At 54.5% G+C, this 56,288-nt stretch carries 62 protein-coding genes (1 of these 62 running past the window's edge); 31 read left to right on the top strand and 31 right to left on the bottom strand.

Going from position 1 to position 56,288, the window contains the following annotated elements; translation table 11 throughout:
• From Q3Y58_RS03095 to Q3Y58_RS03050, 11 genes are all read left to right on the top strand, one after another.
• Positions 1-13: the 3' portion of a hypothetical protein gene (locus Q3Y58_RS03095; protein WP_319620969.1), read on the top strand. It extends 734 nt beyond the left edge of the window; the window shows 13 of its 747 coding nt (coding positions 735-747); its start codon lies beyond the left edge, outside the window; its stop codon occupies positions 11-13.
• Complete coding sequence (locus Q3Y58_RS03090; protein ID WP_319620968.1) at positions 13-648, top strand: ERF family protein; 636 nt, start codon at positions 13-15, stop codon at positions 646-648. Before Q3Y58_RS03095 ends, Q3Y58_RS03090 begins: the two co-directional genes overlap by 1 nt.
• A 173-nt stretch (positions 649-821) precedes the next feature.
• Positions 822-1,238 carry a hypothetical protein gene (locus Q3Y58_RS03085; protein WP_319620967.1) on the top strand — a complete coding sequence of 139 codons (417 nt, stop codon included), beginning with the start codon at positions 822-824 and terminating at the stop codon, positions 1,236-1,238.
• The gene (locus Q3Y58_RS03080; RefSeq protein WP_319620966.1) at positions 1,238-1,633 is read left to right on the top strand and encodes a DUF968 domain-containing protein; all 396 of its coding nucleotides are present in this window, start codon (positions 1,238-1,240) and stop codon (positions 1,631-1,633) included. The genes Q3Y58_RS03085 and Q3Y58_RS03080 overlap by 1 nt, the downstream gene beginning before the upstream one ends.
• Positions 1,630-1,923, top strand: a complete 294-nt coding sequence (locus Q3Y58_RS03075) for a hypothetical protein (RefSeq protein ID WP_319620965.1) — start codon at positions 1,630-1,632, stop codon at positions 1,921-1,923. The genes Q3Y58_RS03080 and Q3Y58_RS03075 overlap by 4 nt, the downstream gene beginning before the upstream one ends.
• Positions 1,920-2,090 (top strand): hypothetical protein, encoded by a 171-nt coding sequence (locus Q3Y58_RS03070; RefSeq protein ID WP_319620964.1) that lies wholly within the window; start codon positions 1,920-1,922, stop codon positions 2,088-2,090. Before Q3Y58_RS03075 ends, Q3Y58_RS03070 begins: the two co-directional genes overlap by 4 nt.
• Before the next feature lie 3 nt (positions 2,091-2,093).
• Entirely contained in the window at positions 2,094-2,423 is a 330-nt protein-coding gene (locus tag Q3Y58_RS03065; RefSeq protein ID WP_319620963.1) for a hypothetical protein, read from the top strand.
• Positions 2,424-2,669, top strand: coding sequence for a hypothetical protein (locus Q3Y58_RS03060; protein ID WP_319620962.1), 246 nt, complete (start codon positions 2,424-2,426; stop codon positions 2,667-2,669).
• A complete protein-coding gene (locus Q3Y58_RS03055; protein ID WP_319620960.1) occupies positions 2,666-3,022 on the top strand; it encodes a hypothetical protein in 357 nt (118 codons plus the stop codon). Before Q3Y58_RS03060 ends, Q3Y58_RS03055 begins: the two co-directional genes overlap by 4 nt.
• Positions 3,023-3,109: 87 nt before the next feature.
• Positions 3,110-3,361, top strand: a complete 252-nt coding sequence (locus Q3Y58_RS19475) for a helix-turn-helix domain-containing protein (protein WP_413697776.1) — start codon at positions 3,110-3,112, stop codon at positions 3,359-3,361.
• A complete protein-coding gene (locus tag Q3Y58_RS03050) occupies positions 3,253-4,215 on the top strand; it encodes a tyrosine-type recombinase/integrase (protein WP_319620959.1) in 963 nt (320 codons plus the stop codon). Before Q3Y58_RS19475 ends, Q3Y58_RS03050 begins: the two co-directional genes overlap by 109 nt.
• Before the next feature lie 228 nt (positions 4,216-4,443).
• Here Q3Y58_RS03050 and Q3Y58_RS03045 read toward each other — a convergent pair whose 3' ends face one another.
• On the bottom strand, positions 4,444-5,379 hold the full coding sequence (locus Q3Y58_RS03045; protein WP_274216502.1) for a LysR family transcriptional regulator: 936 nt from the start codon (positions 5,377-5,379) through the stop codon (positions 4,444-4,446).
• A 164-nt stretch (positions 5,380-5,543) separates the two neighbouring features.
• Here Q3Y58_RS03045 and Q3Y58_RS03040 point away from each other — a divergent pair, with 164 nt between their 5' ends.
• Together Q3Y58_RS03040 and Q3Y58_RS03035 are read left to right on the top strand one after the other, a co-directional pair.
• On the top strand, positions 5,544-5,690 hold the full coding sequence (locus Q3Y58_RS03040) for a DUF2256 domain-containing protein (protein WP_274216501.1): 147 nt from the start codon (positions 5,544-5,546) through the stop codon (positions 5,688-5,690).
• Positions 5,691-5,704: 14 nt separating this feature from the next.
• Positions 5,705-6,127, top strand: a complete 423-nt coding sequence (locus Q3Y58_RS03035; RefSeq protein ID WP_319620958.1) for a DUF3429 domain-containing protein — start codon at positions 5,705-5,707, stop codon at positions 6,125-6,127.
• Between the two features lie 7 nt (positions 6,128-6,134).
• Here the strand turns inward: Q3Y58_RS03035 and Q3Y58_RS03030 are convergent, their stop codons facing one another.
• The 6 genes from Q3Y58_RS03030 to Q3Y58_RS03005 all read right to left on the bottom strand — a co-directional run bounded on the left by Q3Y58_RS03030 (position 6,135) and on the right by Q3Y58_RS03005 (position 10,637).
• The gene (locus Q3Y58_RS03030) at positions 6,135-6,830 is read right to left on the bottom strand and encodes a MerR family transcriptional regulator (protein WP_274216499.1); all 696 of its coding nucleotides are present in this window, start codon (positions 6,828-6,830) and stop codon (positions 6,135-6,137) included.
• A 43-nt stretch (positions 6,831-6,873) separates the two neighbouring features.
• Positions 6,874-7,182, bottom strand: coding sequence for an integration host factor subunit alpha (locus Q3Y58_RS03025; protein ID WP_274216498.1), 309 nt, complete (start codon positions 7,180-7,182; stop codon positions 6,874-6,876).
• A 136-nt stretch (positions 7,183-7,318) separates the two neighbouring features.
• The gene (locus Q3Y58_RS03020; RefSeq protein ID WP_319620956.1) at positions 7,319-8,296 is read right to left on the bottom strand and encodes a beta-ketoacyl-ACP synthase III; all 978 of its coding nucleotides are present in this window, start codon (positions 8,294-8,296) and stop codon (positions 7,319-7,321) included.
• A 2-nt stretch (positions 8,297-8,298) separates the two neighbouring features.
• The gene (gene plsX / locus Q3Y58_RS03015) at positions 8,299-9,357 is read right to left on the bottom strand and encodes a phosphate acyltransferase PlsX (protein ID WP_274216496.1); all 1,059 of its coding nucleotides are present in this window, start codon (positions 9,355-9,357) and stop codon (positions 8,299-8,301) included.
• 155 nt (positions 9,358-9,512) lie between these two features.
• Positions 9,513-10,085, bottom strand: a complete 573-nt coding sequence (locus tag Q3Y58_RS03010; RefSeq protein WP_319620953.1) for a YceD family protein — start codon at positions 10,083-10,085, stop codon at positions 9,513-9,515.
• 3 nt (positions 10,086-10,088) lie between these two features.
• Positions 10,089-10,637 carry a ubiquinol-cytochrome C chaperone family protein gene (locus Q3Y58_RS03005; RefSeq protein ID WP_274216494.1) on the bottom strand — a complete coding sequence of 183 codons (549 nt, stop codon included), beginning with the start codon at positions 10,635-10,637 and terminating at the stop codon, positions 10,089-10,091.
• A 125-nt stretch (positions 10,638-10,762) separates the two neighbouring features.
• Between Q3Y58_RS03005 and Q3Y58_RS03000 the strand changes: the two genes are divergently transcribed.
• Complete coding sequence (locus Q3Y58_RS03000; protein ID WP_319620951.1) at positions 10,763-11,200, top strand: outer membrane protein assembly factor BamE; 438 nt, start codon at positions 10,763-10,765, stop codon at positions 11,198-11,200.
• 233 nt (positions 11,201-11,433) lie between these two features.
• Here the strand turns inward: Q3Y58_RS03000 and Q3Y58_RS02995 are convergent, their stop codons facing one another.
• The 16 genes from Q3Y58_RS02995 to Q3Y58_RS02920 all read right to left on the bottom strand — a co-directional run bounded on the left by Q3Y58_RS02995 (position 11,434) and on the right by Q3Y58_RS02920 (position 27,317).
• Positions 11,434-13,563: a sodium-translocating pyrophosphatase gene (locus tag Q3Y58_RS02995; RefSeq protein ID WP_274216492.1), complete on the bottom strand. Its 2,130-nt coding sequence runs from the start codon at positions 13,561-13,563 to the stop codon at positions 11,434-11,436.
• 184 nt (positions 13,564-13,747) lie between these two features.
• Entirely contained in the window at positions 13,748-14,974 is a 1,227-nt protein-coding gene (locus Q3Y58_RS02990) for an MFS transporter (protein ID WP_319620950.1), read from the bottom strand.
• An 86-nt stretch (positions 14,975-15,060) separates the two neighbouring features.
• Positions 15,061-16,068 (bottom strand): thiamine-phosphate kinase, encoded by a 1,008-nt coding sequence (gene thiL, locus Q3Y58_RS02985; protein ID WP_319620949.1) that lies wholly within the window; start codon positions 16,066-16,068, stop codon positions 15,061-15,063.
• 4 nt (positions 16,069-16,072) lie between these two features.
• A complete protein-coding gene (gene nusB / locus Q3Y58_RS02980; protein ID WP_274216489.1) occupies positions 16,073-16,582 on the bottom strand; it encodes a transcription antitermination factor NusB in 510 nt (169 codons plus the stop codon).
• A gap of 10 nt (positions 16,583-16,592) precedes the next feature.
• Entirely contained in the window at positions 16,593-17,042 is a 450-nt protein-coding gene (gene ribH / locus Q3Y58_RS02975; protein ID WP_274216488.1) for a 6,7-dimethyl-8-ribityllumazine synthase, read from the bottom strand.
• Between the two features lie 99 nt (positions 17,043-17,141).
• Positions 17,142-17,747, bottom strand: coding sequence for a riboflavin synthase (locus tag Q3Y58_RS02970; RefSeq protein ID WP_274216487.1), 606 nt, complete (start codon positions 17,745-17,747; stop codon positions 17,142-17,144).
• A 13-nt stretch (positions 17,748-17,760) separates the two neighbouring features.
• Entirely contained in the window at positions 17,761-18,918 is a 1,158-nt protein-coding gene (gene ribD / locus Q3Y58_RS02965) for a bifunctional diaminohydroxyphosphoribosylaminopyrimidine deaminase/5-amino-6-(5-phosphoribosylamino)uracil reductase RibD (protein WP_319620948.1), read from the bottom strand.
• A 42-nt stretch (positions 18,919-18,960) separates the two neighbouring features.
• The gene (gene nrdR / locus Q3Y58_RS02960; RefSeq protein WP_274216485.1) at positions 18,961-19,446 is read right to left on the bottom strand and encodes a transcriptional regulator NrdR; all 486 of its coding nucleotides are present in this window, start codon (positions 19,444-19,446) and stop codon (positions 18,961-18,963) included.
• Between the two features lie 42 nt (positions 19,447-19,488).
• Complete coding sequence (glyA, locus tag Q3Y58_RS02955) at positions 19,489-20,802, bottom strand: serine hydroxymethyltransferase (protein ID WP_274216483.1); 1,314 nt, start codon at positions 20,800-20,802, stop codon at positions 19,489-19,491.
• Positions 20,803-20,979: 177 nt separating this feature from the next.
• Complete coding sequence (locus Q3Y58_RS02950) at positions 20,980-21,168, bottom strand: DUF6898 family protein (protein ID WP_274216482.1); 189 nt, start codon at positions 21,166-21,168, stop codon at positions 20,980-20,982.
• A 49-nt stretch (positions 21,169-21,217) separates the two neighbouring features.
• Positions 21,218-22,654 carry a L,D-transpeptidase family protein gene (locus Q3Y58_RS02945; RefSeq protein WP_274216481.1) on the bottom strand — a complete coding sequence of 479 codons (1,437 nt, stop codon included), beginning with the start codon at positions 22,652-22,654 and terminating at the stop codon, positions 21,218-21,220.
• Positions 22,655-22,932: 278 nt separating this feature from the next.
• Positions 22,933-23,445, bottom strand: a complete 513-nt coding sequence (gene ldtR / locus Q3Y58_RS02940; RefSeq protein ID WP_274216480.1) for a transcriptional regulator LdtR — start codon at positions 23,443-23,445, stop codon at positions 22,933-22,935.
• A gap of 156 nt (positions 23,446-23,601) precedes the next feature.
• Positions 23,602-24,504 carry a 3-hydroxyisobutyrate dehydrogenase gene (gene mmsB, locus Q3Y58_RS02935; protein ID WP_319620947.1) on the bottom strand — a complete coding sequence of 301 codons (903 nt, stop codon included), beginning with the start codon at positions 24,502-24,504 and terminating at the stop codon, positions 23,602-23,604.
• A gap of 105 nt (positions 24,505-24,609) precedes the next feature.
• Positions 24,610-25,035, bottom strand: coding sequence for a DUF6163 family protein (locus Q3Y58_RS02930; protein ID WP_319620946.1), 426 nt, complete (start codon positions 25,033-25,035; stop codon positions 24,610-24,612).
• Between the two features lie 41 nt (positions 25,036-25,076).
• On the bottom strand, positions 25,077-26,126 hold the full coding sequence (locus tag Q3Y58_RS02925) for an enoyl-CoA hydratase/isomerase family protein (RefSeq protein ID WP_319620944.1): 1,050 nt from the start codon (positions 26,124-26,126) through the stop codon (positions 25,077-25,079).
• A gap of 45 nt (positions 26,127-26,171) precedes the next feature.
• Positions 26,172-27,317 carry an isobutyryl-CoA dehydrogenase gene (locus Q3Y58_RS02920; protein ID WP_319620942.1) on the bottom strand — a complete coding sequence of 382 codons (1,146 nt, stop codon included), beginning with the start codon at positions 27,315-27,317 and terminating at the stop codon, positions 26,172-26,174.
• Between the two features lie 281 nt (positions 27,318-27,598).
• On the opposite strand from Q3Y58_RS02920, the gene hemB reads away from it, so the two are divergent.
• From hemB to Q3Y58_RS02895, 5 genes are all read left to right on the top strand, one after another.
• Positions 27,599-28,624: a porphobilinogen synthase gene (hemB, locus tag Q3Y58_RS02915; RefSeq protein WP_274216474.1), complete on the top strand. Its 1,026-nt coding sequence runs from the start codon at positions 27,599-27,601 to the stop codon at positions 28,622-28,624.
• A gap of 71 nt (positions 28,625-28,695) precedes the next feature.
• On the top strand, positions 28,696-29,925 hold the full coding sequence (locus Q3Y58_RS02910; protein ID WP_319620940.1) for a threonine ammonia-lyase: 1,230 nt from the start codon (positions 28,696-28,698) through the stop codon (positions 29,923-29,925).
• Between the two features lie 182 nt (positions 29,926-30,107).
• Positions 30,108-30,503, top strand: a complete 396-nt coding sequence (locus Q3Y58_RS02905) for an RDD family protein (protein ID WP_319620939.1) — start codon at positions 30,108-30,110, stop codon at positions 30,501-30,503.
• 111 nt (positions 30,504-30,614) lie between these two features.
• Entirely contained in the window at positions 30,615-32,429 is a 1,815-nt protein-coding gene (locus Q3Y58_RS02900; protein WP_319620938.1) for an SLC13 family permease, read from the top strand.
• Between the two features lie 28 nt (positions 32,430-32,457).
• Positions 32,458-33,219 (top strand): arginyltransferase, encoded by a 762-nt coding sequence (locus Q3Y58_RS02895; RefSeq protein ID WP_274216470.1) that lies wholly within the window; start codon positions 32,458-32,460, stop codon positions 33,217-33,219.
• 1 nt (position 33,220) lies between these two features.
• Here Q3Y58_RS02895 and Q3Y58_RS02890 read toward each other — a convergent pair whose 3' ends face one another.
• The gene (locus tag Q3Y58_RS02890; protein WP_319620937.1) at positions 33,221-33,886 is read right to left on the bottom strand and encodes a uracil-DNA glycosylase; all 666 of its coding nucleotides are present in this window, start codon (positions 33,884-33,886) and stop codon (positions 33,221-33,223) included.
• Between the two features lie 26 nt (positions 33,887-33,912).
• Entirely contained in the window at positions 33,913-34,488 is a 576-nt protein-coding gene (locus Q3Y58_RS02885) for a LabA-like NYN domain-containing protein (RefSeq protein ID WP_274216468.1), read from the bottom strand.
• 630 nt (positions 34,489-35,118) lie between these two features.
• On the opposite strand from Q3Y58_RS02885, the gene rpoZ reads away from it, so the two are divergent.
• From rpoZ to parC, 10 genes are all read left to right on the top strand, one after another.
• Positions 35,119-35,514 (top strand): DNA-directed RNA polymerase subunit omega, encoded by a 396-nt coding sequence (gene rpoZ, locus Q3Y58_RS02880; protein ID WP_274216467.1) that lies wholly within the window; start codon positions 35,119-35,121, stop codon positions 35,512-35,514.
• A gap of 94 nt (positions 35,515-35,608) precedes the next feature.
• Positions 35,609-37,834, top strand: a complete 2,226-nt coding sequence (locus Q3Y58_RS02875; RefSeq protein WP_274216466.1) for a RelA/SpoT family protein — start codon at positions 35,609-35,611, stop codon at positions 37,832-37,834.
• 28 nt (positions 37,835-37,862) lie between these two features.
• Positions 37,863-38,450, top strand: coding sequence for an orotate phosphoribosyltransferase (gene pyrE, locus Q3Y58_RS02870; RefSeq protein WP_319620936.1), 588 nt, complete (start codon positions 37,863-37,865; stop codon positions 38,448-38,450).
• Between the two features lie 32 nt (positions 38,451-38,482).
• Positions 38,483-39,094 (top strand): DUF2062 domain-containing protein, encoded by a 612-nt coding sequence (locus Q3Y58_RS02865; protein ID WP_274216464.1) that lies wholly within the window; start codon positions 38,483-38,485, stop codon positions 39,092-39,094.
• A 67-nt stretch (positions 39,095-39,161) separates the two neighbouring features.
• Entirely contained in the window at positions 39,162-39,590 is a 429-nt protein-coding gene (gene acpS / locus Q3Y58_RS02860; protein WP_319620935.1) for a holo-ACP synthase, read from the top strand.
• A gap of 120 nt (positions 39,591-39,710) precedes the next feature.
• The gene (lepB, locus tag Q3Y58_RS02855) at positions 39,711-40,463 is read left to right on the top strand and encodes a signal peptidase I (protein ID WP_274216462.1); all 753 of its coding nucleotides are present in this window, start codon (positions 39,711-39,713) and stop codon (positions 40,461-40,463) included.
• Positions 40,464-40,504: 41 nt separating this feature from the next.
• The gene (gene rnc, locus Q3Y58_RS02850) at positions 40,505-41,212 is read left to right on the top strand and encodes a ribonuclease III (protein WP_274216461.1); all 708 of its coding nucleotides are present in this window, start codon (positions 40,505-40,507) and stop codon (positions 41,210-41,212) included.
• 8 nt (positions 41,213-41,220) lie between these two features.
• Positions 41,221-42,183, top strand: coding sequence for a GTPase Era (gene era, locus Q3Y58_RS02845; protein WP_319620934.1), 963 nt, complete (start codon positions 41,221-41,223; stop codon positions 42,181-42,183).
• 21 nt (positions 42,184-42,204) lie between these two features.
• Complete coding sequence (recO, locus tag Q3Y58_RS02840; protein ID WP_319620933.1) at positions 42,205-42,960, top strand: DNA repair protein RecO; 756 nt, start codon at positions 42,205-42,207, stop codon at positions 42,958-42,960.
• A gap of 127 nt (positions 42,961-43,087) precedes the next feature.
• Positions 43,088-45,337, top strand: a complete 2,250-nt coding sequence (gene parC / locus Q3Y58_RS02835; RefSeq protein ID WP_319620932.1) for a DNA topoisomerase IV subunit A — start codon at positions 43,088-43,090, stop codon at positions 45,335-45,337.
• 49 nt (positions 45,338-45,386) lie between these two features.
• Here the strand turns inward: parC and Q3Y58_RS02830 are convergent, their stop codons facing one another.
• The 4 genes from Q3Y58_RS02830 to dapA all read right to left on the bottom strand — a co-directional run bounded on the left by Q3Y58_RS02830 (position 45,387) and on the right by dapA (position 48,402).
• Positions 45,387-46,292 carry an AEC family transporter gene (locus tag Q3Y58_RS02830; RefSeq protein ID WP_319620931.1) on the bottom strand — a complete coding sequence of 302 codons (906 nt, stop codon included), beginning with the start codon at positions 46,290-46,292 and terminating at the stop codon, positions 45,387-45,389.
• A 94-nt stretch (positions 46,293-46,386) separates the two neighbouring features.
• A complete protein-coding gene (yjjX, locus tag Q3Y58_RS02825; protein ID WP_319620930.1) occupies positions 46,387-46,923 on the bottom strand; it encodes an inosine/xanthosine triphosphatase in 537 nt (178 codons plus the stop codon).
• Between the two features lie 69 nt (positions 46,924-46,992).
• Positions 46,993-47,472 carry an SsrA-binding protein SmpB gene (smpB, locus tag Q3Y58_RS02820; protein ID WP_274216454.1) on the bottom strand — a complete coding sequence of 160 codons (480 nt, stop codon included), beginning with the start codon at positions 47,470-47,472 and terminating at the stop codon, positions 46,993-46,995.
• Positions 47,473-47,523: 51 nt separating this feature from the next.
• A complete protein-coding gene (gene dapA / locus Q3Y58_RS02815; RefSeq protein WP_319620927.1) occupies positions 47,524-48,402 on the bottom strand; it encodes a 4-hydroxy-tetrahydrodipicolinate synthase in 879 nt (292 codons plus the stop codon).
• Positions 48,403-48,726: 324 nt separating this feature from the next.
• Between dapA and Q3Y58_RS02810 the strand changes: the two genes are divergently transcribed.
• Positions 48,727-50,973, top strand: a complete 2,247-nt coding sequence (locus Q3Y58_RS02810; protein WP_274216452.1) for a lytic transglycosylase domain-containing protein — start codon at positions 48,727-48,729, stop codon at positions 50,971-50,973.
• Between the two features lie 109 nt (positions 50,974-51,082).
• Positions 51,083-51,982 carry an alpha/beta fold hydrolase gene (locus Q3Y58_RS02805; RefSeq protein WP_319620926.1) on the top strand — a complete coding sequence of 300 codons (900 nt, stop codon included), beginning with the start codon at positions 51,083-51,085 and terminating at the stop codon, positions 51,980-51,982.
• A gap of 69 nt (positions 51,983-52,051) precedes the next feature.
• On the opposite strand, the gene Q3Y58_RS02800 is transcribed toward Q3Y58_RS02805, so the two are convergent.
• Both Q3Y58_RS02800 and Q3Y58_RS02795 read right to left on the bottom strand, forming a co-directional pair.
• On the bottom strand, positions 52,052-53,239 hold the full coding sequence (locus Q3Y58_RS02800; protein ID WP_319620925.1) for a porin: 1,188 nt from the start codon (positions 53,237-53,239) through the stop codon (positions 52,052-52,054).
• Between the two features lie 1,135 nt (positions 53,240-54,374).
• Positions 54,375-55,568, bottom strand: a complete 1,194-nt coding sequence (locus tag Q3Y58_RS02795) for a porin (RefSeq protein ID WP_319620923.1) — start codon at positions 55,566-55,568, stop codon at positions 54,375-54,377.
• Positions 55,569-56,288 lie beyond the last annotated feature (720 nt).

The following is a 56,288-nucleotide window of genomic DNA, read 5'->3' as shown; positions in this document are numbered from 1 at the left end:
GGTGGCTGTTTGATGTTCACTACAAGCGACAAGCAATCAAGCATTATCTCTGCTCTGATGGATGTGCATAAGAGCGTAACCAGCGTAGGTAAAGACGGTCGCAACCCTCACTTCAAGAACAACTACGCTACACTTGAAAACGTCATCATGACGCTTCGAGACGCTTGCAACGAGCACGGCATTATCATTCAGCAGTTCTCTGGTAAGTGCGTTGACAACAGCCTGACAATTATCACCCGCATCACACATACGAGCGGCGAATGGCAGCAGTCTGAAACCGAAATCCCGATGACAAAGCGCGATCCGCAACAGTATGGCAGCGCTCTCACATACGGTCGCAGGTATGCCCTTCTAGCCGCTTTCAATCTGCCAACCGTTGACGATGACGCAGAAAAGGCTATGGGCCGCGATGACAAGAAAGTCAAAACAGTCTCAGAGCCAGAGATTGAGCGCCTACGCAATGGCCTGCGTCAGGCTGACTGGGCAGAGCAGGAGTTTCTGTCAAAGGGCGGGTATCAGTCTATTGACTCCATTCCATCAGATCACATGCAGGGTTGCCTGCGCGCTATCGCTGCCCGCATCAAGCAAAAGGCAGAAGCTCGAACAGGTATGAACAACAACGATAATCCGTTCAACCAAGCGGCATAAACCCATCACATCAAATGTGCGCGCCCAAAGGCCAAACATAAACCCAGAGAAATGGAGGCAAGGATGTAACATCAAGGGCAAACATAACCCCGGCGACCTGACCCATAGCCGGGGACGCCCCTCTAAGCGCATCTCTGGTGCGCTTTGATGGACGTTGGATAGGAGAAACAGAAATGGCTTCAAACCCATTTTACTTCATTAAAAAGGGGAATGCTCTTTTCCCGGCATCCCAGTATGACGCTGAGCGGCTCGGACAGTTCAAAGAAGGCTCACAGGTATCATGCAGCACGCTAAGCCAGAAGCGTAGCATACCGCATCACCGCAGGTACTGGGTAGGTCTAAGCGAAATAGTACGGGCAACAGAGTGCGCCCCGAACGCTGAGAAGCTTCACCAAGCAATCAAGCTAGCGCTTGGTTACGTTTCTCCAGTCGTGACCGCAAGCGGTGATGTGGTCCGAGTTCCAGACAGTACCAGCTTTTCTCAAATGGATGAAAAGTCGTTTCAGCAGTTCACAAATCAAGCCGATGCTTGGTGCCTTGAGAACCTGGGCGTTGGAATATTCGACAGCAGCATTCAGGAGGCCGCGTGATGGGTTTTCGTATTCAAGCACCAGCAACAGCGTTTTCTCTTGACCCGTCAGGCAAGGCACACAAGCGGGTAGAGGACCCTAAGCACCTGGCTTTTATCCGCACCCTGCCCTGTCTTGTTTCTGGCGTCTACGGCGTGGAAGCGGCTCACGTTAGGTATGGAGATCCTGCATATGGGAAGCCCATGACTGCAAAGGCCCGCAAGCCGCATGACTGGTGGGTGGTCCCTCTGTCACCAGAGGCTCACAGAGCGCAGCACAGCACTAAGGAGCGGCTCTATTGGGACTGGTGGGGCATTGATCCGCTGGCAGTCGCACAGGCCCTCTACAGAGTCTCAGGGGACACAGAAGAAGCATTGAAGATTATCGCTAAAGCAAGAGCAGGAGGTAAGGCATGAAAAATTGGACGATTAAAGAAGATCTTCAACTCGTAGCTTGGTTCGATTTCGTCGGTACTGTTCACCTAAGCAGAGACTTAGGACGATCTGATCAGTCTATTAAGGATAGAGCTAAAAAGCTAAAGGAAACCGGCGCGTGGGATGACTTAAAAGCGTTCAAAAAGGCTGAATTCAAGCACCTTCAGGCCTATTACGAAAAGGTTGGCAACAAGAGCGCGTCAGAAGAAATTCAAATGCTTCACCCGTTTTCACCTGAGCATGGGATGGCAGACGAAGGAGACGAGGCATGACAGTCATTTTTGACGATGTAGAAGACAATCGCGAGACCTGCTTGAGTTGCGGTGGGACAGGGTACGTAGTCGCCTTTGACGAGTGCGACCATTATCCGGTCAGGGAAGAGTGCCTAGAATGCGAAGGCACGGGCTTCACTGAGCCGTATTGGGATGATGAGGAGTAAGGCATGACTAAAGCACAGCACACGCCGGGGCCTTGGCAATGGGTAGAGGAAATCGATTACGGATATGGATACACAACTCTGGAAGGGCCAGACGGTCAAGAGGTTCTGACAACAGGCGGCATCAATGATGGAGATGAGCCAATCACATACATGGGTGATGACTCAAAGCCCGCAGACTTGGCGCTAATAGCCGCAGCGCCGGAAATGTTGGAGCTTCTGGAAGATTTTATCGATGTGTATGTCAAGTGCCCCACTATGGAAGACAGTAGTTTAGGCATCATCAGCTTAAAGATAAAGGCAAAGAAGATAGTAGCAAAGGCAAAGGGGGAATAGATGACTAACGTAGACATTCAAGAACTCGCCAACGCTTCTGGCTTTGGGAAGGCAAAAAGGGCGCTGAAAGAAGCCGGGGCATGGGATGAGGACGCAGGCAAGCCGAACCAAAAGTATTTTGTGAAGGTAGAGGAGTTCTATGCCGTAGAAGCCCGCAGCCGTTCTGAAGCTATTCGCAAGGCCGAACAAGCGAGCCCCGAGTTCGGCGAGTATGATGTGAAAAAACAACAGGAATGCGATCAATGAACAAGATCAAAGAAGCAGAGAAGAAGTGCGAAGAAGCTTGGGAACGGGCAAAGGTTGCGGACTTGGCTCTAGAGGACTTCTGGGAGCAGTACGACATGGCAAACGCAGAAGTTCTTAGGACAATGGGTTCACCATTCATTACCAAGACGAATCTAACTGAGCCTCAAATGAGAAAGTTTCTAAATCTTCTGACTGATAGCTCAGCCGCCGCTAATGCGTACGTTCATGCAGTAGGCCAGCTTCGAAAAGCCGAAAAAAGTCAGAGGCAAAGCGCCTTGAGAAGGGTGCAGCATGAAGCTACCCCCTATGCGTTTGATAGCCTTGTCAAGCGGTCTTGGCATCATAACAGATGAGGGCGGGAACAGCATAACGGAGGCCTTGCCCTACGACATGGCGCGGGAGATCCTGCGGCGGATACTGGCATTCAAGGAGAGCGATCAATGAACTACACGCCGGAGACGCTAGCCGAGCGTTGGAAGGTATGCGCTAACACTGTGCGTTCTATGTGTAAAAAGGGAGAGCTATTGCACTTTAGAACGGGGCGGCTATACCGTATCCCCCACAGAGCGGTGGAGGATTACGAATGCGGCTCACAAAGTATAGAGGAAAATGGTACGTCAGCTTCAAAGAGGGAGACAAGTATCGCAGAATATCAACGGGCACGCACGATAGGGAAGCTGCGGAGCGCATAGCGCGGGATATCTACGGGGCGGCTGAGGTCAAGGCAATAGTCACAGTATCTGACCTGTGGCACAAGGCTCAAGAAGACAAAGTTGGCCGCCCTGTTTACCAGAATATGGAATACCATTGGAAGTCGATAGGCCCCTACTTCGGGCGCTTCGAACCACACCACATCAAAGTTAAAGACTGCCGAGATTACGCCAGAATGCGCCGTGACGCGGGCAAGGCAGAAAGCACGATAGCCACAGAGCTAAAGCACCTCAGAAGCGCCCTGAGATGGGGCGAAAAGCACGGAATGATTCCTGAGGCGCCATACATAGAAGTTCCAGCCGATAGCGAGCCACGGGAACGATTCCTCTCAAGGAAAGAGTTTCGGGCCCTGCTGGATCATGCAGCCTCACCCCACATCCGATTAGCAATGATCCTTCTCTTGACCACGGCAGGGCGCATAGCCGCCGTGCTGGAATTGACGTGGGACAGAGTGGACTTTGACCGCGACAGGATACACCTAAGCCTTTCCAATCGCGGCAAGGGGCGCGCGGTAGTCCCGATGACAGAGCAGCTTAAAAGCGAACTCAAGCGAGCATACGTTCTGCGTACGTCTCAGCACGTCATCGAGTACGGAGGCAAGCCGGTCAAGTCGATCCGCAGAGGCATTGTGAACGCCGCAAATCGTGCTGGTATTGAAGGAGTTACACCGCACGTATTCCGGCACACAGCGGCTGTATGGATGGCAGAGGACGGACACCCAATGGAAGAAATATCCCAGTTCTTGGGGCACAAGGACATCAACATCACGCGCCGAGTGTACGCCAAATTCTCACCTGAACACCTGAAGAGCCTAGCAACAACACTAGCGTTTTGATTTGTGAAGTGCTCCCTTGCACAAGTGTTCAAAAATGCACGTTGAAGCTGTTGATAAATGCGGTATATGAACGGAAAAGAAGCGTCCCTACCACTAAAAATCAATAGGTTAGCGAGGGACAGCAAAACTGGGGGTGAAGGGGTCGTCGGTTCAAATCCGGCCTACCCGACCATTAAAACCAAAACTCCATGTGACATTTGGTTTTCATCTCACCAACAAGCACCAATTCTATTGGCACTTTGCTGGGCAAGCGGCCCAATCTCCCACGAACTCTTCGCTCAAGAAATCCAGAAAAGCCTTCAAACGCGCTGAATTCTGCGACCGCTCGGTGTATACCGCACTAATTTGCTGGTTTGCATTGGCAACGTCTTCGGCCAACAAAGACACCAACCGCCCTTCTTGAACGTCTGTTCTGACCAGAAATGAGGAGAGCAAGCCAATGCCATGGCCTTGCCGCACGAGGGCCAGCACACCCTCTCCGTTGTTCGCGCCAACCTTGCTTGGCAACCGTACCGTCTCAATTTGCCCAGCCGCATTCCGGATTTGCCAGTTGTTGAGCGACGGCAACCCAATGAACTGCACTGCCTCATGCCGTTCCTTGAGTGCACCTATGGTTGCCGGGGTCCCCTTCTCTTCCAGATACTCTGGAGAGGCCACAAGACACAACGAACACTCACCAAGCGAGCGCATGTACATGGTGCTGTCCTGAGGTGGCGCTATGCGAATAGCCACGTCAGCACGATCTGCGATCAGATCCACCATGGCATCGGTCATGATCAAGTCTACTTGGAGCGCAGGATGACGGGCGCGCAAGTTTTTAAGCCGCGGTATGAGCTGGTGTATGGCAAACGGCACCGAAGAGTTCACACGCAAGCACCCGCCCACCGCGTTTGAGCCGTCACGTACTTCGCTCTCTGCTTCCTCAAGATCAGAGAGGATGCGCACTACACGGTCGTAGAACTGTCGCCCTTCACGTGTCAGATCCAGCTGCCTCGTTGTGCGTCTTATGAGACGCGCACCGACCCGTTCCTCAAGGCGTGTCAAAGCACGGCTGATTGAAGATGGCGCAGCGCCAAGGCTCTCGGCAGCGGCGGAAATCGAACCACGATCAACAATCGCAGTGAAGACGACAAGGTCGCTGGTGCGGTCAAGTATCTGAGACATTGTTGCATTCTATGCAAAGGAACCGCGCATTCAACCAGTTATGACCTCAATCAACCGCCAATCAGAGCGAAACAAAGGTGCTTGAGCCCAATGCAGCCCTCAGTTTCCTTGAGGCTTTTTTGCTCTGACCCATTTCTAATGGCGTATCAAAGGGGACACCTAAAGTGGCACATCGCAAACCGCACCTACCGCAAAAAGATTGCAAGACCTGCGGCAAACCATTCGCATGGCGGCGAAAATGGAAAAGCTGCTGGGAAGATGTAAAGTATTGCTCTGAACGCTGCCGCCGCACGAAACTATCGAAACAATGACCGAACACACCAAGTTGATCAACGCCTTCACCTACGCAGGTGCTCTGCCGTTCGCAGCCATGATGTTGGCCGCGTGGTTCGGAATTGCCGAGTTACCTCTTATCGGAACCCCAACGACTGTCAGCCTGATTTATGGCGCCGTCATCGCCTCATTCATCGCGGGAAGCCACTGGGGCTTTTTCATAGCTGATCGCGAACAAACCGGCGCAAACATAGCAATCCTGTCAAACTGTGCCGCTCTGCTGATTTGGATCAGCGTTCTTGTGTTTCCGGGCGCGTTGGCGCTTTCAGCACTCGCAGTGCTTTTTGCAGGCTTGCTTTTAGTTGATTTTCATCTAGCCAAGGAAGGTGTCATCGCGGAACGGTATCTCACGCTCCGGATACGAATCACAAGTCTAGTCGTGGTCCTGCTGATCGGGCATGTTTTTGCGTTGTAAACCAGCCCTAGCGGGTCTGATCCAACATTCGCTTGCACTCCAGAAGTTCAAAGAGCGTTGATTGCAGGAGCCGGATTTCTTCCTTGGTCATATTGCCCGGATCATCTGAAGGCTCTCGCTGCCCGCCGCGCAACCGATCCATGAACTTCAATGCTGTCGGTGCATGCGATGGGGTATCAGACTGGTCATCATCTGGCAGCAACCCAGCAGGAAGCGGCTCATCTTCCTCTTGCTGTTCCGCGTAAGTACCAGCAGCCCCTGCCTGTTCCTCCCGTTCAAAGAACAGATCATCGTCGTTGGGCTCGTTGTTTTCCGGCTCTGGCGCAGTGTAGACAGGCTCTCTTTGTGCAGCCACTGGCTGGTAAGTCTGCTCCTCCCCCTCATCACTGGCCTGTTGGAGACCCGCAATTCCAACGGCAGAATGCACATCAGGGTTCTGCCCGATGTCCATGACAAACCGAGCACCTTGCTCGCGCAGGATGCGTTGCACACCCTTGATGGTGTAGCCCTCACCGTAGAGCAAATGGCGGATTCCAGCCAAAAGCTCAACGTCTTCAGGCCTATAATAACGACGTCCACCGCCTCGCTTCAAAGGCTTGATCTGCGTAAACCGCGTTTCCCAGAAACGCAGCACGTGTTGTGGCAGATCAAGATGCTCTGCCACTTCGCTAATTGTACGGAAGGCGTCAGCGCTTTTTTGCACGGTGATTTTCGCTATTTACTGAGGCTGGACGGCCAAGATGCGCTTACTCGCCCTCGACAAGCGCATCGTTGATCCGCTGCTTGAGAACGTTGCTTGGCTTGAAGACCATAACGCGGCGCGGAGAGATCGGAACTTCTTCACCCGTCTTCGGGTTTCTGCCAATACGCTCCCCTTTGGAGCGAACCACGAAAGAACCAAACGAAGAGAGTTTTACGGAATCGCCCTTTTCGAGGCTGGTCGAAATCTCAGAGAGCACCTTTTCGACTAGCTCAGCGGACTCAGTCCGAGATAAACCAACTTTCTGGTAAACAGCTTCACACAGATCAGCACGGGTTACCGTATGACCAGCCATAGTACCCTCCTTCGCCACACAGGTCCTTGGGGAATATAGATAGTTCTCAAGGGGATACGGTATTGTCTTCCCTCGCGTTGGTCAACAGCTTATGCGAAGGGAAGCGCCCCCAGAGTGAGTTCTGGGGGCAATATGTTTACCAGCGTAGAAGAACCGCGCCCCAAGTGAAGCCACCACCCATGGCTTCAAGCATAATCAGGTCGCCCTTCTTCACCTTTCCAGCCTGCACGATAGAATCAAGCGCAAGCGGAATGGTCGCCGCGGATGTGTTGGCGTGCTCGCCAACGGTGATTACAACCTTCTCCGGTGCGATGCCCAGCTTTTTGGCAGACGCATCGATGATGCGCTTGTTCGCCTGGTGCGGAACAAACCAATTCAGGTCATCAGCTGTCAGGCCGGTTGCTTCAAAAGCATCCTCGATCACATCCGTCACCATGCCCACGGCATGTTTGAAGACTTCACGGCCTTCCATGCGCAGGTGCCCGGTGGTCTGTGTAGATGAAGGCCCGCCGTCCACGTAAAGCTTTTCTTTATGGCGCCCATCCGAGCGCAGCTTGCAAGTCAGTACACCGCTCTCGTTCACATCCACTGCGCCTTCTTGAGCGTCGAGCACAATTGCGCCTGCTCCATCACCGAACAGAACGCAAGTGGTGCGGTCTTCCCAGTCCAGAAGACGAGAGAATGTTTCAGAACCGATCACAAGCGCACGCTTGGCAAGGCCGCCACGCAAGTAAGCATCAGCAGTCGTTACGGCGTACACGAATCCAGAACACACCGCCTGAACGTCAAACGCCATGCCGTGGGTAATGCCAAGACCGGCCTGAACAGTTACTGCGGATGCTGGAAATGTATTGTCTGGCGTGGATGTGGCCAGAATGATCAGATCAATGGAAGCGGCATCAACGCCAGCGTTTTCAAGCGCGCGCTGCGCAGCCTTGATGGCCATGTGAGAGGTAAACTCTCCTTCGGCAGCCACGTGACGCTGGTGGATTCCCGTGCGCTGAACGATCCACTCGTCGGAGGTGTCGACCATCTCGGCGAGATCGGCGTTGCGAAGAACTTTTTCCGGCAGATAGCTGCCGCAGCCCAGAACTACAGAGCGAATAGCGTTCACGGTTAACCTTCCAGTCCGTCATCGACAGCAGTAATCTTGCCTCGATGGTAGTCCCCGATGTCTTCGGAGATCTTCTTTATGAGTTCATTTTTAGCCATGTCATAGGCAAGCTCGACGGCAGAAGCAAACCCTTCCCCGTCGGTTCCCCCATGACTCTTGATGACGATGCCGTTCAAACCAAGGAATACCCCGCCGTTCATTTTGCGCGGATCCATCTTCGCACGCAAACGATCAAACGCACCCTTGGCGAACAAGTAGCCGATTTTTGCGAATATGGTTCTGGACATGGCAGATTTGAGATAGCCCGCCAGCTGTTTGGCCGTGCCTTCTGCCGTCTTCAGAGCAATATTGCCCGCAAACCCTTCGGTGACGACAACATCGGCAGTTCCCTTGCCGATATCATCCCCTTCCACAAATCCGATATACTTGAGGTTCGGCGGAGAAAGATCGCGCAGCATACGCCCTGCGGTCTTCACTTCCTCAACACCCTTCACCTCTTCAACGCCAATATTGAGAAGACCAACAGTTGGCTTGTTGATGCCTTGAATGGTGCGCGCCATGGCGCCGCCCAAAATGGCAAAATCGATCAGCTGCTGTGCATCCGCCCCGACTGTGGCCCCAACATCCAAAACGATGGACTCGCCACGCATGGTCGGCCAGATCGCCGCAATTGCCGGACGCTCGATGTCCGACATGGTGCGCAGGCAGAACTTGGACATAGCCATCAAGGCGCCCGTATTGCCCGCGGAGACCGCCACATCCGCTTCACCGGATTTCACGGCAGCAATGGCCTTCCACATGGATGACTTGCCGCGCCCCTTGCGAAGGGCCTGGCTGGGTTTTTCATCCATCTCGATGGCCACTTCACTGTGGTGAACGGTGGATGCTTCCTTCAATCGCGGATAGGTCTCAAGCATGGGCTCGATGACCGCGCTATCGCCGAACAGCAAGAATTCAATATCGGGGCAGCGCTCCAAAACGATGGCTGCTCCCGGAATGACCGTGTCAGGGCCGTCGTCGCCCCCCATGGCGTCAATTGAAATTCTGATCTTTTCAGACATATGCTGTTGTAAATCCCGTTACATGATAGGCAATTGCTGCACCGAAAATGGCCTTGAAGACATGTTGTGCGATTGGGTTACTGGAGCAGCGCGCGGGCGCAAGATACCCTTTTCGCCGTCTCGCGCAACCTCTCTTTAAAGCACCTCAGCCCGTTTCAGTCCTTCAAATCCTTCTTGAGCGCTTCAAGAGCAGCAAAAGGAGAAGGCTCTTTTTCATCTTCCAACTCATCTTCCGGGCTTGGGGCGTAAGCTTCATCAACATGCACACCCTCCGCCCGAGGGTAAAGATCAAGCCCCAGAGCAAATTGCTCACAAACAATGGCACCAAGGTCCAATTGGCGACCGGAAAAAGTCTCAGGCGGATCTTCAGCATCGAAGTCAACCTCGATTTCCAGATCCTCATCCTCAGTCTTGCGCCGCTTCGACCCATCGTCTTCAGGCAAGAAGGTCCGCTCGAAGCTTTCATCGACCTCGCCAGAAACCGGCTGCAAAGACACAACACAGGCCTGAACAGTCTTGGCTACGACAGTTCCCCGAACTGCGACACCGTTCTTGCGCCACCGCCGAACTTCCAACTCAGCCTTGAACTTCGGCAGCTCGAGTAGTTGGTAAGCTTCCAAAAACGCGTTTCTTGTGGCGTCATCCAATTCCAGCACCAAAGAAACCGGTTTATCCCCCAGTTTTGGAAGATCGAATGGATAAGTCCAAGGATAAGGTGCAATGCTCATGATCTACTGCTTCTTTCCGGCGAGCGTGTCGGGCGCGGCGAAAGCAACGCGTCCCTTTCGGATCTCGTCCTCTGATAATTCGCCCAGAACATCTAAGGAGTGCTGCATGTAGTCTACTAGACGATCTGCTGCAATAACCTCTTGGGCTCCACCATAGATATTTTTGAGCAAGGACTGAGCCAGAATACTGCGGTTTCCACTGGAAAGCCCTTCAGCATAGGAGGAGGAACGGCCATAAAACGACTCGGTCATGGCTCTTATGCGACGACGCACGCCCTCATCGCCAATCCCCATTTCACGCATGCTTTGATCCATATCTTGGAAAAAAAGATCAAACACTCCCTGTGAGAAGTCTTGGGCCTCTTTCCCTTGGTTGCGTAATCGGTGAAAAACGAGGAAGGCATGTAAAACGATCATCTCGAAGCGCCCTTCAACAGTATCGGGCACCTGAAGATCTGTATAAAAGTAGGGTTGGCGCGCTTGTGCCACGATTTGCTCGTAAACACTGCGAATTGACGAATCGTCGCGGCGCCTAAAAATGCCAAAGATCATGGGACCTCTTTTGCGATCCGGAGTTGCTTTGTTGCGTGCCACGCGTTAGGCACAAAAACAAGGAAAATTTAATGCGCTTGCGAACGGGGGCACACCAAGGTTTGCAAGCTAACGGGATGTTTGGAATGTTTGCATTTGTTCGCCGTACGGCACTCCTTGCTTGCTTGGCCATGCCGCTTGGGGGCTGCTTCACCACTACCTTGAACCACGGCCAGGTGATTTCCCCGGACGCCCTTTCAGAGATTCAGGTTGGCTCCAGTCGTGAGCAGGTTGAGCTGCTGCTCGGCTCCCCGTCCACAACGTCCAATCTCAACGGCGACGCCTACTACTACATTTCCCAGACCACAGAGACCACAGCGTTTTTGGCACCTGAAGTTGTCGACCAACGCGTCGTCGCAGTCTACTTTGATGACGATGGCTTCGTTCGCGACATTGGTAACTTCGGTATGGAAGATGGTCGGGTCATCGACTACCTGAACCGCAAGACACGCACCGGCGGTGCTGACTACGGCTTCCTCACACAGATCCTGCGCGGCGCTCAGAACCCAACATTGGGCCTCTGATACGCCTCAGCATGCCGAGAAGACAAAAATCCTGGTGGCAGTATGTGCCACTAGGATTTTTTTTGCCCTCAAAAGCGGGCCGACAATGCCTGCCCTTATTCACCGGGGAGCCTCTCAAGGGTCGCTGCCCTGCTGCAGCTATCCAACGGACGTAATGTTGTTGCTCAGCCCAAAAAGAAAGGCGGCCCTTGGACCGCCTTTCTAACTCTATGGTTCTTTTTGAAACGCGCCGATTAGTGCGCCAGAACAGCCAACAGCAGCAGAGCCACAATATTGGTGATCTTGATCATCGGGTTCACAGCTGGACCTGCTGTATCCTTGTAGGGATCGCCAACAGTATCACCGGTGACCGCCGCCTTGTGCGCTTCAGACCCTTTACCGCCGTAGTTGCCATCCTCGATGTACTTCTTGGCATTGTCCCATGCGCCGCCACCAGCGGTCATGGACAGAGCCACGAACAAGCCGGTAACGATCACACCTAGCAGCATTGCGCCAAGTGCAGCAAAGCCATTGGCCTTGCCTGCAATCGCGTAGATCAAGAAGTAGCATACGATTGGAGACAGAACAGGCAGCAGAGATGGAACAATCATCTCGCGGATTGCGGCACGGGTCAGCATGTCCACCGCACGGCCATAATCAGGACGCTCTTCGCCCTTCATGATGCCCGGCTTTTCCTTGAACTGACGACGAACTTCCGCCACAACCGCACTCGCTGCACGGCCCACAGCGGTCATTGCAATACCGCCAAACAGGAATGGCAGCAGACCACCAAAGAACAAGCCGACGACCACGTACGGGTTGGACAAGGAGAAGTCGAGCGTCTGAGGTGTGATGCCTTCGAAGTAAGGGAAGCTATCGCTGTTTGCTGCAAAGAACTTCAGGTCCTCCGTATAGGCTGCAAACAGAACAAGCGCACCCAAGCCCGCTGAACCGATTGCATAGCCCTTGGTCACGGCCTTTGTGGTGTTACCTACAGCGTCCAAGGCATCAGTGGTGTCGCGAACTTCAGCAGGAAGTTCAGCCATTTCGGCAATACCGCCTGCGTTATCGGTCACTGGGCCGAATGCATCGAGCGCAACAACCATACCAGCAAGCGCAAGCATGGTGGTAACCGCAATGGCGATGCCGAACAGGCCAGCAAGCTGATAGGTCACGATGATGCCGGCGATGATCACGATGGCTGGCAGAGCCGTTGCTTCCATCGAGATGGCAAGCCCCTGGATCACGTTGGTCCCGTGACCGGTTTCAGAAGCCCTTGCAATGGACTTAACAGGACGGAAGCCAGTGCCGGTGTAATACTCGGTGATCCAGATGATCAAGCCGGTTACGATAAGACCAGAAACGCCACACAGGAACAATGACATCGGTGTGAACTGGATGCCGTTTGGCAGAGCCAGAACGGTGTCCATACCGCCGAACACCCACATGGTCACCGGATAAAGAACGATCAACGAGATCACTGCCGTTGCAATGAAGCCCTTGTAGAGCGCGCCCATGATGGAGTTTGACTGGCCCAGCTTCACGAAGAAGGTACCGGCGATCGAAGCAACAGCACAAACACCGCAAATCACCAGCGGATACAGCATGGCTGCCTCAAGCATCTCTGAGCCTGCGAAATAGATCGCCGCCAGAACCATGGTCGCAACCAGTGTCACCGCATAGGTTTCGAACAAATCGGCTGCCATACCAGCACAGTCGCCGACATTGTCACCCACATTGTCCGCGATGGTGGCAGGGTTACGGGGATCATCCTCCGGGATACCCGCTTCAACCTTACCTACGAGGTCACCGCCAACGTCGGCACCCTTGGTGAAGATACCGCCACCAAGACGCGCGAAGATAGAGATCAGCGACGCACCAAAACCGAGCGCAACCAACGCATCGATCACTGCACGGGAAGTGCCCTCAAAGCCCATCACTTCCGTCAGGATCAGATAGTAAACAGCCACACCCAACAGCGCCAGACCGGCAACGAACATGCCGGTGATCGCACCAGAGCGGAATGCGATGGAAAGACCCGCAGCAAGGCTCTGGCTAGCGGCCTGCGCGGTCCGCACGTTCGCGCGAACAGAGACCAACATACCAATAAAGCCAGCGGCAGCGGAGAGAACTGCGCCGATCGCAAAACCGATCGCCACAGGAATTGACAGCAGAAAAGCGACAATTATGAAAATTACGACGCCCACAAGCGCAATGGTGGTGTACTGACGTGTCAGATAGGCCTGCGCGCCTTCCTGAATCGCACCAGCAATCTCCTGCATGCGCGCATTACCTGTATCAGCTGCCATCACGCTCTGGATCGCCCAGATGCCGTAGACGACAGATAGCACGCCGCATACGATTGTAACTAGAAGTTCAGCCATTTACCCTCCCCTAGGGTTAGATTGCTACTTTAATAGTGTGTATTTCAGCAAATCAAGTACCGTTTTCCCTACAGAGTTATGCGTAGTAAGACGGTATATGGCAGGCACTATCCGTCAATAACGTTTTATGGGGTAGTCCTAGGTAACACGTATGTTGACAGCACGTACACCTACAACGGTTTGCTCAGGCTATACTTTCAGTTTTGCGTCTAAGACCAAGCCAGATCAAAGAAACAAGGCACACTGCAATAAACGGAAACACCATAGTGTTCACGGTTTCCCAGCCAAATGAATGCAAGAGCTTCCCGGATGAGAATGAAGAAATTGCGACAAGACCAAATACTAAAAAGTCATTGAACGCCTGAACCATGTTGCGCTCTTCATCCCGATATGTCTGCGTAAGCAATGTAGTAGCGCCAACGAAAGAAAAATTCCATCCAAGGCCAAGTAAAACCAGAGAGCTCCAAAAGATCCAGAGCTCCAATCCAGTCAGCGCAACCATGGAACACAAAAGATAGAGGCCGAATCCAACTCCCATTATTTTCAGGGCACCAAATCTGGTGATCAGATTCCCTGTAATGAAGGACGGACCGAACATGGCTACAACGTGCCATTGTATGCCGAGCGCTGCATCCGTTTCTGTAAGGCCGCAGGCGATCATTGCAAGTGGCGCAGACGTCATCACCAAGCTCATGATCGCATAGCTGATCATTCCGCAGAGCACGGCAACCACAAATCTTGGCTGCTTCATGATGTACGAGAGCGGCCTACCCTGCTTGTGGCCAACCGAGTTGCGCTTTGGCGGCAATGGAACCCTGACATTCACTACAACAAAAAACGCAATGAGGCTCAAAACCGCCTGCGCCAAGTAAGTGCCGACAAACAGAAAGGGCTCAAACAAATCTTTGGTCCAAATGACCGTTTGTGGTCCGATCACTCCGGCGAGGATGCCTCCGGCAAGTACCAGGGAAATCGCTTTAGGCTTAAAGCCATCGCTCGCTGTGTCAGCAGCGGCAAAGCGGAATTGCTGGACAAATGCTGCCACCAACCCTGTGCCGAGCGTTGAGAAGCACAGGAGATAAAAGTGCCCATAGTAGGCTGCAAGTGCAGCAATCAGGGAAAACACAAAGCCCAACAGCATGGAAAAGGAAAAGCCGACTCGCCGCCCAAAGTGGCGCATGATTAGCCCAGCGGGTAAGGTGCCGAGCGCCGTTCCCAGCACGAACGCAGTTACAGGAAGTGTGGCGAGAGATTTGTCCGCATCCAAAAGGCTCGCACCCAGAATAGACGTCGTTGCAAAAACAATCGTCGCGGATGAACCACCCAAGGCCTGCGCCACAGAAAGCAAAAGCGCGTTGCGACGGGCCAAAGTATCGTCGATGGTGCCCGCAGACTCAGTGGTTGTCGTCATCCAGTTCTCTCCTCTACGGAAGAGAACACTACCCCTAAACGAGGAACCAACAACCCTCTTATTGGGAAAACTAAGTAGACTTCAGGCTAAACGTGCCGATAACCGCTCACGCCATGGAGGTCCAAAACGCCCTCAGAACTGAGGAACTGAACACGAGGTTCATGGGGTTCGGGCGAAACAAATCTACCAATTCGCGTCACGGGCACACCAGCTTTTCTCACAGCGCGTTCAAAGCCTTCTGCGTGATCAGGAGCGACGGCACAAAGCAGCTCATAATCATCACCGCCAGTGATCACCGTCTTAATGTCAGAAGGTTTGGCTGCAACCCAGTTGCCAGCCGCGCGTGACAATGGAAGCTGGTCCAACTCAACGTGCGCCCATAGGTCTGCCGCCTTGCACATGTGCTCAAGATCAGCAGCAAGCCCATCCGACACATCCATGGAGGCAGACGCAAACTGCCTAACAGCATCTGCAGCAACCACACGCGGTTGTGGCAACAGATACCGGTTCAGCAGAAAATCCGCATCGTCCTCGGAAAGCCCAATCTGCCCTGCACGCTCTGCACTCAGTCGCAACTGAAGGCCGAGAGCAGCATCTCCAACGGTCCCGGTAAGATAAATATAGTCGCCTTCAGAGGCGGATGTTCGACGTACCGTGCTTCCACGGGGGAGTTCCCCAAAGAAGGTTACAGAAAGCACCATTCGCCCCCCTGTCTTGATGGTATCTCCACCAAGCAAGGTGATTCCATAGGTCCTCTGGTCCTCCCCCAAGCCTTTGCAAAACTCGGCAATCCAGTGCTCATCGACATCTGAGGCAAGCCCGAGTCCAAGCGCGTACGCTGTGGGGCGTGCTCCCTTGGATGCAATATCCGACAGGTTTACCCGCAGCGCCTTTGCTGCAATTGCAGCGGGAGGATCTTCAGGGAAAAAATGGACGCCAGAGGCCAACATGTCTTTGCTGACAACAATGTCGTGGCCATCTTGAGGGGTATAGACCGCGGCGTCGTCCTTGAGGCCCGCGGCCCCTACGCCATCAGCAAGTGGAGCGAAATAGCGCTCGATCAGCTCAAATTCGCCAAGCCTTCGCTCCACCATAAACCTACGCGCTCTTTGAAGCGTCGTCGAACTCTTCAGGACGCAGCTCGCGAGCCAGACGGTTCATGATGCCGTTTACAAGACGTGTCTCATCCTGCTCGAAGAACGCCTTACATACATCAATGTATTCATTGATGATTACACGTGCAGGCACATCTTTCTTGCGATAAAGCTCAGCAGCCCCCACGCGCAGGATCGCGCGCAGCGTCGCATCGATGCGGCGAAGCGGCCAATCATCAGACAGTGCCTGATGGATGCGTGGATCGATCACACGTTGATCATCGATCACGGCCATCACGAGATCACGGAACCATGCCGGATCCGCATCACGGTACTGGTCGCCATCCATTTCCTTGCCAAGGCGAAATGCTTCAAACTCGCCCAGCACGTCATTCATCTGCGCGCCGCCAACTTCCATCTGATAGAGGGCCTGAACGGCTGCGAGGCGCGCTGCGCCTCGCTTGTTCGCTGGACGAACTTCAATTTCGTTTTTGTTATTGTCGTCGGTAGTCATAGACCTAATTTCAAACTCCGAAGTGGTCGCGCACACCAATCATCGCGAGGCACGCTTCTGCTGCACCACCACCCTTATTCTTCTTGTCTGCGCTCGCACGAGCCCAAGCCTGTTCCTGATTCTCAACTGTCTGAATGCCGTTGCCGACAGCCACCGCTGCATCAATGGTCAGTTCCATGATGGCGCGGGCAGACTCATTGCTCACAATGTCATAGTGCGTGGTCTCACCACGGATCACGCAGCCGAGCAGCACGAAACCGTCGTAGTCCGCATCCCCGTTTTCCATGGCCGCTAGCGCCATGGACAGCGCAGATGGGATCTCCAGTACGCCAGGCACTGCCAAACGAGAGATTTTCGCGCCAGCACGCTCCAGAACCTCTTCGGCTCCATCGTAAAGTGCATCCGCTAGCTCTTCATAAAACCGGGCCTCAATAACGAGGATATGTGGAATGACACTCATGACGGTGCTCTCTCTACTAGACTTGTGAAACTTGTGGTCAGGAACCACGTCTCGGGTAGTTTGTCCAGACAATTTGATGCCGCAGATGCGGCATTCAAATCACGCTGTGAATTCTGCGAGCCGCGCTACATAACGCGACATCATATCAACCTCAAGATTTACTTTGTCGCCCACCTTTCGATCGCCCCAGGTGGTCACTGACAGAGTATGAGGGATAAGGAATACCGAGAATGTGTTACCATCCGCTTCATTCACTGTAAGCGAAGTTCCATCAAGGCATACCGACCCCTTTTTGGGGATGAATTTTGCGAATTCCTCAGCGCATTCGAACTTAAGATACACACTGTCAGGATGTTCAGTGCGCTCAATGATGGTCGCGGTACCGTCTACATGCCCAAGGACCAAGTGCCCGCCCAACTCATCGCCCATGGCAAGAGAGCGCTCCAAGTTGATGTTATCGCCAGCTTTCCAGCCTGCAACAGTGGTTAGCTGCAGGGTTTCCGTAGCCGATTCCACTTCAAACCAGGTTTTGCCGTCCTCAACACCCTTGGCAATCACTGTATGACACACACCACCACACGCGATGGATGCGCCAATAGCGATGCCATTGGCCTCGTATGAACAAGCGATACGGGACTTAAGCCCCGCAGGAACCTTTTCCACGGATGTGATCTTGCCAAGATCGGTAACAATGCCAGTGAACACTTATGTGATCTCCTTACTTCGCACGGTAGTGCAGCACGGCGTCCCCACCGCTATACCGCTCAAGTTTGCGGTCAAACCGTCCAGTTTTGTCCAGAGCCTCCACGCCCTCGTCCAGGAACGGCAAAATTCCGGTCCCAGAGACAACGCTCTGCCCTTTGAAGATGATGGCCTCGTCAATGACTTTCTCATCGAGCATCGCGCGAGCAATGTGGGCACCCCCTTCGACAAGAACTTGAGACAGACCCCGCATGTAGAGAGCTGAGAGCACCGTATCAAGGCACACGTGGCCATTACGTACACAGTCGTTATTGATGACGGTCACACCAAGGCGTTCGAGCGCACTCACACGAGCATCCGATGCATTCTCGCCGGTCAAAACCCAGAGCGGCACCTCACGGCATGACTTGACCAACTTGGAATCGAGCGGCAAACGCGCTTGGCTGTCCAGGACGATGCGCACCGGAGACTGCCCGATCATTCCGGGCAATCTGCAAGTCAGCTCCGGGTCGTCTTCAAGAACCGTCCCGATGCCAATCAGGATGCCATCAAATCGGGCACGCAAACCATGCACCAGGCGTTTGCTCAGCGCACTGCTGATGGCAAGCTGCCCTTCCCCTGTCTGACCGATGTAGCCATTGGCAGAAATTGCCATCTTCAGCATCAAGTGCGGACGGCCTTTTTCCACGCGCGACAAATGGCCCTGCACTGCTTCACGGCATTCTTTTTCCAGAACGCCTGAGGTCACCGCAATGCCATTTTCCTGCAGGATGCCATGTCCCTTGCCACCTACCAATGGATTAGGATCGGCAATACCATATACAACGCGGGAGATACCGGCCTTTACGAGGGCAAGAGCACAGGGCCCGGTACGCCCCTGATGCGCGCAAGGTTCAAGTGTGACGTAGGCTGTAGCGCCACGCGCCGCGTCTCCAGCCTGTTCCAGCGCCACAACTTCAGCATGGGGACCGCCCGGGGGCATGGTCGCGCCCCGCCCCACAACTACGGGCCCAAAAGGTCCCTGCCTTACGATAACCGCGCCAACAGGCGGGTTGGGCCAGGTGCGTCCTTGCGCGCGCCGACCATATGCCACCGCAGCAGCCATAAACTGCTCATCCAATGCGCGGGTCATAGGTCCGTCGGCGATCTCGCGCTCAACAGCTGTATCCGGCAAAGCTGGTACCTCATACGATTACAGAGTAACGACTAGGTACACTTAATCTCTTCTAGGCATAAGTAAAGGGTCTGACTCTGCATCGCTCAATTCATCAAGAAGAGCTTCAAAGTCCTTGGCCTCGCGGAAGTTCTTGTAGACCGACGCAAACCGCACATATGCGATATCATCCAGCGCCTTGAGGCCTTCCATGACGAGATGGCCGATATCCTCGGCCATCACATCGCTTTCTCCTGAGCTTTCCAGCTGGCGAACAAGGCCGCTCACCATGCGCTCGATCCGTTCTGGCTCCACCGGGCGTTTGCGCGTTGCGATGAGCACCGAACGCATCAACTTCTCCCGGTCGAAAGGCACACGACGTCCATTGCGCTTGATCACTGTCAGCTCACGCAGCTGCACGCGCTCAAACGTTGTAAAACGCCCGCCACATGTCTGACAAACACGGCGCCGGCGAATGGCAGTATTATCCTCGGTCGGCCGAGAATCCTTTACCTGCGTATCTTCGCCACCACAATATGGACAACGCATATGCGTGTGCCTCCCCTAAATACCAGTCTTTTTAAGCTCTTATCAGCCGCCGTAAATCGGGAAACGGCTGGTCAGCTTGACCACCTTTTCCTTAACGGCCAGCTCAACAGCTTCATTGCCTTCGTCGCTGTTCGCTTCACGCAGCCCGTCCAGAACCTCAGTGATCAAGAGGCCAATTTCACGGAACTCTTCCTTGCCGAACCCACGAGTGGTGCCAGCAGGCGTTCCAAGACGAATCCCGGAAGTGATCGTTGGCTTCTGAGGGTCTAGCGGTACACCGTTTTTGTTACAGGTGATGTTCGCACGGCCCAGAGACTTCTCGGCGGCCTTACCCGTCAGGTTTTTCGGGCGAAGATCCACAAGCATCAGGTGGGTATCCGTGCCGCCAGAAACGATGTCCAGCCCGCCTTCGCGCAGAGTTTCAGCCAAAACCTGAGCATTCTCCACAACGTTCTTGGCGTAGGTCTTGAATTCCGGGCGCAACGCTTCGCCGAATGCGACAGCCTTCGCGGCAATCACATGCATCAACGGACCACCCTGCAGACCCGGGAAGATCGCAGAATTGATCTTCTTGGCGATGGCCTCATCATTGGTCAGAACCAAACCACCACGCGGACCGCGCAAGGTCTTGTGAGTGGTGGACGTTGCCACATGGGCATGCGGGAATGGAGATGGGTGCTGACCACCAGCCACCAGACCAGCAAAGTGCGCCATATCAACCCAAAAATAGGCACCAACTTCATCAGCGATTGCGCGGAACGCAGCAAAGTCAATCTGACGGGAGTAGGCAGAACCACCGGCGATAATGATCGCAGGCTTGTGTTCACGCGCAAGAGCGGCAACTTCGTCCATGTCGATCAGGCCAGTGGATGTATCAAGGCCGTACTGAACAGCATTGAACCACTTACCGGACATGTTGGGCTTCGCGCCGTGCGTCAGGTGACCACCAGCATCAAGGCTCATACCGAGCAGCGTGTCGCCCGGTTTGGCCATCGACATCAGAACGGCCTGGTTAGCCTGCGAACCAGAGTTTGGCTGAACATTGGCGAACTCGCAGCCAAACAGTTCCTTGACGCGGCTGATCGCCAGCTCTTCAGCAATATCGACATACTCGCAACCGCCGTAGTAGCGACGACGCGGATAGCCCTCAGCGTATTTGTTGGTCATCACGGAGCCTTGGGCTTCCATGACTGCAGCCGAGACGATGTTCTCAGATGCGATCAGCTCAATCTCATTCTGCTGACGAGAGAGCTCCAGGTTGATCGCCTCAAAGATTTCCTTGTCGCCGTCGGCCAATGAACCTGTAAAGAAGTCTGGGTACAGTGGAGTACTGACTGTGTTATCCGTCAGGGACATTGTTAGGCCTCATATCTTTGGTGTCGCTAAATGGCGGGGTCAGGAGCCAAACCGCCAACACCCCGGGCGCTTTCAACTTGCGCTGGGAGCACACGTGCTACCACAGGAAACCACGCAAACCAAGGGTCTAGAGACTACATAGAGCATGATTGGGCCGGTGTTCACCCATATTTGCCTTCAGCTCTTCTGATCCCGCTCCAAACGGCGTTTCAGTTTCTGAGCTGCCAAAGCTTTTAGTTGTGCCTGCGAGGCATTGGGGTCGCCCACAACAGACACTTCCGTGCCAGTGTCCGCGCAGATGGCGCTCACCTTCACATAGCGGCCAACCTGATGCAGTTCGAAAAAGATTGTACTTGGCTTGCTCACACACGCCCCCAAACAAAAATGCCGCGGAACTCCGCGGCACTTCGCCAAATCAATTCACATTGATCGCCGCTGTGTCGGTGCCGCCGGTTCCAATTCCGTCTCGGTTGTAAATATCACCGCGGAAATGAACAACACCATCGGCCTGCGCCCAAGCGGTAATATAGGCCATATGCAGTGGAATCTTGCTCTTCATCCTCACGTCAAGACGTTCACCGCTGCGAATCGCATCATCCACCCGAGACCGGTCCCACTCAGGCGTGGTGGAGGACAACAGCCAGGTTGCCAGCTCGCGCACGTTCTGAACGCGCACGCAACCTGAGGAATGGAAGCGATAGCCGCTGCCGAACAGCGATTGCTCTGGTGTGTCGTGAAGATAGACCTGATGGGTGTTATGGAAGTTGATGCGCATGGTGCCCATGGAGTTGCCGTCGCCCGGCTCCTGCGTGAAGCGATACTGCGTCGCCTCGTCAGTGCCCCAGTCAATGTCCTGCCACTGCAGCTCGTTTCCATGCCAATCAAAGATACGAATGCGGTTTTCCGCCAGGTAGTTCGGGTTTTCCTGCATACGCGGGATCAGATCCTTGCGGATAATGCTGACCGGAACCGTCCAATACGGATTGAAGTTCAACTCGTGAATGGCCGAATTCACAATCGGAGTCTGCCGATCGATCTTGCCAACCACGGCGGTGTGGCGTGAACGAACCTGTCCATGGTCAACCGCTTCGATGGAGGCGCCCGGAATGTTCACCATCACATAGCGATCTTTAAGCTTTGGCGCCAGTTCCTCAACCCGCTCCAGATTGGTCTGAAGCTGGCGCAAACGCGCATCCGCCGACACGTTGAGGGCGTCCAGAGTATCCTGACCGACGACACCATCTGGTGTCAGCCCGTGGCGTAACTGGAAGGCACGAACCGCCGAATCCACATAGCTGTCAAACGTATTGGACAGCCCAGCGGACTGTGCCAGATCGCCTGAAACCATGAGGCGTTGGCGCAACGCAATGACATTGTCATGGCGCATCCCCATCCGCATGGCCTTTGTGCCGCCCGGTACCTGCGGCCAGCCGCCATTCACGACGATCTGCTGATACTTGTAGATGGCACCGCGCAGATAGTCTGCCGTCTCCAGAGTGATGCTGGGCTTTTGGAAGTCCAGCTTCGCCAGCTTTCCAGAGCCCCTATCAAAGCTATCCTGCCACTCGGTACCGTCAACAAACTGCAGCTGTCCAGAAGGCAGCTCAGCAGCAGGCGCAAATCCGTCATTTCCCAGGCTGTTCGGCACACCTGAATTTACCTGCGCAACAGCAGCGCCAGCACTCATTGCCAGTGCAGCCCCGCACAGCAGAGAAATGAGTCTGGATCGGCGAGTTTGGTCGATCTGGCTCAACACGAATAGCTCTCCAATTTCTTTAATACCGGCTACCAATCCAGCATACCCGATGGTTTCTAAGGATTTGGTAACCACGTCCCCGGCTGGAGCATTCATGTTAGGCCCCTGCTCCGGCTCCATGCTCGTGGCATGGTCCAAGGGATTTTGCAACCGCGTGATAACAACAAGTGGGCGCGATACACCCCAGTGCGCCCGACACCTGAAGAAAAAGCCAGCTCAATATGGCTGCTTCATGTCCGTTTGACGCCTTTCGCCCAACATTCACACCGGCAAGTTCCAGCGCAACCCATCCGTCGTGCTGCGCCTCATGCTCCAAACACAAAAACGCCGCCTGATGGAGGCGACGTTTTTGAATTGGGTGTGTGATCCAACGCTTACAAGCGATAGAGAATCTGGTCTGTCCAGAAACGCTCGAGACGACGCAAGGAGCGGTTCAGCTCAACAAGGTTCTCGGTGCCAAGTTCCCCGACCTGCTCGATAGACAGGACATGACGGCCATAAAGGTCATCAACAATCTGCGCGATCTCTCTGCCCTTCTCGGTCAGACTTACGCGCACAGAACGACGATCCATGCGAGAGCGTTCGTGATTGATGTACCCAGTTTCGACAAGCTTCTTAAGATTGTAAGAAACGTTGGAACCCAGATAGTAGCCACGGGTGCGCAGTTCGCCTGCCGTCAATTCGGAATCCCCGATGTTGAACAGCAACAGAGCCTGTACGCTGTTTACATCTGATCGTCCCATCCGATCAAATTCATCCTTGATGACGTCAAGAAGACGACGGTGCAGTCGTTCAATCAGTGTGAGTGCCTCAAGATAAGCAGGCTTCAACTCAGCCTTCTCTTCTTCCTGCGGCAGGACTTCGACTGCCCTATTTGTGTTCACCATTTGGTTGCGCCTCATGTCCATATTGCCGTGCAAGTCGTATTTTTGTTCCGCACTTGAAGCAAATTTACCCCACCGGCTCTAAGAACCGCTTAAGAGATACACTTAATGATCCCTTAATTCTCACAGTGCGCATCACACACCCGGGTAACCATTCGTTTACGATCCGCCGCGAAGGAACTGTATTATTGCGGAGAAATCGCGGTTTTCACCATCACTGTTGCAAAACTGCTCATAGAGCTCGGCGGCACGATGCCCCATGGGGGTCTCGGCTCCAAAGGAATCAGCGGCCTCACGAGCAAGGTGCAAATCCTTCAGCATCATCGCAGCTGCAAAGCCAGGCTTGTAATCATTGTTCGCTGGCGATGTCGAAACTGGACCCGGTATCGGACAGTAGCTCGTCAAAGACCAACATTGACCGGATGAAGTTGAAGCCACGTCAAACAACTTCTGAGGATCCAAACCCAGTTTCTCTGCCAGCAAGAATGCCTCGCATGTTCCAATCATCGAAATGCCAAGCAGCATGTTGTTACAAATCTTGGCGGCTTGCCCAGCGCCGGCGTCCCCGGCATGCACGACCGACTTCCCCATAACATCAAGGAGTGGACGTGCCTGTTCTACCGCCTCATCAGAACCGCCGACCATGAAGGTCAAGGTTCCAGCTGCTGCCCCAACTGCTCCCCCGGAAACCGGCGCATCAATCATATGCATTCCGGCCTCATGCGCAGCTTCCGCCACTTTCCGAGCACTCTCCACATCGATGGTTGAGCAATCAATCAGAAGTGTGTCTGGCTTTGCATGCTTCAAAACACCATCCTCACCGCGATAAACGGCATCTACGTGTTTTCCAGCTGGTAACATGGTAACAACAACTTCGGCTTCTTTAACAGCCGCACTTATGCTATGCGCACATATTCCCCCTGCTTTTTTTATGGCTTCTTGCGCACTTGGGGATAGGTCGACACCTGTCACCTCATGGCCAGCCTTGACCAGATTGATGGCCATCGGACCGCCCATGTTCCCAAGACCAATGAACGCAATCTTCCTTAAGTCACCAGACATATTTACCTCCCCTAAATTGTCCGAAGCTTGTTATTCACGGCATAGGTGCAGTGTCAGCACAAACACTTAGCCTGTGCAGCCCTACCTTAGCAGAATACGGGGAGTTCAGGAGCGCTTGGCCTGCTCTTCTCCGAATCTCTCGGAGAGGTACAAAAGGACCAGATAAAGGGCGATAGCCCCCATATAAAAAGCGATCTCGTAGGGTCGGCGCGCGAAAGTCTCAGCGAACACCGTGTGCATCACGACCTGACACAATGAACGAAACAGCCAGATGACCGTTCCCCAGCTGGCGAGCAGCCACAGGCCAATAGCGGCAATCAGGTCCAGAACGGCAAAGAACACAATTGCACTCTGCCATTCGGTCGGCATATCGGGAAAGTAGAGGCCTCTCCAACTCTCAGCCCCAACGATGCGGGCCCAGTGTATGAGCCCCGCACCCAGCATGATGAGAGCCATCAGGCGCAGGTACACATGCAACATCTCCGTGAAGGAGGGTCCTCTGCGAACCATGTGCTCCAGTGTATTTCGCATAAGCCTGTTCCTAATGGCCCCAGTTTAAAGGCCTTGACGGCCTAGAGAGTCAAATCGCCTCCTTTGGGTGGCATGAAATGCGCTTCAATTTCAACCTCATTTAGCTCACTCATGCGCTCTGGACGCCATTTTGGACTATGATCCTTGTCGATAAGCACTGCGCGCACGCCCTCATAGAAGTCATGCCCCTGCAAAATCTGCGACACAATCCGGTATTCCATGATCATGCAATCGTTCATGGAAAGCTCTGCGCCGCGTTTCAACTGACGGAAAGCAACCTCAATGCTGGTGGGCGAGCGCCCCCCGAGGGTGTCGAGCGTCTTGCGCGCAAAATCGTCATCGCTGCTTGCCTCCAGCTGGCTCAACGCCTCGAAGATGCCAGCAGTGGTATCAACGCCAAAACAGCTCTCGATGACTTGAGCTTTGTCGGAGATCGGCGCATGGCCCGCCTCAACACCGTATTCGTCCAGAACGGATTCGACATTATCAGCCGCGCAAAGGGCCGCCTCCAGAGCTTCAAACTTTTCCGCTGGTACGGCGTGGGTCAATATGCCTGCCCAGCAACAGTCGGCCTGATTGAGGCGCTCTGCCGTGAGCGCGCAGTAATAGCCCAGCGCATGGGGCAATCGCGGCAAGAAGTATCCGCCGCCCACATCCGGGAAGAAGCCAATACCGGTTTCAGGCATGGCAAACAGCGTCTTCTCCGAACCGACGCGATAGTGCCCATGCACTGAAATGCCAACACCGCCCCCCATAACAATGCCATCGATAAGCGCAACCAATGGAGTCTTGCAGGCTTTCATCGCCGCATTGAGACGATACTCATCAGCAAAGAACTGAACCGTTTCTGCAGCCTTTTCCGGTCCGGCCTTGGCAACCTGACGGATGTCCCCTCCGGCGCAAAAGGCTCTGTCGCTGTTGCTCTTGATGATGATGTGGCGAACACTTGGGTCCGCGTCCCATTCAGTCAAATGGTTGTGCATGGCGACAACCATCTCATGGGTCAGGGCGTTCAGCGCTTTCGCACGATTGAGCACCATAAGACCAGCATGGCCCTTTCGCTCAAAAAGGACCTCATCAGTCATAGTCATTCAAGCTCCGTTGTTTGATTAAAGCAGATCCGCAAAGAGACTCACTTACTGAGCTTCGCGGAAAATCTCTCTGGATATAATGAGACGCATGATCTCATTGGTGCCTTCAAGGATCTGGTGCACGCGAACATCGCGCAGATAGCGCTCCAGTGGATAGTCCTTCAGGTAGCCATACCCGCCATGCAGCTGAAGCGCATCATTGACCACCTTGAACCCCGTGTCGGTTGCGAGGCGTTTGGCCATTGCAGCCATTTTAGTGGCGGATGGATCCTTCTGATCCAGCAACGACGCCGCCTTGTATAGCAACAGGCGCGCCGCCTCCAGCTCTGTTGCCATATCCGCAATGCGGAACTGCAACGCCTGGAACTGGTTCAGATTGCGGCCAAACTGCTTGCGCTCCCCCATATACTGAATTGCCTGATCCAAACAGGCCTGAGCGGCACCCAAGGAGCATGCGCCGATGTTAAGCCGCCCGCCGTCGAGCCCCATCATGGCGATCTTGAAGCCATCCCCCTCTTCACCGATACGATTGGCGACTGGCACACGGCAATCCTCAAAGTTCACCTGCGCCGTTGGTTGGCTGCGCCATCCCATCTTGTGCTCATTGGCACCAAAGCTGAGGCCCGGCGTTCCTTTTTCAACAATCACACAGGAGATGCCAGCCGGCCCCTCCTCGCCCGTGCGCACCATCACCGCGTAAAGATCAGAAGTGCCAGCACCAGAGATGAACGCCTTGGACCCGTTCAGAACATACTCGTCGCCATCGCGAACAGCGCGGGTGCGCAGCGCTGCGGCATCGGAACCAGATCCCGGTTCGGTAAGGCAGTAGCTTGCGATCATGCCCATGCTGCACATCTGCGGCAAGAACCGCTGACGCAGCTCCTCATTTCCGAACTTGTCGATCATTCCCGCCACCATGTTGTGGATGGAAAGAAAAGCTGCGGTGGAGGTACATCCCTTGGAAAGCTCTTCAAAGATCAAAGCCGCATCCAGACGCCCCAGCTCAGAACCGCCCACATCTGAAGGAACGTAAAGACCTGCCATGCCCAACTCGGCAGCCTTTCTCAGCGTTTCGACCGGAAAGAAAGAGTTCTCGTCCCACTCTTTGGCAAATGGAGCTAATTCTTCGGCGGAAAAACTGGACGCCATATCAACAATGGCGCGCTGTTCTTCTGTCAATTGAAAATCCATGGTTGCAGCCCTCCCAAACTACAATAGATCAGCATTTTCTATAGCTTGCGCAATCGGTACGCGCACAGTGGCACTGCGTCAATTCGCATATAGCAGCACATATATCACGAGAGAATAATTTGAGCTTGCTGGAAAAAAATGATCGAACTTGCAGAAAAAAGGGAGGTTTTGAGGTGAATCCTACCGCCAGCCTATGTTATCTGCAAAAACACTATCCCCGACTGAGACGGCATAGCGTTTCGCCTCGCCGGGCCCCAAAAGGTTCTTAACGGTGAATTTCAATGGCAGATAAGATCAATACTCCTCACGTTCCCAACGTTGCGTCCGTACTTGGCGGCCGCCGCATGCGACGCAATCGTTCCAGTGACTGGTCACGCCGACTGGTCCGCGAGAACGAGGTAACAGTGAACGATTTGATCTGGCCAATTTTTCTGATGGATGGCAACAACGCAACCGAGGCTGTCTCCTCCATGCCGGGCGTCGAACGCTATACCGTTGACAGAGCGGTCAAGGCCGCTGAGGAAGCCGCCACACTTGGCATTCCAGCGCTGGCGCTCTTTCCAAACACACCAAATGAATTGCGTGACGACGACGGCACCGAGGCACTAAACGACAACAACCTGATTTGTCGCGCCCTGCGCGCCATCAAGGATGAAGGCATTCCCGTCGGCCTGGTTACCGATGTTGCCCTCGACCCCTATACCAGTCATGGGCATGACGGCTTGTTGCGCGGTGAGATCATCGTCAACGACGAAACAGTCGAGCAGCTATGCCGCCAGGCGCTCGTGCAGGCTGAAGCAGGTGCCGACGTTATCGCCCCATCTGACATGATGGACGGCCGTATCGGTGCCATTCGCGAGACGTTGGATGCAAACGGCTTCGACGATCGTCAGGTAATGGCCTACTCTGCGAAGTATGCCTCAGCGTTCTATGGCCCTTTCCGAGATGCCGTTGGTACCAACGCAATGCTGAAGGGCGACAAACGTACATATCAGATGGACCCCGCAAATACGGATGAAGCCCTGCGCGAAGCCGAGCTAGATCTGCAGGAAGGGGCCGACATGATCATGGTCAAGCCAGGCATGCCGTACCTTGATATCATCCGCCGGGTGAAAGACACTTTCCTCGTCCCCACCTATGCCTATCAGGTCTCCGGGGAGTACGCGATGATTTGCGCAGCCGCACAAAATGGTTGGATCGACTATGAGCGCGCCATGATGGAGAGCCTTCTGGCGTTCAAACGCGCAGGTTCTGATGGCATCCTGACCTATTTCGCGCTGGAAGTAGCCAAAAAGCTCAAAGGCTGAACAAGCCTCTCTCCATTATTTATGGCGGGCCTGATGGCCCGTCCTCACTTTCAACAGATGTGAACTGTGCCATGCCCCTGCCCGTTACCCTTGAAGACATCGAGCGCGCTGCCAAGGCGATTGAAGGCGCAGTTCTGCGCACGCCATTGTTGCCAGCGCGCCACCTGGATGAGATCACTGGCACAAGCATTTTCGTCAAGTACGAGAACCTGCAGGATACCAATGCCTTCAAGGAACGTGGCGCGCTCAACAAACTCCTCAGCCTGAGCGCGGAAGAACGCGCCAAAGGCGTCATTGCCATGTCGGCAGGCAACCACGCACAGGCGGTTGCGCTTCATGCGACACGACTGGGCATACCAGCGGTCATCGTCATGCCGCTGAACACACCGCATGTCAAAGTTGCCGCCACCGAAAACTATGGTGCCACGGTCGTTCTCGCTGGTGAAACCGTTGATGATGCGCGCGAGGAAGCGGACCGCTTGTCGAAAGAACACGGCTACACATGGGTGCATCCCTACGATGATTCATATGTGATTGCTGGTCAGGGAACCATTGCCCTAGAGATGCTTGAAGACATGCCAGAGCTTGATGTTTTGGTTGTACCCATCGGCGGCGGCGGCATGATCTCGGGCATGGCCATTGCCGCCAAGGCAAAGAAGCCTTCCATCGAAATCATCGGTGTGGAAGCCGTCCTGTTCCCCTCCATGCACAATGCACTGTCCGGCAAAGAGCGCCCCGCGGGCGGCAATACACTTGCTGAGGGGATTGCCGTGCGCCGTGTTGGCGCGCTCACCAAGGAAATCACGTCTGAATTGGTCGAGGACATCATCCTCGTCTCCGAAACCCAAATTGAGCAAGCCGTCAACGCCTACCTGACACAGCAAAAGACCATCGCTGAGGGGGCTGGGGCGGCAGGTCTTGCGGCCGTCATGGCGCAGCCTGAGCGGTTTAGAGGCAAGAAAGTCGGGCTTGTCTTGTGTGGCGGAAACATTGATCCACGCCTCCTCACATCCATCATGCTCCGAGAGCTGGTACGCAGCGGCAACATCATCTCGATCCGCTGCACCATACCGGATCGTCCAGGCATCCTTGGCGAGATCTCGACGCTTATTGGGGGCCTCGGCGGCAACATTCTGGAGGTCTCCCACCACCGACTGTTTCTCGATGTCCCTGCAAAAGGCGCAACGCTAGACGTCACAATCGAGACCCGCGGTAGCACCCATGCGGCCACAATCATCAAGGCGCTGGAAGACAACGGCATCAACGTTGCCCATCTCGCAAGCGCAGACCTTAGAAACTAAAGGGTTGGGCCAGCATTTACTCATCGCTTCACGTTGAAAAAGGGGCGCATGTCCATTACCTGTGACAGTAACGGCAGCATTATCGATTTTAAGAGCGCAGGATGAACCAAGACATTTTTGCCAACCCATCATACGATCCGTATACAAGTCCAGCGCTGTTTTCAGGCGTTCGGACCCGGCGGATGTTTGGATTCTTTATTGATGTCATTGCCATTTTGATCCTCACCACCATCGCCTCAGTCTTTGTGTTCCTACTCGGGATCTTCACACTGGGTCTGGCATGGCTTTTGTTGCCCATCATTTGGCAGGCAGTCGCTCTTTGCTACACCGCTTTTACATTGGGCGGGCCCAATGCAGCCACCCCTGGCATGCGCGCCATGGGCCTCGAGATGCGTCTTACCAACGGGATGAAGCCCTATCCGCTTTTCGCGGCCATCCATGCCCTTCTGTTTTGGTTTTCGGTCGCCCTGCTCACCCCGTTGATCCTGCTGATTTCTCTGTTCAGTGACCGCAAACGCTTGCTGCATGACATGATCCTTGGCAGCGTGATTGTAAATTCCTCAGTGGAAAGACGGTAAACCCTCGACCATCTCATAAAACTTGGTTCGTGACCTCGCTCCCATTACCAACTAGGAATAGGGGTCGATGACTCGAAACACGGGGATGCAATGGGGTTTTCTGAGATACCGATGATCTTGACCTTTCTGATCATTGGCACAGCAATCGTGCTGTATGCCACGGAAAGGTTCTCCATTGAGATCATTGCACTGGGCCAGGTCGTGGCCCTGATGCTTCTCTTTTTGATATTCCCCCAAGAGTTTCAAGGAAAGACTCTCGAGGTCTCGGACTTCCTTCAAGGCTTTGCGAACCCGGCGCTCATCACAGTGATCGCGCTGTTGATCGTGGGTCAGGGCTTGTTTCAGACCGATGCTCTGGAAAAGCCCTCTCAGTTCATTCTCGATGTAACGCGACATCGCAAATGGCTGGCGGCCAGCCCGCTGCTGATCCTTGTGGGAGCCATGAGCGCCTTTCTCAACAACACGCCTGTTGTTGTCATGGTACTGCCCATATTGACGGCCATCGCAACAGCGCACGCCACCTCGCCTGCGCGGATTTTGATGCCACTGTCGTTCATCACGATCCTCGGCGGCATGACCACCATGATTGGCTCGTCCACCAACCTGCTCGTCGCAAATGTCGCCAACCAGACCGGTGAAGTGCAAATCGAGTTTTTCACCTTCACGCAGCTGGGAGCCATGCTCGCTGCTGTCGGCTCCATTTATGTGCTTTTCATCCTGCCGCGCATCCTCACACCGCGCAAAACCATGGCAGAAGAGTTTCAAGGCCAAAGCGGCAAGCAGTTCATTGCGCAAATTCCAATCGTCTTTGGGCATCCTCTGGTGGGCAGCAAAGCCGTTGCAGGTCTCTTCCCGGAACTCAAGGACATGACTGTCCGCCTCGTTCAGCGCGGCGAGCGCCCTCTGCTTCCCCCATTCGAGAACGTGGTTCTGAGCCCGGGTGACACGGTAATCGTGGCAGCTACGCGCAGCACCCTCACCCGCGCCCTGAGCGACCGCCAGCCACTCCTGAAGCCAACCTCTGCAGATGAAGACACTTCCGAGCAGGAGACGAGCAGCATTCCAACCGGAACCCTTGCTCTGGCTGAGGCAGTGGTGGCACCGGGCTCCCGTCTGATTGGCCGTACAATCTCTCAGGCTGGCTTTAGAGCAGAAACCGGTTGTGTGGTTACCGGCCTTCAGCGCCGCAGCCGTATGCCGCGCATGCCCATGAGCGACATCCGAATGGAGTCGGGCGATGTACTGCTGATCGGCGGCAACCGGGAAAACATAAATCGCTTGCGCGGCAATCGTGACGTCCTTCTTCTCGATTGGTCGACAGTTGAAGTGCCTCAACGCCGATATGCCCGCCGCGCTCTTGGCATCTTCGCCGCCATGATTACGCTAGCAGTCACGGGCATGGTGCCGATTGTTGTTGCCGCCGTTGCAGCAACCTTCGGCATGATTGCCGGACGCTGCCTCAATGTGCGTCAGGCCCTTCGCACCATCGACAGCCGTATTTTCATGCTGATTGGATCGTCGATCGCATCGTCGCTGGCACTGGAGGCAACAGGCGGTGCCTCGCTCATCTCAGCCTATCTGGTGACATTGGCAGACGGCTATTCGCCCGCAGTCCTGCTTTCCCTGCTTTTTGCAGTAGTGGCTGTGCTGACCAATCTTTTGTCAAACAATGCAACAGCGGTGCTCTTTACACCCATTGCCATTGATATGGCCCATCGTTCCGGCACCCCTGTAGAACCCTTCATCGTCTGCCTGATCATGGCGGCGAACTGTTCTTTTGCAACGCCGATTGGCTATCAAACCAACCTGATTGTTATGGGACCGGGCCACTATAGATTCAGTGACTTCATAATTGCTGGAACACCCCTTGCAGTTATCATATGGTTGACCTTCTCATTAATCGCGCCATGGTATTATAGTCTGTGAATGAATACTTGGCCTCCGGAGCGGTTGCGTGACACGACAGCCATTTGATAACCCTCAGTTCTACCTGACGGCTCCCTCAGATTGCCCTTACCTACCTGATCGCAAAGAGCGAAAGGTCTTCACGCATCTCGTTGGCCCAAGTGCGGCTTCATTGAATGACATTCTGACACAAGGCGGTTTCCGCCGATCACAGAACATTGCCTATCGCCCGGCCTGCGAAGACTGCAGAGCCTGCATTTCTGTGCGCGTGTGCGTGGATGACTTCAAATGGACCAAGTCCTTCAAGCGCCTTTGGAAAAACGACCAGTGTCTGGTTGGCGCGGAACTGCCCGCAGGCCCAAGCGCGGAACAGTACGACCTTTTCAGGTCTTACTTGCTCTCACGCCATCACGACGGTGGCATGGCCGAGATGAGTGTTATGGACTATTCCATGATGGTGGAAGACACCCACGTGAACACGGCCGTCATTGAGTATCGCCGCCGAGGGCCCGACACATTCATCACTGGCGCAGGCGAAGGGCCGCTCTTGGGCGTTGCCCTGACAGACCGCATGTGCGACGGCCTGTCCATGGTGTATTCGTTCTACGATCCCGAGCAAACTGCACTCAGCTTGGGCACCTTCATGATCCTCGACCACATTGTCCGCGCCAAGCAACTTGGCCTCCCCTACGTTTATCTGGGATATTGGGTCGATGGCTCGCCAAAGATGAAGTACAAAGAACGCTTCCAACCACAAGAACATCTGGGCGCTTATGGCTGGCAGCGCGTAGACCCACCCGACGACAAATAAACTAGACTTCGGTGTCTTGCGCCCTGATGAAGGCCGCGACTTTCTTCAGCTGCCTGCAGAACTCTTCTTCAGACAAACGCTTCGTTTGAATGTTATAGCGCGAGCAGTGGTAACTGCTGAACAGCCGCTTGCCATCCGGCAAATCCCACTCACAATCATGCGCAAACGGACAAGCTGAAATCGGCACCCCATAAGCACGCAAGATCGCATCATGAGCCTGCCGACCAACCGCGAACAATGCCGAGGCGTTTCTATGGGCCTTCAGCATGCGCACAAAAAACGGGTTACAGTTCTTGATCTCCTGCGCGGTTACCTTGTTTTGTGGCGGTACACATCGAACGATATTGGTGATGAGTACATGGTCCGCCCATATGCCGCCCTCGGGTGCGGCCTCATCACGGTAGCGTGCAAGTCCGGCCTCCACCAAGGCTCTTGAAAGCAATAGCCCGGAAAAGTCGCCTTGAAATGGGATCCCGGTCCGGTTTCCGCCTTTCAATCCGGGCGCAAGCCCAACCACAATAAGCTGAGGCTTTGAGGCGCCGTAATCCGGAACAGGAGCATTGAACCATTCTGGGTTTTGCGCTGCGACCTCCCGCCGAAACGCAAAGAGCCGCGCACAGGCTCTACACCCCGCACGCGGCTCCTTGTAATTCCTTTCAAGGGTCATTGGGAAGCCCAGCCCTCGATCGTGTACTAGTAGTCGTCGTCCATATCGTCTTCCTCTACCCGAGGAGGACGCTCATTCGGATCGCGGCCAACGCGCTGCATCAAGGACGCCAGCTCGATGAAGTGGTCTGCCTGACGGCGAAGGTCGTCTGCAATCATTGGCGGCTGGGTCTGAAGTGTGGAAACAACAGATACCTTACGGCCTTTACGCTGCAGCGCCTCAACAAGCGAACGGAAGTCACCATCGCCAGAGAACAGTACAATGTGATCTACATGATCCACCATCTGCATGGCATCTACTGCAAGCTCGATGTCCATGTTGCCCTTGATCTTGCGGCGACCGGTGGAGTCCACGAATTCTTTGACCGGCTTCGTAATGACTTTATAGCCGTTGTAGTCAAGCCAATCGATCAGCGGACGAATAGAAGAGTACTCCTGCTCTTCAACCAGAGCAGTATAGTAGTAAGCCCGGAGCAAATAGCCCTGAGCCTGAAATTCCTTCAAAAGTCGCTTGTAATCGATGTCAAACCCAATCGCCTTCGCAGTCGAGTAAAGATTTGCGCCATCAATAAATAAAGCAACCTTCTCGCGGGGATCGAACATTTTGTTTTTAACCTTTCCGCTGCACAGTAACCACTGCCACAATTCAAAATACGAATAACCACATACTACCCAAAAATTACGAGCAAAAATACTGCCGAAATAAATGGGATTATATTTAGTTTAACTCTCGCAGTTACCGTTCATCTTCGTCGCCACAACAAGACAAAGCTTGCGCACACACTTTCATATGTTTTACTTGCTGCAGAAGATAATCCGGCACCTGTTAAAATTTGGCCAATGCCTTCCGACTCATGAAGTCGACCCTAATCTAGGCTAAATAAAATTTATAGATCGATACTCGTTAAAATTAACAGGAACCGTGGCTTCCCAAGCCAAAAATCTCAAAATTGCCTAATTTCTACTGATTGCTCCCGTCAACCTTTACCTTGGGATCGATGAAACTCGCTCAAGTAGCACTGCCCTACATCTTCAATTCCAAAACCCTGCGTCAAATAACCGTTTAGATCAGTGAGTTTCACATATATCTCACTCATTCACAAAGGCGCGGATACGTTGACGTAATGATGATTTTTAGCCATTCTAGGCAAAAGACTACCTGTAGGTCTTGCGTATCGGAAAAAAGCCAATTATGAGTGGCCAACTAATTTTCCTCAAAAATGGAGTGTTCGCATGGCGCGCGTGACCGTCGAAGATTGCATCGACAAGGTCGAAAACCGGTTCGAGCTCGTGCTGCTTGCCAGCCATCGCGCCCGGATGATTTCCAGCGGCTCCCCGCTGACGATCGACCGCGATAACGATAAGAACCCAGTTGTGGCGCTTCGTGAGATTGCTGAACAGACCGTCAGCCCCGAAGACCTTAAAGAAGATCTGATCCATTCCCTTCAGAAGTTCGTTGAAGTGGATGAGCCTGAAGCCGAAACTGCCCCAATGGTTCCATCCAACCCGCAGGCAGTGCAGATCAACGCTGTTGACGACAACGAAGTGGAATTCGACCGCATGACGGAAGAAGATCTGCTGAAAGGCCTTGAAGGTCTTGTCCCACCAGAGCGTTCCGACGACTATTAAGTTATAGAGTAGCTTGATGTCGGCGCCGGCAGTGTCGGCGCCTTTTCTTTCCGGTGCCGGCCAAAGCTTTTGAAATTTTTTGAGCGGCCCCAACATGATGCGTCAGTACGAACTTGTTGAGCGCGTAAGCCGTTACAATCCTAACACGGATGAAGCGCTCCTCAACAAGGCCTATGTGTATGCCATGCAAAAGCATGGCTCCCAGACCCGCGCGTCTGGTGACCCCTATTTTTCTCACCCACTCGAAGTCGCAGCGATCCTCACCGACATGAAGTTGGACGACGCAACAGTCGCTGTTGCGCTCCTTCATGACACCATTGAGGACACGGATGCCACCCGAGCCGAGATCGACAAGCTGTTTGGCGAGGAGATCGGCAAGCTGGTTGACGGCCTGACCAAGATCAAGCGACTGGATCTTGAATCTCGCAAGGCCAAGCAAGCGGAAAACTTCCGCAAGCTTCTGCTCGCGATCGCTGATGATGTGCGCGTGCTGCTGGTGAAGCTTGCCGACCGCCTTCACAACATGCGCACCCTGCATCACATGCCGGAGCACAAACGCGGCCGCATTGCAGAAGAGACCATGGAGATCTACGCTCCGCTTGCAGGCCGTATGGGGATGCAGGAAGTGCGTGAGGAGTTGGAGGACATCTCTTTCGAGACCCTCTACCCTGAGGCCTTTGAAACGATCAAAGAGCGCTTGGGCCAGCTTCGCGAGAAGAACCAAAGCCTTATTGCAGACATTGAAACCGATCTTCAGGAACGCCTGGCTGCACGCGGTATCACGGCAGAGGTCAGTGGCCGCGAAAAGCGCCCCTACTCCATCTTTCGCAAGATGCAGCAAAAGTCACTCGGCTTTGAACAGCTCTCAGACATCTACGGCTTTCGGATCATCGTAACGACGGTTGAGGCTTGCTACCGGGTCCTGGGTGTCGTCCATACAGCTTGGCCCTGCGTTCCCGGTCGCTTCAAGGACTACATCTCAACCCCAAAGCAGAACGACTATCGGTCGATCCATACAACTGTGGTCGGCCCCAAGCGCCAACGTGTGGAACTTCAAGTCCGCACATACGCCATGCACCGTATCAATGAAAACGGCATTGCAGCCCACGCGCTTTACAAGGACGGGGTCACGGGTGGCCGAGATATCTCGCAGCTTTCGACGGACAGCCGCGCCTATGCTTGGCTGCGGTCTACCATCGACATGCTTTCGCAAGGTGATACGCCGGAAGAGTTTCTGGAACACACAAAGCTTGAACTGTTCCACGATCAAGTGTTCTGCTTCACGCCGAAGGGGCGTTTGATCGCGCTCCCCAAAGGCGCTACGCCAATCGACTTTGCCTATGCTGTTCATACGGATATCGGCAACACCTGCGTCGGCTGCAAAGTCAATGGTCACATCACTTCTCTGGTAACAGAACTCAACAACGGTGACGAAGTCGAGGTTGTGCGCTCTCAGGCCCAAACCCCGCCTCCTGCTTGGGAGAACATCGCCGTTACCGGCAAAGCGCGTGCAGCCATTCGCAGAGCCACACGCGCCTCCGCGAAAAAGCAGTATGGCGGCCTTGGAAAGCACATTCTGGAACGCGCCTTTGAGCGCTGTGAAAAGCACTTCGTCGAAGCAGAGCTGGAGCCTTATCTTGCCCACTTCGATAAGGAAACCACTCAGGACCTGATCGTCGCCGTCGGCCGCGGCGAGGTCTCCGCTTCAAGCGTCCTGACAACGCTTTACCCAGATGCGGAAACGGACGGCATTGCCGAACGCGCTGTTGAGGTCCTGCCGGCCGGCTCCGCTTCAGAAGGCTGGTTTGAAGTCAGCGAAGGTGCCTCCGTCAAGTTCAAGATCCCCGAGGCAGGCAATGAGAGCGCCAACTCTCTGCCAATTCGCGGCCTGACCAACTCGCTTCCAGTCCGCTTTGCTCCGAACGGCGGCGCAGTTCCAGGTGATCGAATTGTAGGCATTCTCTCGCCGGACGTCGGAATTACCATATATCCAATCCAGTCGCCGGATCTGAAGGAGTTTGATGATCAGCCGGATCGCTGGCTGGATGTACGCTGGGACATCGACCCCGATGCACCAGAACGGTTCCCTGCTCAAATTAGCGTGTTCGCCGTAAATGAGCCCGGTTCCCTTGCCACCATCACCAAGGTTATCAGTGATTGTTCAGGAAACATCGATAATCTTAAGATGATCCGGCAGGCCTCGGACTTCCACGAGATGCTGATCGATCTGGAAGTGTGGGATCTGAAGCACCTCAACAGGATCCTTAATCATCTGCGGTCCAAGCCCAACGTCTCAAAGGCAGTGAGGGTCAACGGCTAGCATAACAACAAGAAGAAGGATGGGTCGGATGACAATGACGCGGGATGAAGTCCTCGATACACTGCGATCAACCGGAGCAGTTTCAGAAGGACATTTCATCCTGCCCTCGGGGTTACGCAGTCCTACTCTGATTGATCGATCCCGCCTCTTCATGTACCCGTGTCATCTGCAAAGGCTCTGTCAAGAGCTTGAGCGAAAGCTCCGCGTCAGTTCGGTGGAACCGTTTGACCATATCGTATCCATCAGCCGGGCGAACATGGTCTTGGGATACGAACTGGCGCGACAACTTGATCTGGTTTCCACCTGGATGGAAAAGGATGGAGGTCAGACCAAGCTCATCGGATCGGACCTGACACGAGGGGCACGCCTGTTGGTTGTTGAGGATGTTGTCAACACAGGCGCTTCAAGTCGCGAGGCCATTCACGCTTTAGAAAGCTTAGGAATGAAAGCTGTAGGTGTGTGCTGCTTGATCGACAGGTCCGCCGGGGACGCCAATCTGGATTTGCCTTTGGTTTCACTGATAGATTTGACTGTTCCGGCATATCCTGCAGACAGGATCCCAGCACAGCTGCAAGCGATTCCCGCCATTAGCATCGGCAATCCGGTGTCAGGGTAGGATCGAGACCGAAGCTTTGGACTGTAAAACGAATGCTCTTTAAACGCCGAAAGAACCCGAGCCATATGGAGCGACTGCGCGTTGCCGTGTGGCCGCGCCACAGCTGGTTGCGTTCGGTCAAGTACTTCTCGAAGCGGGTGCTGCGCCTGAGCGCCAGCCCTCACACCATTGCTTTGGGCTTTGCGGCAGGCGCCTTCACGTCCTTCACCCCGCTAATCGGCTTTCACTTTCTCATCGCCGCAGCCATTGCCTTCATCATCGGTGGCAACATTCTGGCTTCAGCTTTGGGAACGTCAGTGGGCAACCCGCTCACCTTCCCGTTTATCTGGGCCTCCACCTACAAACTGGGCACCTTCGTCCTGCACGGGGAACCCGCCCACATGTCTCACCACCCCCTTGTCATGTCCAAGGGGTTTCTGGAACACTCTCTTGATGCCCTGTGGCCATTGATAAAGCCAATGCTGGTGGGCTGCATACCTCTGGGCATCGTAGCGGGCGTCACCTGTTATGTGGTTGTTCGATTTTCCGTGGCCGCCTACCAGAAAACACGTCGCCACCGTCTGCAACTCCGCCAGAAAGCAGCCGCCTTCGCAAAGCTGCATCGCGAGAAGGCTGCCTCTGCTGTGAAAACAGAACAGGACTAGCAACCACCCTATCGGCCCCTTACCTTTTATAGAACATGCATTTTGGCCCATCGAGGAGCCTCGACCCATGATTATTGGAATTGGCAGCGACCTTTGCGACATCCGCCGCATCGAAAAGACACTGGAACGCTTTGGAGATCGCTTCACAAACCGCGTATTTACCGAAATAGAGCGCGAGAAGTCAGACAAACGCGCCCAACGTGCAGCCTCCTATGCCAAGCGCTTTGCAGCCAAGGAAGCCTGCTCCAAAGCCCTTGGCACCGGCATTCGCATGGGCGTCAACTGGCGGGAGATGGGTGTCGTCAACCTCCCATCAGGCAAACCTACCATCGAGCTGGTCGGCAGCGCGCAAGCGCGGCTTGACGCCATGGTTCCGGAAGGTTTCCTGCCTCACATCGAATTAACCATCACAGATGACTACCCCCTCGCCCAAGCCTTTGTTGTCATGACAGCTTGGCCACAGGATTGGCCGCGTCCAGTCCCAGTTAAAAGTTGAGGGAACATTGCACAGTGCCTTTCAAAAGGCTAAGAGTGCCATCAAGTATTCTGTCATTGTTTTGCATCGACTCACCAAGATACTCTGAACTTGGTGATACCTCCCGCAATAAGGATTGAAATGAGCGTGTCCAACAAGACAAAGGCCCAGGACGGCGGCATTTACGAGACTATTAAAGTGATTGCACAGGCATTGCTGCTGGCGTTGATTGTCCGCACCTTCCTGTTTCAGCCATTCAACATCCCGTCCGGCTCCATGAAGGACACTCTGCTGATTGGTGACTATCTTTTTGTTTCCAAGTACAGCTACGGTTACAGCCGCTATTCTTTCCCATTTGGTCTGGCACCAATCTCAGGTCGCATTTGGAGCGCTGAGCCAAAGCTGGGCGACGTCGCCGTGTTCAAACTGCCGACCGACAACGCAACCGACTACATCAAGCGGGTAGTTGGACTACCGGGCGACGAGATCCAGATGATCGACGGCGTCCTGAACATCAATGGCATCCCGGTAAAACGGGAGCGTATGGACGATTTCGTCGAGACAGACCGTTTCGGAAACACCCGACGCGTGCCGCGTTTTCTCGAAACTTTGCCAAATGGCGTCAGCTACCAAACACTGGATTTGACGCAAAATGGCGCAAACGACAACACGGGTATTTATAAAGTACCAGCGGGTCACTATTTCATGATGGGGGACAATCGCGACAATTCGGCGGACAGCCGGGTCTTGGACGCAGTTGGTTACGTGCCCTACGAAAACTTTGTTGGCCGCGCCGAGATCATCTTCTTCTCTATTGAGGAGGGAACCCCCGCATGGATGGTCTGGAAATGGCCTTGGTCAGTTCGCTGGGACCGCTTGGGCGACACGCTCTAGCGTTCAGTGCGCAGACGTACTGGAGACTCTGAGTTCAAACGATGAACGCAAGAAAGAAAAAGGTATCCGACGAAGCTCTTGAAAAACGGATCCAATACAGTTTTAAGGACAAATCCCTGTTGGAGAAGGCGCTGTCGCATGCCAGCGCCCTTCCTGCTTCTGACGCGCCGTTGAAGAGCTATCAACGTCTGGAGTTCTTGGGCGACCGTGTGCTTGGATTGTCAGTCGCCACCATGTTGGAAAAACATTTCCCGCATGCGGAAGAAGGAGAGCTGGCAAGACGGCTTAATCAGCTGGTCAAGAAAGAGACCTGTGCTGAAGTAGCGCGCGAGCTGAAGATTGGCGATCACATGCGCCTTGGCGATTCCGAATGCCAAAGCGGCGGGCGTGGCAAGACAGCGCTTCTGGCTGACATGTGTGAGAGCATTCTGGCTGCCATCTATCTGGACAGCGGATTTGAAGCCGCAAACAAGTTTGTAAACACTCACTTTGCAGGGCGCATGCTATCCTATAAAGGACCATTGCGGGATGCAAAGACCACCTTGCAGGAATGGGCCCAGTCCAAGGGACGCCCTACCCCGATCTATGAAGTGGTAGACCGCTCAGGCCCGGACCATGCCCCCGTATTCAACATCCGCGTCACCGTGGAAGGTGTTGATCCGGGTGAAGCGTGCGGCGCCTCAAAACGTGTTGCTGAACAATCAGCGGCCGAATTGATCTTACGCCGCGAAGGCGTTTGGAACTCTTAAGAGACACAATGACGAACAACGAAAACGATCCGAACGACGACGGCTTTGTCTTCAAAGCCCTCTCCGAACAGCAAAACGATACCCGTGCAGGCTTCGTGGCGCTGATCGGAGCTCCAAACGCAGGCAAGTCAACACTGCTTAACCAGCTTGTTGGCACCAAGGTCTCCATCGTCACACACAAGGTGCAGACCACCCGCGCCATGATCCGCGGTGTCGCCATGCAAGACGAGGCTCAGATCGTTTTCGTTGACACACCGGGTATCTTCACCCCAAAGCGCCGCCTTGAACGCGCGATGGTCGACACCGCATGGGGCGGCGCTCGTGATGCCGATATCGTTGCGGTCATCATCGATGCCAAACGAGGTATCGACAGCGATGTTGAGAAGATACTGGAAGAGCTCCAGAACATCCGCTTGCCGAAGGTGCTGATCCTCAACAAGATCGACCTGACACCGCGTGAAAAGCTGCTTGAGCTCGCCAAAAAAGCCAACGAGTACACAATCTTCGACGATACGTTCATGGTATCGGCCCTCAAGGGCAGCGGCACCACCGATATCTTGAAGTACTTTGGCGACCGGATGCCGGAAAGCCCATGGCTCTATCCGGAAGATCAGGCCTCTGACATTCCACTGCGCATGTTGGCGGCCGAAATCACCCGCGAAAAGCTCTACCTGCGCCTCCATCAGGAGCTGCCGTACATCTCAACTGTAGAAACCGACAGCTGGGAAGAAAAGCCCGATGGCTCCGTGCGCATTGAGCAAACCATCTTCGTGGAACGGGACAGCCAGAAGAGCATCGTGCTTGGTAAAGGTGGCCAGACCATCAAGACCATTTCGCAAAATGCCCGCCAGGAAATGGCCGAGGCTTTTGAGGTGCCAATCCACCTGTTCCTGTTCGTCAAAGTCCGTGAAAACTGGGCTGATGACCCAGAGCGCTATCGCAACATGGGCCTCGACTTTCCTTCCAACTAAGCCGGAAGGAACACCTGCGACATGCAATGGACCGCAGAAGGCATCGTTATCGGAGCACGCAAACATGGCGACTCCAACATCATTCTGGAGGTCATGACCCCGGATAGAGGACGATGCCTTGGTCTCGTGCGCGGCGGGCGTTCCCGCCGCCAACAGCCTGCCCTGCAGTTGGGCAACCACCTCTCCCTCACATGGCGGGCCCGGCTCGATGAGCATCTGGGCAATTTTTCCGCCGAACCGATACACCTGCGCGCGGCTCACCTAATGCAGGAGGCGCTGTCGATACATGCCCTGCAGTCCATGTGCGCCCTGCTCCGGTTACTGCCTGAACGCGATCCGCATCCGCAGCTGTTCCATGCTCTGGATGTAACGCTGGACAATCTGGAAGATCCGATCCTCGCCGGCGCACTGATCGCCCGCTTTGAGCTACTGCTCCTCAATGAACTCGGTTTTGGCCTCGATTTGACGGAATGCGCCGCAACAGGACAAACCGATGATCTGATTTGGGTTTCGCCCCGCTCTGGCCGGGCGGTGTGCAGCAGTGCGGGAGAACCTTACCGCGACAAGCTTTTCCCGCTTCCCGACTTCCTGAAAGCCTCAGAGATGCGTGCAGCATCCACAAAGGATCTTTCGGCGGCCGACATCAACTGCGCCTTCAAAATGACAGGCTACTTCCTGTTCAAGTGGGTTTTTGAACCGCGCGGCCTCACCTGGCCCGTCGCCCGCGATAACTTCGTCAGTTCCCTCGAAGCCAAGTCAGCGCCACCTCCTGATTGAAGGCGGCGCCTACCACCGCCTCACACTAGGTAGTTTCCATCCAGAAATCCCCAATTCCTGCAGTTTTCCGTGGGTCACTGCAGCAGAACCATTGCCAGTTTAGGGTACACGCGCTAACCCATTTTCCATGGGAAAAGAACTGACTGGCGACGACGCCCCTGAACAGATCGAGTTGAAGGACGCGCTTGAGGAGCGCTATCTTTCCTACGCTCTGACCACGATCATGCACCGCGCTCTTCCGGATGTGCGTGACGGCCTCAAACCCGTTCACCGCCGCATCCTTTATGGCATGCGCCTTTTGAAACTTGATCCGGGAGCCGGTTTCAAGAAGTGCGCCCGTGTGGTCGGTGATGTGATGGGTAAATATCACCCGCACGGTGACGCCGCGATCTACGACGCGCTGGTTCGCCTGGCTCAGGACTTCTCCGTTCGCTACCCAATGGTCGACGGTCAGGGAAACTTCGGCAACATCGACGGCGACAGCGCTGCGGCGATGCGTTACACCGAAGCACGCATGACCGATGTGGCCAAGCGGGTTCTGGATGGCCTTGACGACGACGCAGTCGATTTCCGGGAGACTTATGACGGACTTGATAAGGAACCCGTTGTTCTTCCAGGTAATTTCCCAAATCTCTTGGCAAACGGCTCTACCGGCATTGCCGTGGGCATGGCGACGTCCATCCCACCGCACAACGTCTTCGAGCTGTGCGAGGCCAGCCGGTTCCTCATCGACAAGCCTGAAGCTGAAACCGAAGAGCTCCTCCAGTTTGTGAAAGGCCCGGATTTCCCAACGGGCGGCACCATTGTCAACGACAATGGCAGCATTCTGGAGGCTTACAAGACGGGCCGTGGCAGCTTCCGTGTGCGTGCAAAGTGGTACAAGGAAGAAGGCACCCGCGGCACCTATCAGGTCGTCGTAACAGAGATCCCCTATCTCGTTCAAAAATCACGACTAATTGAAAAAATCGCGGAACTTCTGACGGCACGCAAACTGCCCCTTCTGGAAGATGTTCGCGACGAGTCTGCTGAGGATGTGCGCCTCGTTCTGATCCCTCGAAACAAGAATGTGGACCCAGAACTGTTGATGGCTTCGCTCTTCAAGCTGACAGATCTGGAAAACCGCTTTTCCCTGAACATGAACGTGCTCTCGAAGGGCGTTGTGCCGAAGGTCATGAGCCTGAAGGCCGTTCTGCAGGAATGGTTGGAACACCAGAAAGAAGTCCTCGTTCGTCGCTCCAACTATCGCCTTGGTCAGATCAACCATCGCCTTGAAGTTCTTGATGGTTATCTGATTGCGTTCCTGAACCTTGATGAAGTTATCCGCATTATCCGCGAAGAGGACGACGCCAAGGCCGAACTGATCAAGGCGTTCGAACTGACCGAAGTTCAGGCCGAAGCCATCCTCAACATGCGTTTGCGCTCTCTGCGAAAGCTCGAGGAAATGGAAATCCGCAAGGAGCACGACAAGCTTTCCAAGGAACGCGATGGCCTGATTTCATTGCTCGGTTCCGACAAGAAACTCTGGAACCGCGTCTCCAAGCTTGTGGGAGAAATTGGCAAGGCCTACGGTCCGGAAACCGAACTCGGCAAACGCAGAACCGACTTCGGTAATGCCAATGACCACGATCTGGAAGACATCCAGCAGGCCATGATCGAGAAGGAGCCCATTACGGTTGTCCTCTCTGAAAAGGGCTGGATCCGGGCTCTGAAAGGCCATGTCCAAGACGTCTCTACCCTCACCTTCAAGCAGGGGGATAGCCTCAAGCTCTCCTTCCATGCCGAGACCACGGACAAGCTGCTCGCGTTCACCACCGGCGGCAAGTTCTTTACGCTTGGCGCGGACAAGTTGCCGGGTGGCCGGGGCCACGGCGAACCGGTGCGCTTGATGGTCGACATGGACGAAGCACAGGACATCCTAAGCCTCTTCGTCCATAAACCTGAACGCAAACTGCTGATCTCTACCGATGAGGCACGCGGCTTTATCGTGAAAGAAGCAGACGTGATCGCCAACACCCGAAAAGGTAAGCAGGTTCTGAATGTTACGGCACCGAGTGAAGCCAAGCTCTGCGTTCCTGTAAACGGTGACCACGTGGCAGTGATCGGCATGAACCGCAAACTTCTGGTGTTCCCATTGGCCCAGATTGCGGAAATGACACGCGGCCGGGGCGTGCGCTTGCAGCGCTATCGTGATGGCGGCATTTCCGACGCGAAGACATTCCCAGGCGGCGAAGGGTTGACTTGGCTCGACAGCTCCGGACGGACCTTCAGCAGGACGCTTGAAGAGCTTCAGGATTGGTACGGCGACCGGGGACAAGCGGGCCGCCTGCCGCCCAACGGCTTCCCGCGAAGCAACAAGTTTGGCGGCAACGATCTATAAGCCCAAAGAGCCCGGTATCCCCGGGCTCTTTTCGCATCTAGAGCCGGACTCACCTCATCAAGACAGCCAGGGCGACGGGCAAAGACAGCATTGCAAACAGGGTTGAAAACAGAACCACACTGGCAACGTGACCAGAGGTTTCAGGGGCATAACGTTCTGCCATGAGGTACGCGAAGACCGAACTCGGCATGAGCATTTCAAGGACAAAGGCACCTTTCGCAGCACCGGTGAAGCCGAAGAGCTGAACAAGTCCAGATGCCAGAAAAATGGCCACCACAAGATGGAAAACTGCGATCAAAGCCCCTGTGATCAGCATGTCGTAGTTCAGACTGGCAATGCTGAAGCCAAGGGTCAAAAGCATGAGCGGAATGCATGCTCCACCCAAAAGGGTCAAAGCACTGTTCAGCGGCGCAGGGAACGACCAGTCCATTGCCATGAACGTGAGGCCGATGATGACACCATAGATATTGGGCGCCGTCAGCACCCGCTTGAAGGTGATAGAGTGCTGCGGCAACCATGTGCCCACCGTGAATAACCCAAGCACGACCACGACCCAGAATGCCAACGCATAGGAAAGGCCCGTGCTGCCAAATGCAAAGTAGACGATGGGAAGGCCCACATTGCCCACATTGGCAAAGGTGAGCGCGTTCAGGTAGGTGCGCACCGGAAATCCGACCACCTTCAGAAAGATGAAGCCCAGCCCCATGAAACAGCACAAGCCGACCAAGGCCGCCAGCATCATCTGAGAAAACTGAGCAAACGAAATGTGTTGTGCGGCAAGGTGCGACATGACAAGCGAGGGCATTGCCAAGTTCGAGACGATGCTGTTGACCACCTTCACATCAAAGGGTATCCGCAGTCTGGCAATGAGAAACCCTGCCCCGCCAACGAACACCACCGGGAAGACAACACTCAGAACTTTCAGGAAAAGTGCTTCCACGTCCGCCAGTTCCACGCATACGCTCAACTGACGGTACTGTGCGCTGACAGCCGTTAAGGGGATACTTCAGCCCGCTCCCCTAAATCCAACGGGAATAAAACAATCAGGCTTATCTAACGGAAAATGCCGGATTGGTGAAGGGCAACAACGCACACACCAGCGTGTCCACGTAAACAGACTGCCGCGTCAGACGGTTTTCGGTAAAGATTCCAAACGCCCCGCCCTTGTGCTTGATGTTGGTCGTTCCAAAAACTTCATCAATTGCATGACCAAGTTCAATGCCGGCGTTCACCTTTTCCATGACAGAAGCCGGCAGCGGCAGCATGACGGAACGACTGGTCGCAAGTTCTTGATTTTGTGCCAGAACTGCCATCCAGGCAAAGGTGTAGGCCTGCCCGTCTACGGTGGCGATGCCGCCTTCAAGGCCAACGCAAAAATTTGCGTCGGTTTGAATGAAACTGGCATTTTTTGCGCGCGTTACAGCCCCCAGACGGGTCTGCTCATCGCCAATGGGCTGGTCCGGCACACCGCTCTCAACATCCAGCGCGATGAACTCCAGCTCGGCCTTGGGCATCATAGCCCGAAAGGCCTCTTCCACTGCCCCAACCTTGACCGGGTTTTTGGAAGCAACCGCAACCGTGACCATGTTATGCCCCACTATCCTCAAAAGCGCTGGGAAATGCCGAGACGGGGATAACTCTCGCAAGCCGGAGAGTTATCCTCCTGTCTTGAGCAAACGTTGCTTCTCACGATTCCAGTCGCGCTTCTTTTCGGTTTCGCGCTTGTCGTGAACCTTCTTACCGCGGGCAAGAGCGACTTCGAGTTTTGCGCGCCCAGTCTCGTTGAAGTAGACTTTGAGCGGCACGATGGTCTTGCCTTCCTTCTGAACAGCACCTGCAAGCTTGTTGATCTCGCGCCGATGCATGAGAAGGCGACGTGGACGACGCGGTTCGTGATTGAAGCGGTTTCCCTGCGTGTACTCAGGGATATAGAGGTTGTAAATCCACATCTCTCCGCCGTACTCAGCCGCATAGCTTTCTGCCACGTTGCTTTTCCCCTGACGCAGAGACTTTACTTCGGTGCCTTTGAGTTCGAGACCGGCCTCGAATACCTCTTCAATTTCGTAGTTGAAACGGGCTTTCCGGTTTTCAGCAACAACCTTGCGCCCGGGAGCCCCCCCTTTTTGGGCAGCCATTCTTCTTCCTTGAGTGTGTTGGGCCGAACACCATGGCTCGGCCCGAATTCATTAGTCGATCAGACCTGCATGCACCATCGCCGCACGGATTTTGCCCTGTGTTTCTTCCGAAACAGGAACCAGCGGAATGCGCAGTTCGTTTTCCATCTTGCCGATCAGCGACAGCGCGTACTTCACGCCGGTCGGATTTGGCTCAATGAACAGCGCATGGTGCAAAGGTGCCAAGCGGTCCTGGATCTCAAGCGCCTTGGCGTAGTCACCAGCAAGCGTTGCCTCCTGGAACTCACTGCAGAGCTTTGGCGCAACGTTGGACGTTACGGAGATACAGCCGACACCGCCATGAGCATTGAAGCCCAGAGCCGTGATGTCTTCGCCAGACAGCTGGATGAAATCCTTACCACACATATGACGTTGCTCGGACACGCGATCAAGATGCGCCGTCGCATCCTTCACCCCGACAATGTTCGGCACTTCCTTGAAAAGCTCTGCCATGGTGTTGGCAGTCATGTCGATGACCGAACGCCCCGGAATGTTGTAGATGAAGACCGGCAGCTTGGTTTCAGCGGCAATTGCCTTGAAATGCGCCTTAAGACCCGCCTGATTTGGCTTGTTGTAATATGGCGTCACGGACAGAATGCCATCGGCACCTGCTGCTTCGGCAAACTTGGCAAAGTCGATTGCTTCAACCGGATTGTTGGAACCAGCACCAGCCATCACCGGCACGCGCCCTGCTGCAGCTTCAATGCACATCTCAATGACGCGCTTGTGCTCGTCATGAGACAGGGTTGGGCTTTCACCGGTGGTCCCCACTGGCACAAGGCCGTGGGTGCCCTGTTTTATCTGCCAATCCACAAAGTCCATGAAAGCTTTCTCATCCACGGCACCATTCCTCATTGGAGTGACAAGTGCGGTGATTGATCCCTTAAACATTTCAGGTTCCTCGTTGGATAGCAGTCAAATAAATTCCCAAATGTGACCCACGATTGATATTGGGCGAGCCACCATACTTAGCCCGTACACCTTCATCAATGGTCAACGCAATCTCTTATAAGATTCGTTTGCCTAGTTCTCCGCTATTTTATTATTCGAACACAAGCAAAAACACCTAGCGGCAACGAGCCACAATTAAACCTTCATTTACCATTTTTATGGCACTTGCTTTCTATAGAGGGGAATTGAAGATTGGTCCTTTTTGTGGGGAGAAGGGTCCAAGTGTTTTGAGTTCAGCGACCATAAGGCCAACCACCGATGCCCATGACTAGAGTTTTTCTTGCAAGCGTGAGCACCGCTGCCTTCGTTTTGGCGGGTGCGGCCACCATTCAAACGGTGGAAGCCTCGCAGCACTACGTTTCCCAAACACCGGCACCAAACCCCTTCAAGCAAACCGTGTCACAAGCGCAAGGCACCACTGCGGGCTCGCCCTATGTGTCCGCCTATGCCGCGAACGGTGGACCGCGCTCCAAGCCGGGATTTGGTGCCGCCACCTCCCCTGCTTCCGAGCCCATGGCGTTGATCGACCGGAATCAGATCCGCCCGCAAGCCACCCCGCAGCAGCAACTGCAGTCTCAAGTAATCTTGCAGAACCAGCAGTGGAACGTGCCCGACGCCACAACACCGGCCACACAGCTGGATGCCGTTCTGGACGACATCAAAAAGGGCCGCATTGAACAGGCCATAAACGCCCGCAACCGCATGCCAGACAATCTGGACCGCCGCATCATCGACTGGCGACTGATGGTTGCCGGTGGACCGCGCGTTCCAACACAGTACATCACGAATTTTGCGGCCTCTGCGCCGCACTGGCCATCACCCAAGATTGCCCGCGCCCGCGCAGAAGCCTCTCTGTCTGCTTCCAATCTGCCGCCCCGCGACATCATCGCAGCATTCGGAAACACCCAACCTGAGAGCATGTTGGGCAAGATCGCTCTCGCGAAGGCGCAGCTGGCCGTTGGCAACAATGGCGCGGCTCGGCAGTTGATCCGCCCCATTTGGCACAAAGAGCTTCTTGAAGGTGGTTTGGAGAAGGACATAGGCACGACTTTCGCCCGCCTGCTGACCCGCGAAGACTATCGCGCCCGCGTTGAAATGTTCCTCTACCGGGAGCGCACGAACAGTGCTCTGCGCTTCGTGTCCAAGCTTTCTCGCGACGAACAGGCCTATGTGAAGGCCCGCGTTGCTCAAATTCGCGGCGAAAAGAACGCCGAACGGCTGCTGACCAACCTGCCCCGCTCCATGCGCAACGAAGCCGGTGCGCTTTACGCCAAGATCAGCATTGCCCGCTCTCGGGGCGACTATGACACAGCAGCAAAGCTGCTGCAAAAAGCCCCAACGGATGCAGATGAGCTGTATGACCCGGATGCTTGGTGGAACCACCGCCGTGTGGTGTCCCGCCAAATGGTGGAAGCTGGCAAGCCGAAGCTGGCCTATGAGATTGCCGCCGAACACGCCGCCGAATCCGCGCTGGAGTTTACCGAGGCCGAATGGCACGCCGGATGGTATGCTCTGCAGTTCTTGAAGGACCCACGCCGGGCGGAAAAGCATTTTCGCAAGATCACAGAGGTCGCTGAAACGCCGATCACGCTTTCTCGCGCCTACTACTGGATGGCGCGCTGCAAGGAAGCTGAAGGCGACCGCACTGGTGCCATTGCGACCTACCAGAAAGCGGGAAGTTACCATACCGCTTATTATGGCCAACTGGCGCTGGCAAAGCTCAGCATCAACCAGATCCCCGTGCAAAATGTGCCGCAGATAAGTGCTGCTGAACGCGCTGCCTTCAACAACAATGACATGGTGCGCGCTATCCGCCGCATGGACGCTGCAGGCCACCACAACGATACCCTGCTGCTTTACAAGCACTTGGCCGAACACCTGCCAACCAATACGCAAGTTCGCCTGCTGGCGGAAATGGCAGAAGCCAAGGAGCTGCACCAGTGGGCCCTGATGGTGGGCAAGATCGCCTACGATACGCGCCCTTCTGCAAGCTCCCTCGCCTATCCGACCAATGCGATCCCGGCAAAAACGCAAATCAAGCACGGCGTTGAAAAGCCAATGGTTTACGCCATTGCCCGCCAGGAAAGCGCGTTTAACCCGAAGGCGAAGAGCCACGCCGGTGCGCTGGGTTTGCTACAGCTGATGCCTGGAACTGCACGGGCCACCGCCCGCAACATTGGCCTTTCCTACAGCACATCGCGCTTGACCTCCGACCCCGCCTACAACGCCACTTTGGGCGCGGCCCACCTTGGCGAGTTGGTGGAAGAGTTCGGCGGCTCCTACATTCTCACATTTGCGGCCTACAACGCTGGGAAAAGCAAAGTTTATGAGTGGATTGAACGGTTTGGCGACCCCCGTGACCCACGCGTCGACCCTGTAGACTGGGTTGAGTTCATTCCATACGGTGAGACCCGCAGCTATGTGCAGCGCATCACCGAGAACCTGCAAATGTACCGCCTCAAGCTGGAAAACAAACCTCTGGCCATCACCATGGACTTGACGCGCGGTTAAGCGCGTTAAGTTTTTTCAGGCGACATCCACCCCAAGGTCATCTAGCCTGCACGCAGTGGTTTTAGACTAATCTGGCGTGATCACACCCTTGGTGTGCATAGGAGGCGAGATGAGCGACCAATTGCAGGTAAACCATTCCATTTTGAAGCTGGAAGGCGCTGGTCATCACAACTGGACCGCCAATGATGGCTTGATGCTTTCTGCACACACATGGGGCGAGAGAAAATCGGGCGTACTCCCCGTGGTCTGCTTGCCCGGACTGACCCGAAACACCCGCGATTTTTACCGTGTTGCCAAACATCTCAGCGATCAGGGCCATTACGTGGTGGCCATGGATTATCGCGGGCGCGGCTTGTCCCAGTATGCGGCGGATTACACCAGTTATTCGCTTCCGCAAGAGGCAGAGGACATTGAAGCTGGCCTCACGTCTTTAGGCATCGAGGATTATGTGCTGCTTGGCACGTCCCGAGGCGGCCTGCACGCGATGTCGTTTGGCTACCGCCACAAGGGCCGATTGAAAGGCGCAATCCTGAATGACATTGGTCCGGAACTGCCCGAGAACGCCTTGCAGTGGATCGTCAACTCTGTTGGTTCAAAGATGACCGAACCCAATTGGGAGGACGCTGTAGCGCGGCTGAAGTCTTTGTATGCCCAGAGCTTTACTGCCCTATCCGATCAGGACTGGCTGGACGCCGCCTGTCAGTTTTATGAGGAAGCGCCAGAAGGCCTGCGCCTTTCCTATGACGCGCATTTGAAAGACGCGCTGCTGGATGCGGCCAAAGCCACACCAGAGGTGGACCTGTGGGCGCTGTTTGACGGCTTGAAGGACATGCCTCACCTCTTGATCAGGGGCTCCAACTCGCCGCTCCTGAGCGAGCGCACCGCACAGGCCATGCAGGAGCGCCACCCGGAAATGGACATGCACACAGTGGCACAGGAAGGCCATGCGCCCTTGCTTTGGGGCGCGGCGGTTCAAGAACGTATTGAACGCTTTCTGGCAGAACTTTAAGCACGAAAAGAGGGGCTGGTTGCCCAGCCCCCTCATCAAACTTCGGTCAAAGAAACCAGACGCACTACCTTAAAAGGTTCTTTGAGCACGAAGAATGGCACTCGCTTCTTCCGAGGTTTTTTCATTGTCGGGATCGATATTGGCGTATCCAATGTCCACGCCGAACTCCAGGCCTGGAACCGGCGTCCACGCCACATCAAAGTCGAGTGCATACCGCGTGTAGTCGTTTTGTGGGGCACCGCGCGGCGTATCTACCTGTGCATAGCTGGCGTCAAAGTCTGTTCGCACTTCCGGTGTGAAGTAGTGCGTGAAGCCGCCTGACAGGGCAAAACCCTTTGTTTTTCTGGTTCTTGTTCCGTCGTAGTAACTATCGAAGACATCGGTCGCGCCGATGTAGGACATGGCGGCCTCTGCGTACTGAACCTGCAAGGCAAGCGCATCACCTTGAGCAAGCATCGGCAAGTTGAAGATCACCCCTGCGCCGAAAGCAAGGCCCACTTCACTGTCTGCCGCAGCAGAAAGGGGCCGGGCCTCCTGAATGGCAGCGGAGACCTGGGCAGAGCCCCAGCTGTCCGCGCCGCGAAGCGCGACAACGCCTGCTGGCCAACGGTTACCACCGGAGCCATCGAGGTCCGTGACGGCGTCGAATGTACCGTTCACCCGCTCTGAAATGTCCTCAACAGACACTGAGAAGGATACTGGACCGCCCATCGAGGCGGTGTAGGCTGCGACCCACGTTTTGTCATCGGAAAAGTTCCGGTCTACCGCGCCGTAGGTGGCACCCGTGAAGAAGTCGAAGAACGACTGCGTGCGGCCAAAGGTGAACCCACCGAACTGAATGTAGCCAACCTCCAGATCGACCAGTGTGTCAGCTTCGTCATCATCACGGACCGTATCGCTGTCGCTGGTGAACCTTGTTTCACTGTAGGCGCGCAACAAGCCGAACTCGGTTTCTGTAAAGGCATCAAGATACACATAAGCCCTTGCACGAAAACGAACATCGTTCTCATCGCGCTGTGACCAATTGCTGGGACGGCTGCCAAAATCCTGAAACTGGACATCGGTGCGAATGCGCCCCGCTACCCGCAAGCAGGTCTCGGTTCCCGGAATGACAAAATAGCCGGCACCATAGCGCTCGCATACCTGAACATATGAAATCGGCTCAACAACGGGCGGGAATGGCGCTAGATCTGCAGCGTCCGCATGTGAACCCAAACCAATAACGGCTAGCGGCAAAAAAATCGTTCCACGAAACATCCCAGTGCCCTCTCTGGAAGACCCTCTCCGGCTTTCACTCCCCTTGAGAGCAGTAAAAAGCGCTCAGGAGAAAGCGGCGGAGAAAAAAATCAATTGCAAAATGACTGACTGAAAAAGATCAGCAGCGAACAGCTAGACAATTGCGACAATGGGCAATTCAAACAATTCTGCAGATTGAGGGCTGAAATACGCGGGACCTGCAAATGAAGGGAGGCCATCTGTTAGAGGCTTTTCCGTAGCCACCGGAAACAGCCCATGGATACTGAGGGCACGTTCTTTCAAGGTGAAACGGTACTGCCAAGACAAGGCCGGGAGCGTAGGTGGTTGAATTGCCAAAAGGTTCAAGAGGTAAATGGCCGCCGACACGGGATTGGGCGGTGCGCGCTGTCCAGCGGCTGCCCCTGAGACCTTACAGTATCAAACGCAAGGGGGCAGGTTTCAGACTGCCCAAGACCAGCACCAAGAATTGAGGGAATGGAATAGCGGAGGCAACCAAAGGCACGGTGCAGCTCCCCGCTCCGCCCCCCAAAAGGGAACAGGAGCGCAGAGCAAACGCCCTAGCGCCCGGCAAGCAAGACCATGTGTGGGAGGCAAGGCGCGCCGTTGGGAGGCAAACTCAAAAATCCCGGCGCGGACACCAGGTGAGTAAGGCGCATCCTGTAGGGCCCCTGAGGGGTGGTCAGGGGGAGCCCGGTGGGTTGGAACCACCGGGCCAGAGACTGATTGGAAGGTCAGGACACCAAACTCCAATCAGAGAAATCTTATAGGCTGTTATATGACCACCTCATGTAGTTGGTCTGTGTCGAGCGTCACACCCTCAGCTTATTTGCCCTGTAGAGGGCAATCCATTCCCGAATAGTATGCAGTGCAATTTGCTTAGGGACTTCCAGAAGCACCCTCACCCTGAAAAATTGCGCATTCAAATCAATAACTTAAAGAAACATGAGCAACAAAGAACCGCAGATAGGTCCTGCGCAACAAGGGCTTAACACTTCGTTCACCATGCTAGGTCTTGCCTTGGGATCGCCTCGCGCGGCCTGATCCATCGGCTCTGCGGCCACTTTTGTCCAACCCGGAATCAAAAAGGGCAGACCAAAGGCCTGCCCTTCTCGATCTAAATGACGGTTAAGTCAAATTAGAAGGTGTACTGTACACGTGCACCGATCTTAGCTTCGTCGAAGTCGACGTCGTCGGCAGCAGCTGCCTTGTAGTCGAGTTCGGTGTTAGCGAAGCCACCGTCAAGGGCGATAACCAGACCGGAAACTGGGTACCAACCGATGGAAGCGTCAATTGCCCAACGGTCGATGTCAGCTTCCAAACCATTGTAGTCAATATCCAAAGACGCGTAGGAGCCGTCAATGGACGTTGCAATGGTAGACGTCCAGTAGTGGGTGAAGCCAGCGCCCAGAGCGTAACCCTTTGCACCAAGTACATCGAAGCCGAAAGTCTCGATCTCATCAGAACCTTCAGGTGCAGAAATACCGAGGTAAGATGCTGCGGAGTCCGCGTATGCAGCCTGGAACACAAACGCATCACCTGGAGCAATCATGTCGAGGTTGAAGGTTGCAGTACCACGGATCGCGTAACCCATATCGTTTTCGGACTTCGCGAAGAGATCGGGTGTAGCATCGTTATCATCGTGGTCCCAGGAAACACCTGCAACCGGATTGTGAACAGCACCAGCAACCTCGAAGGAACCCCAACCCTGAGAGATACCGATCTTACCTACGAAGTTTGCAGAGTTGCTATCGCCATTGCGGTAAGAAGAATCTTCTACAGACAGCGCAGCAGTCACGCCATTGCCCAGTGCTTTGGACACAGTAATCTGCAGAGTGGATTCATCAGACCAGTTACGGCCAATTGCACCAACATCAACAGCGCCAGTGAAGCCGTCAAACGCAGAAGTTGTGCGACCGATCAGGATGTCAGCAGCAGAGGTGTTGAACTGAACGTATGCAGAACCAACCTTGGAAGCGCTGTCGCCAGCTTCGTCCCACTCGCTGTAGAACTCGGTGTAGGTCTTGATGAGACCGATTTCAGTGTCGGTCATGGAAGTCAGGTACAGATAACCACGAACATATGCGTCGTAGTCAGAGTACTTTGTTGTGTCGTCGTTGTCGTTCAGGTTGTCAGAAACGATCTGAGTACGGATACGACCACCGATCTTCAGGCAGGTGTCCTTACCTGGGATCTTGAAGAAGCCTGCGCCGTATGCGTCGCAAACCTGTACGTAGTCTACTGGCTCAGCTACTACTGGCAGATCAGCAGCGGATGCGGAACCTGCAACAGCAAAACCAGCAGTTGCAAGCAGAAGTGCTTTAATTTTCATGTGTCCTGACCTCTAAAGAGTCTCTAATTTGTGTTGAAGAAGTTCTTGAAAGCACTGTTTGGAGCAGGCTTTCACTTCCTCTTACCCCTGTTGTCGCTGGTGGCTTGGATCAACCCCTCACCGCCCCCGGTGAAATGATCCAAACGCTTCGTCTAGCGCCAACGCCACTGTTGATGCCTCACGGCGCTGTGAGCCGCAAGGTTGTATCTCGTAATAAGAACTCAATTAGAAATCAGTGATATTCGGCTGTGTCTTTTTCGACACAACTTAAACAGCCCCCTTCGCGCCTGTCACACCCCAGTCAAACTCTTCAAAACGTACAACCCTGGAGTGCGCAACCCTAAGTACATCACCGTAACAGGATGACACCAAACCTGAACACGACTCACCCTAAGACTATGATATTATTATTTATTTTATCGATTATTTCGGGAAGGAATGACATACCAGAGGCGAGCGTTCAGCTGGCAACCCCACGCCGCTACAACCAATCAATTACAAAGCACAGACAATGTGATCGCCGTCACACCTCTGTGGATAGTCAGCACAGGAAAAACGGACCCAAAAACAAAAAAGCGGAGACGCTGATGCGCCTCCGCTCAGACTGCTGACAAAGTGATTGAAAGTCCTCGCTTTATGCGGGGACTTTTGATTCAATGGGGTATGTTGAAGAAACCCTCCCCCCAGCAGACCGCTTTTGAGATGGTCAGTCTCGAGAGT

The organism is Nesiotobacter zosterae (assembly GCF_033843645.1).
GTDB classification, from domain to species: Bacteria; Pseudomonadota; Alphaproteobacteria; order Rhizobiales; family Stappiaceae; genus Pseudovibrio; species Pseudovibrio zosterae.
Note: the sequence above shows the minus strand (reverse complement) of the source record. Positions and strands in the feature narration are given on the sequence as shown.

Excerpts from the sequence above, each read along its gene's own strand:
- dapA (WP_319620927.1), bottom strand. The coding sequence starts at position 48,402 with ATGTTTAAGGGATCAATCACCGCACTTGTCACTCCAATGAGGAATGGT.
- Q3Y58_RS02930 (WP_319620946.1), bottom strand. The coding sequence starts at position 25,035 with ATGCGAAATACACTGGAGCACATGGTTCGCAGAGGACCCTCCTTCACG.
- yjjX (WP_319620930.1), bottom strand. The coding sequence starts at position 46,923 with ATGGTCACGGTTGCGGTTGCTTCCAAAAACCCGGTCAAGGTTGGGGCA.
- Q3Y58_RS02990 (WP_319620950.1), bottom strand. The coding sequence starts at position 14,974 with ATGACGACAACCACTGAGTCTGCGGGCACCATCGACGATACTTTGGCC.
- Q3Y58_RS02810 (WP_274216452.1), top strand. The coding sequence starts at position 48,727 with ATGACTAGAGTTTTTCTTGCAAGCGTGAGCACCGCTGCCTTCGTTTTG.
- recO (WP_319620933.1), top strand. The coding sequence starts at position 42,205 with ATGCAATGGACCGCAGAAGGCATCGTTATCGGAGCACGCAAACATGGC.
- Q3Y58_RS03010 (WP_319620953.1), bottom strand. The coding sequence starts at position 10,085 with ATGAGCATTGCACCTTATCCTTGGACTTATCCATTCGATCTTCCAAAA.
- hemB (WP_274216474.1), top strand. The coding sequence starts at position 27,599 with ATGGCAGATAAGATCAATACTCCTCACGTTCCCAACGTTGCGTCCGTA.
- Q3Y58_RS02925 (WP_319620944.1), bottom strand. The coding sequence starts at position 26,126 with ATGACTATGACTGATGAGGTCCTTTTTGAGCGAAAGGGCCATGCTGGT.
- Q3Y58_RS02885 (WP_274216468.1), bottom strand. The coding sequence starts at position 34,488 with ATGTTCGATCCCCGCGAGAAGGTTGCTTTATTTATTGATGGCGCAAAT.
- Q3Y58_RS03005 (WP_274216494.1), bottom strand. The coding sequence starts at position 10,637 with ATGATCTTTGGCATTTTTAGGCGCCGCGACGATTCGTCAATTCGCAGT.
- Q3Y58_RS02920 (WP_319620942.1), bottom strand. The coding sequence starts at position 27,317 with ATGGATTTTCAATTGACAGAAGAACAGCGCGCCATTGTTGATATGGCG.
- acpS (WP_319620935.1), top strand. The coding sequence starts at position 39,162 with ATGATTATTGGAATTGGCAGCGACCTTTGCGACATCCGCCGCATCGAA.
- Q3Y58_RS02800 (WP_319620925.1), bottom strand. The coding sequence starts at position 53,239 with ATGTTTCGTGGAACGATTTTTTTGCCGCTAGCCGTTATTGGTTTGGGT.
- plsX (WP_274216496.1), bottom strand. The coding sequence starts at position 9,357 with ATGTCTGAAAAGATCAGAATTTCAATTGACGCCATGGGGGGCGACGAC.
- Q3Y58_RS03000 (WP_319620951.1), top strand. The coding sequence starts at position 10,763 with ATGTTTGCATTTGTTCGCCGTACGGCACTCCTTGCTTGCTTGGCCATG.
- Q3Y58_RS02910 (WP_319620940.1), top strand. The coding sequence starts at position 28,696 with ATGCCCCTGCCCGTTACCCTTGAAGACATCGAGCGCGCTGCCAAGGCG.
- Q3Y58_RS03090 (WP_319620968.1), top strand. The coding sequence starts at position 13 with ATGTTCACTACAAGCGACAAGCAATCAAGCATTATCTCTGCTCTGATG.
- Q3Y58_RS02905 (WP_319620939.1), top strand. The coding sequence starts at position 30,108 with ATGTTTGGATTCTTTATTGATGTCATTGCCATTTTGATCCTCACCACC.
- Q3Y58_RS03085 (WP_319620967.1), top strand. The coding sequence starts at position 822 with ATGGCTTCAAACCCATTTTACTTCATTAAAAAGGGGAATGCTCTTTTC.
- Q3Y58_RS03025 (WP_274216498.1), bottom strand. The coding sequence starts at position 7,182 with ATGGCTGGTCATACGGTAACCCGTGCTGATCTGTGTGAAGCTGTTTAC.
- nusB (WP_274216489.1), bottom strand. The coding sequence starts at position 16,582 with ATGACTACCGACGACAATAACAAAAACGAAATTGAAGTTCGTCCAGCG.
- Q3Y58_RS03060 (WP_319620962.1), top strand. The coding sequence starts at position 2,424 with ATGACTAACGTAGACATTCAAGAACTCGCCAACGCTTCTGGCTTTGGG.
- Q3Y58_RS02890 (WP_319620937.1), bottom strand. The coding sequence starts at position 33,886 with ATGACCCTTGAAAGGAATTACAAGGAGCCGCGTGCGGGGTGTAGAGCC.
- ribH (WP_274216488.1), bottom strand. The coding sequence starts at position 17,042 with ATGAGTGTCATTCCACATATCCTCGTTATTGAGGCCCGGTTTTATGAA.
- Q3Y58_RS02865 (WP_274216464.1), top strand. The coding sequence starts at position 38,483 with ATGCTCTTTAAACGCCGAAAGAACCCGAGCCATATGGAGCGACTGCGC.
- smpB (WP_274216454.1), bottom strand. The coding sequence starts at position 47,472 with ATGGCTGCCCAAAAAGGGGGGGCTCCCGGGCGCAAGGTTGTTGCTGAA.
- Q3Y58_RS03050 (WP_319620959.1), top strand. The coding sequence starts at position 3,253 with ATGCGGCTCACAAAGTATAGAGGAAAATGGTACGTCAGCTTCAAAGAG.
- thiL (WP_319620949.1), bottom strand. The coding sequence starts at position 16,068 with ATGGTGGAGCGAAGGCTTGGCGAATTTGAGCTGATCGAGCGCTATTTC.
- era (WP_319620934.1), top strand. The coding sequence starts at position 41,221 with ATGACGAACAACGAAAACGATCCGAACGACGACGGCTTTGTCTTCAAA.
- glyA (WP_274216483.1), bottom strand. The coding sequence starts at position 20,802 with ATGTCCCTGACGGATAACACAGTCAGTACTCCACTGTACCCAGACTTC.
- Q3Y58_RS02795 (WP_319620923.1), bottom strand. The coding sequence starts at position 55,568 with ATGAAAATTAAAGCACTTCTGCTTGCAACTGCTGGTTTTGCTGTTGCA.
- mmsB (WP_319620947.1), bottom strand. The coding sequence starts at position 24,504 with ATGTCTGGTGACTTAAGGAAGATTGCGTTCATTGGTCTTGGGAACATG.
- Q3Y58_RS02875 (WP_274216466.1), top strand. The coding sequence starts at position 35,609 with ATGATGCGTCAGTACGAACTTGTTGAGCGCGTAAGCCGTTACAATCCT.
- Q3Y58_RS03055 (WP_319620960.1), top strand. The coding sequence starts at position 2,666 with ATGAACAAGATCAAAGAAGCAGAGAAGAAGTGCGAAGAAGCTTGGGAA.
- rpoZ (WP_274216467.1), top strand. The coding sequence starts at position 35,119 with ATGGCGCGCGTGACCGTCGAAGATTGCATCGACAAGGTCGAAAACCGG.
- Q3Y58_RS03065 (WP_319620963.1), top strand. The coding sequence starts at position 2,094 with ATGACTAAAGCACAGCACACGCCGGGGCCTTGGCAATGGGTAGAGGAA.
- rnc (WP_274216461.1), top strand. The coding sequence starts at position 40,505 with ATGAACGCAAGAAAGAAAAAGGTATCCGACGAAGCTCTTGAAAAACGG.
- pyrE (WP_319620936.1), top strand. The coding sequence starts at position 37,863 with ATGACAATGACGCGGGATGAAGTCCTCGATACACTGCGATCAACCGGA.
- Q3Y58_RS02805 (WP_319620926.1), top strand. The coding sequence starts at position 51,083 with ATGAGCGACCAATTGCAGGTAAACCATTCCATTTTGAAGCTGGAAGGC.
- Q3Y58_RS02900 (WP_319620938.1), top strand. The coding sequence starts at position 30,615 with ATGATCTTGACCTTTCTGATCATTGGCACAGCAATCGTGCTGTATGCC.
- Q3Y58_RS03080 (WP_319620966.1), top strand. The coding sequence starts at position 1,238 with ATGGGTTTTCGTATTCAAGCACCAGCAACAGCGTTTTCTCTTGACCCG.
- ldtR (WP_274216480.1), bottom strand. The coding sequence starts at position 23,445 with ATGGTGAACACAAATAGGGCAGTCGAAGTCCTGCCGCAGGAAGAAGAG.
- Q3Y58_RS02945 (WP_274216481.1), bottom strand. The coding sequence starts at position 22,654 with ATGAATGCTCCAGCCGGGGACGTGGTTACCAAATCCTTAGAAACCATC.
- parC (WP_319620932.1), top strand. The coding sequence starts at position 43,088 with ATGGGAAAAGAACTGACTGGCGACGACGCCCCTGAACAGATCGAGTTG.
- Q3Y58_RS19475 (WP_413697776.1), top strand. The coding sequence starts at position 3,110 with ATGAACTACACGCCGGAGACGCTAGCCGAGCGTTGGAAGGTATGCGCT.
- lepB (WP_274216462.1), top strand. The coding sequence starts at position 39,711 with ATGAGCGTGTCCAACAAGACAAAGGCCCAGGACGGCGGCATTTACGAG.
- nrdR (WP_274216485.1), bottom strand. The coding sequence starts at position 19,446 with ATGCGTTGTCCATATTGTGGTGGCGAAGATACGCAGGTAAAGGATTCT.
- Q3Y58_RS03075 (WP_319620965.1), top strand. The coding sequence starts at position 1,630 with ATGAAAAATTGGACGATTAAAGAAGATCTTCAACTCGTAGCTTGGTTC.
- Q3Y58_RS03045 (WP_274216502.1), bottom strand. The coding sequence starts at position 5,379 with ATGTCTCAGATACTTGACCGCACCAGCGACCTTGTCGTCTTCACTGCG.
- Q3Y58_RS02995 (WP_274216492.1), bottom strand. The coding sequence starts at position 13,563 with ATGGCTGAACTTCTAGTTACAATCGTATGCGGCGTGCTATCTGTCGTC.
- Q3Y58_RS03070 (WP_319620964.1), top strand. The coding sequence starts at position 1,920 with ATGACAGTCATTTTTGACGATGTAGAAGACAATCGCGAGACCTGCTTG.